The sequence below is a fragment of the Micromonospora sp. NPDC004704 genome, assembly GCF_053601675.1.
In genome coordinates this window covers 228,459-284,774 of record NZ_JBSGCD010000004.1, presented here as the reverse complement: position 1 = coordinate 284,774, position 56,316 = coordinate 228,459, and the positions used below count along the sequence as shown (strand labels likewise).

Sequence of the window (56,316 nt, the reverse complement as noted above, 5' to 3'; positions counted from 1 at the left end):
AGCCTAACCAGGCACGCAAGGGCGTTACCGTCCCGGAAGCCCGGGTGGCGTCACCCGGCGGTCGTGTCGACGCCGAGTACGCCGTCGGTGCGCCGGACGATGCCCAGCGGATTGCCGTCGCGCAGCGCCACCGGCAACAGCTCCTGCGGAAGTCCCTGGTACGCGACCGGGCGCAGGAACCGTCGGGCGGCGGTCTGACCCACGGACGTGTGGATCGAGGCGGTGGTCGCCGGCCACGGACCGCCGTGCTGCATCGCCCAGGTGACCGCCACCCCGGTCGGCCAGCCGTTCCAGATGATCCGGCCGGCACGGGCGGTGAACACCTCGACCAGGTGCCGGGCGAGTACGTCGTCGTCGGGCAGTTCCGCGTGCAGGCTCGCGGTCAGGCTGCCGGGCAGGACCGCCAGCGCCGCGAGCAGTTCGGCGTGGTCGGCGTACTCGACCAGCAGTGCGGCCGGGCCGAAGCACTCGGCCAGCAGGTCGTCGGGGCGGGCCAGCAGGTCGGTCACGGAAACCGCGAGCAGCCGGGCCGGGACCCGGTAGCCGTCCCGCTCCGCGTCGTCGGCCGGGGCGAGGTCCCGTACGCCGGGCACACCGGCCAGCGTGGCGGCGACGGCGGTGTAACCGTCCCGGATCCGGTCGTTGAGCAGTGGTCCGATCGTGGCGGCGCGCAGCGCGTCGAGCAGCGCCGGCTCCAGCCCGTGGCCCGCCGGCAGGAACAGCAGGCCGGGCTTGGTGCAGAACTGCCCGGCGCCCATGGTGAACGAGGCCACGAACCCGGCCGCCAGTTCCGCCGGGCGGGCGGCGATTGCGGCCGGGGTCAGCACGGTCGGGTTCAGCGAGCCCAGCTCGCCGTAGAAGGGGATCGGGTCGGGGCGGGCGTTCGCCAGGTCGAACAGGGCCCGGCCACCGGCCTCCGAGCCGGTGAAGCCGACCGCCCGGATCGCCGGGTGGGTGACCAGTGCCCGCCCGGCCTCGATGCCGTGCACAACGGCGAACGACCCCGGTGGTGCACCGGCGGCGGTCAGCGCGTCGGCCACGATCCGTCCACTGAGTACGGACAGACCGGGGTGGCCGGGGTGGGCCTTGACCACGACCGGACAACCGGCGGCGAGGGCGCTGGCCGTGTCACCACCGGCGACCGAGAACGCGAACGGGAAGTTGCTGGCGGCGAAGACCGCGACCGGTCCCAGTGGCACCAGGATCCGGCGCAGGTCCGGCCGGGGTGCCGGCAGAGCCGCCGGGTCGGCGGGGTCGACCACCGCCTCCAGCAGCGACCCCTCCTCCAGTGCGGCGGCGAAGAACTCCAACTGGACCGTGGTACGGGTCAGTTCGCCGCCGAGCCGGACCGGTCCGAGCCCGGTCTCCCGGTCGGCCAGGTCCACCAGTTCGTCGCGCGCCCCTTCGAGCGCCGCCCCGACCGCACGCAGCAACCCGGCCCGCTCGCCCGGCAGCAACCCCGCCAGTACAGGGGCCGCGGCGGCGGCCGCGCGGGCCACCCGGTCCACCCGCTGGGCGGAGGTGTGCGCCACCGGGGCGCCGACCGCCGTCCCTGTCTGCGGGTCCATGCCCTGGTCGAAACCGGTCGTCTCCACCGCGATCCCTCTCCACCTCATCGTCACACCGTCGGCCGGTCGATCACTGCGCCGTACGACACTCAGCCGGCGATGACCAGCTCGCGCAGTTGGGCGTCGAGCGCCGCCGCGTCGAGACCGCCGGGCCAGCCGCGCAGCAGCGCACCGCCCTTGGCCACGACCGCCACCGCGCCCGGCTCGCGGACCGCGTACGACTGCCAGGTCGTCTGGGCCGGGTCGAAGACCACCGGGAACTCGACCTTGTGTTCGCGCAGGTAGGGCTCCAGGTCGGCGGGTTCGTCCTCACTCACGACGCCAACGAAGACCACCCGGTCGCGGTAACTGCGGGCGAGGTCGCTCAGTGCGGTCTGGCGCTCGGCGCAGACAGTGCACCAGGAGCTGAAGAAGACCAGCACCACCGGGCGCTCGGCCCACAGGTTCGCGATGGTCAGCGGGCTGCCGTCGGTGAGGGTGCCGGTGAAGGCCGGGGCGGCGGGGGCACCGGACGGGGCCGGACGCAGCGCCAGCCCGGCGGGGACCGGGCCGGGCAGGGTGTCCGCGCCGCCGGCCGCCGCCGGGGCGGAGGATTCCCCGGCGGCGGACTCCGAGGCGGGGCCGGAGCAGGCGCCGAGCGCGAGCGCGGCCACGACCAGCAGGGCGGGCAGCAGCGCCGTACGGTTGCGCAATCGCCTCACGACGGCACCACGGCGACCAGCGCCGGTCCCTCGTCGTTGTTGGCGGTGAGGTCGATCGGGGCGCGATCGTCGACCACCAGCCGGTAGCGGTCCCGTTCGGGCACCGTCACGGGGATGGCGAACTCGCAGTAGGTGGGGATGCGCGCCACTTCGAGATCCTCCTGGAAGGTACGCACCGAGGTGCCGGACGGCAGCTTGCCCTCGGTCAGGGTCTTGCCGTCGCCGTCCACGACCCGGTACGGCGCCTTGTTGTGGATGAAGAGGTAGGGCCCGGTTCCGGCACAGTCCACCCCCTCCTCACGGATGTTGATATCCCGCACCAGCACCCGCACGGTAGTGGCGGAGGCCGCCTCGGGTTCGCCCGAGCAGGCGGTCAGCCCGGTTCCGGCCAGGAGCGCGCCGAGCAGTAGCGGCGCGAGGGCCGCCGGTCGGGCGTACCCGATGGTCCGTCGCCGCATCGTGTCTCCTCGCTCCGTTGGTGCCCGGTCCGCCCGTCGATCTAGGGCAAATGGTGGTTGATAGAGATCATCTAGCACGTATTTGCCCTAGATCGCGCAGGTCGTCGGGTCGGGATCGGCGTGACCCGACCCGACGACCTGTGCGGTGGTCAGTTCCGGTGATCAGTCTTGACGATCGGTCAGGACTTCTCGACCCGGCACTGCTTGGTGACGGTCTTGCTCGGGTCGCTGACCGAGGTGGCGGTCAGCTTGACGAACCCGGTCGCGGCGGCGTCGCTGTTGGCGGCAACCGAGACCTTGACCGTGGTGGACTTGCCGAACTGGGCGGTGGCGAGTGCGTTCGGCAGCTCGGACCGCCAGCCCTTACCGGCAACCTCGGTGGAGAGCCGGTAGACGTCGGACTTGAGGTACGCGCTCACGTCCTCCGGGTGCTGCTGACCGCCGGCCGAGTACGTCCCGGTGTTGGTCAGGTCGAACGAGCAGGTGACGCCCTTCTTGGTGGGCGCACCGGCGCTGGTCACCTCGCCCTTGCCGAGGTTGACACCGTGGGCGCTCGGCCCGCCGTTGCCGTCCAGCGACTGGACCGCGACGGTGTACGACAGGATGCCGTCAGCGTTGCGCTTGATGTCCAGGACGTAGAAGTGCAGACGGTTCGGACCATCGACGTACTCGTACTCGCTGCCGGAGTTGGTGCCCGCGTGGAACAGGGCGTCCGAAAGCTGCCGGTAGTCACCCATGGTGATCTTCTGCGGGGTGCCGTTCGGCTGGTAGAAGTCGATCATGTCGATGTCCTGCGGGTTGGCATCGATGACCCACTGGAACGGCGCGCTGTCCGCGTTCTTGGTCTTGCTGACCATGACACCGGCGTCCGGGGTGAACGAGTCCGCACCCATCCGGTCCACGACCTCGACCGTGTAGTTGTTGAAGTTTCCACCGTCGCAGAGCGGGTCGGTGGAGGTGTTGCAGGCGGGCTGGAGATCCTTGTTCAGCGCGATGTTGATGCCGGTCAGACCCTTCGGGCCGGCGTCGACAGCACGCGCCTTGATCTCGGCGACCACGAGGCCGGACGAGGCCAGGGCCTCACGGGACAGCCGCAGCGCGTGCTCCTCGCCGAGGAGACCGATCTTCAGCTTGTCCCGCAGGGTGTGCAGGGAACCCATCGAACCGCCGTTGAGCGGCGGGATCTGCCAACGGGTGTGCGGACCGCCCGGGCCGTTGAACGACCCGCGCGACATCATGCTCCACACACCGGTGTACGCCCGACGCAACGGAACGCCGTACGGGTTGTTGTAGTTGTCACCGATGCTGAGCAGGTGACTCAGCTCGTGGGCGTACGTGCCCATGCCGGAGCTCTCCGCCTGGGTGGAGGAGCCGCCACCGGCGTTCGGCCAGATCGTCGCCGCCGACTTCCACGAGGTCCAGTCGACGTACCGGGTCTTGGCGTAGTTCGGCATCGCCGGGTCCGGCGGGCCCCACGCGTCCGGGACGTCTTCCTTGGTCTGGAACATCATCTGGCCGAATTCCTGCCAGGTCGACGACTCGTCCTGACCGGCACCGAGGATGAAGACCAGCTCGAACGAGTCCGCGACCTCGTCGCCGACGGCCGCGCGCCAGGCGCCCAGACCATCGGTACGGATGTTGCGGTTGCAGGTCTCACCACCGGGGCACATGCCCGGGTTCATGTCGTTGGTGATGCCGTACTGGTACGACTTCGCCGGCATCGTGTACGGGCCGAACCCGTTCAGGTCGACGCCGTACCGGCCGTTGGAGTCCTGCATCCAGTACTCGTGCAGCGTGTGACCCTTGTTCAGGTCGTTCGGCTTGTTCAGGAAGTCCTGGTAGAACTGCGGGACCTGGTCGCGCGGGATGTTCTGCGCGGTTGCCTGGGGGTTGCCGAAGACCGTCGACCGGGCCCGCTGGGTGATCACGAACGGCTGGTCGACGTAGTCGAGGGTGACCAGCGCGATCTTGAAGTTACGGATCGAGCCGCGCACCGTCGGGTCGTTCCAGTTGGTGCCCGGGGCGGCCTTGAAGTCGTCCCAGGTCATCGTGTCCGGGAATTCCCAGTTCTGCGGGTCGAGGACCTGGAACGGGCCCGTACCGCCGGCGGGATTCGCCGGAGCCGCCGACGCGCCACTGGTTGCCACGGAGACGACCAGGGCGGACGTGACCGCGGCGACCAGAATGGAACGCCGTACGTTTCTCTTGTTGAACGGAAGGTGCATGTAGTCGCCCTTCGTCGCGGGGGTTCGACGCGGGAGGCGCCGAGGATGCCGGGCGCCCCCGAAGGGTCCGCGCCGCGCAACGAATGTAGAAGCATCGCTACTTCCCGGTCACCGTGCAGATGTCGGCAGGTCAACCAGCGTCTTTCGACACCTGAAGGAGCAACCGGGCCGTTACGTTCGACGCTGCGTCGGGGCGGGTCGGCGGAGGTCGATGCCTTGATCAACGGGCCATCGGCGTACCGCTATTTCGAGTAGTGTCGCTGCGTTGTCGGGCGCCGTCCCGGCCCCGACGGAGGGAAGACACCCGTGGTCGCCACGAGCAGACGAAACCTCCTCGCCATGGTCGCCCTGGCCGTACCGGCCGTGCAGGTTCTCACCACCGGATCGGCTGGCGCGGCGGACGCGTACCCGTCGAACACCGCCCTCTACGCGGAGACCGACCTGGTCGAGGGGGTCGACTACGCCCGCCGCTACCAGCGTCACCGCTACTTCGACGAGAGCCTGCCGCAGCGGTATCCGTACGCGAAGACCACGATCCTCGCCCCGCACGGCGGCGGGATCGAGGTCGGCACCTCGGAGCTGTGCCTGGCCGTGGCCGGATACCACCCGGCGAGCCTGGCGGTGACCCCGGCCGGCGGCACCACCCACGACTACTGGATGTTCGAGGGGCTGCGCGCCTCCAACAACGGCGAACTGCACGTCACCTCGTCGCACTGCGACGACGGGGTGGCGCGGTCGCTGTGCGCGGGCGCCCTCAATGCGCTGGGCCTGCACGGCTGCACAGCCGCCCAGGCCGGCGAGGGCGAAGACACTGCGGCGGTCCTCGTCGGGGGCCGCAACAACACGTTCAAGCAGTACCTGCTGGAGGAACTGACCTCGGCCGGGTTCCGGGCCATCGACGCGGTCAACCACGAATCGCTCAACGGCAACGATCCCGACAACATCGCCAATCGCACCCTGCTCGGTGCCGGCGGTCAACTGGAGATCACCACCCCGCTGCGGCTGGCGATGTTCGAGGTCAACACCCGCGCCCAGCGCAAGAACACCACCACGCCGCTGTTCTGGAGCTTCGTCGCCGCCGTCCGGACCGCGATAACCCGGACCGAGGCGGGCCAGGTCATCGCCTGACCCCACCGCCCGCCGACACAAGAACCTCGGAGGTACGGGCGAAGCCCGCCGAAAAGATCAATGACAGGGGAATTGCCTATCCACTCCTGATTTGCCGGCCGGCGTACGGGACCGTCGGTTGCGTTCCATCGCGATCCTCTACCTGCTCCCGACGGGCATCTTCGGTCTGGTCACGTACGCGGGTCTGACGGGCGGATCGGCGTTCGACGGACCGTGGGCGATCGGGGGGCTCGGTGGCGCGATCGGTGCGGCGGTCACCACCATGCCCCTGGCCCCGGCTGACTCCGAGCGCGGGTTGGTCATCGGGGTGAACGTCGGTCTTGCCGTTGCGCTGGCCCTGTTCGCGCTGTTCGCCACCGATGTCAGCCGGAAGTTCCGCCGGCAGTTCACTCCCGCGTGATCACGGTTCGACTGAGTCCGCCGATGGTGCGGCACAGTACCGACGCACCGTCTCGGTTGCACTGCCGGGCGGCACACGGCTGTCACTCTGTCGGGATGGCAGTACGAGTACGTTTCCGCGAGATCGATGACGGTGAGATATGACCGTTCGGCACAACACCGCCTCCGCCATCGTGCTCGACGGCAGGGATCGGGTGCTCCTCGTCCATCACCGGAAGTCCGGGTTGTGGCTGTACCCGGGTGGGCACGTCGACCCAAACGAGGACCCGGCAGAGGCCGCAGCGCGGGAGGCTCGGGAGGAAACCGGCATTGACGTCGACATCGTCGGCAAGCCCTCGTTCGAACATCCGGCGGTGCGGAGCATCGTTCCGCCGTTCACGATCATCGAGATGGACGTCACCGACTCGCGGGCGGGGAAGCACCGGCACATCGACTTTGTCTATGTGTGTCGCGCCCAGCCTGGAGTACTGACCGGCCAGATGGAGGAGGTGGCCGGCGCGAAGTGGGTGGCCGTCGAGGCGGTCGCCGAATTGAAAGTTCCGCTGGAGCTGCCCGCGCTGGTGGCGGCTGGCGCTCGGTGGGCGGCAGCATCCGGAGCCTTGGCCAACGCCGGCTAACAACGAGACACCTCAGGGGCACAGCCTGGTTGGCGGTGCCGCTGTTACTTCACCGTCTCCGCTCCGAAAACATTCGGGCTTCATGCCATCTATGGGGCGTGGAGCCTAACGATTCCGTTGCTCAGTAGGACATCGCAGTAACTCGACTACCTCGCGGTCAGATCGCCCGCAGCCGACGACGGATTGACGGGTCGTCGTGAACCCACTCGACGAACCAAGCTTCGGCCTGCTCGGGACGCACATCGGGAAGGATCGCCGTTGCCTTGTCACGGAATCCGCCACCACCTGCGATCAGAGCAGGTGCACCCGTTCAGCGCCGCCGTCCGGGTTTCGCAGGGTGAGGCTCCCGCCGTCGCGCTCCATCAGCTCAAGCACCAGGCTGTAAACGACCAGCGCGCGATTGATCGTGTCCGTCTTCGTGTCCCTGGTCCGTCCAAGGGCCGAGTCGAGCGCGTCCACGGCGCGGGGATTGAGGTTGACCGTGACCTTCACGAGGTCGGTCATGGACGTCTTTTCGCCGGTACCCACCCCATGAAGCGATCGAAGATCACTCGGGGGTCCGGCGGGTCGGCCAGGTCCGGAGCGAGCGCGGACAGGTCGTCCAGTGCCTCGATGAACATCGGCGCGAGGTACAGGTGCAGGGCAAGTCGCCGACCATCGAAACCTGCGAGCAGGTTCAGCCGGGCGTCCGCGCACGGCCACGGGTAGGCGTCCACGCGGCAGATCCAGAGCTTCGGCAGGGGCGTGTGGTTGGCGACCTTGTCCGCCACCGGTCGGCCATCCATCACCACACCGGACCCTTCGGGGCGGGCCGATCGATATCCAGCAGGACGCGACGACGGATCGCGTATGCGGCCTCGGGCAGCTCGGGCTTCCCCAGCGGCTTTTCGATGCCGCGCACCGTGACCCATTCGGTGTCGTACGCCCCCGCGTCCATCGGAACGTGCGTCACCCGCAGGTGGAGGTCACCCATGCTGTCCTGGTGGGCAGGCACGTTGCCTCGGCGGTAGTCGCCCTCTTCGGCGTGGATGACATCGCCCACCTGGACGAACTCACTACCGATCATGACGGCCGCCGTTGCGGGGCACACGGTAGTCCGTCTGCTGCCCGAACGTAAGCGGCCGACCCTGATTCGCCGTCGGCCTGACAGCCCGGGCCGATCCCGGTACCGAAGCCACGTCGTACAGCCGCGCACCCTGCGGGGGCGTACCTCGATCAAGGCATGGCCAACGCAGCCCGCACACGCAATACCGGCGGAAGCCGCGCCACACGCGGCGGTGCGTGACCGTAGTAGTTGTCGGCTCAGAGTCCGGCCGGGTGAGCCCTCGCCAGGGCCAGCCGGACCAGTGACGGAAGACAAACATCGCGCATCTCCTCCGGTGCGGCGTCGTCGTCGGGTCCGTCTCAACCTAGGAGGGTGTGCGCCCGGTGGTCCACGATGTTGCGAGTTGTTGCGTCAATCCAGCTCGGCGAGCACTTTGGAGATCAGCGCGCGAGCGGGCCGCCCGTACTTGGCGACCGTTTGCAGCCGCTCGAACATGCGGCCGTACAGCTCGATCTCTTGTGGGCGTGCTACCTCGATGCTGGCCGTCGGGGTTTCCAGAGCAGCTAGGACGTCATCGAAGATCCAGAACCCTGTCGACGGCACGGCCCCGCGCTCGTTCATGAGCGGGATGATTCCGACCGACACGTTAGGCAGCGACATCACCGCCAGCAGCCGGTCGAGCTGTCCGGCCTGCGTCTCGGCATCGCCGAACCACGTTCTAAGCGCCTGTTCTTCCAACACGACCGCGAACCGTTTACCACGCCGATAGATGACGCGCTGTCGCTCCATCCGCGCCGCGACAGCCTCGTCCAGGTCGTTGGGCGTTTCAAGAAAGTCGATCCAAAACGACAGCATCGCGGCCGAGTAGTCCGCCGTCTGGAACAGTCCAGGTATGACGTTGTGCTCGTAGATCCGGAACAGCGTGGTCTGCTCGTACAGCGCGACGGTGTGCGCCCCGAGGACACGCTTCATACCCGCTCGGCTCTGCCGACGGAATTCGAGATACGCGGACTCGACGCCACGCAGCGTGGCGATGAGGTCCAGAACCTGTTCATCCGCACCGCACGCCCCACACCAGGTGCGGATATCGTCGTCCGTCGGAGGCTGTACGCCGTGCTCGATCTTGCTGACGCGGGTGTAGTGCTGGCCAGTAACCTCGGCCAGCGCCCGCCCAGAGAAACCCGCATCCTTGCGGATCTCCCTGAGACGGACGCCGAGGGCCTCTTGCGCCTGCCGGGCAGCGCTAGACGGGTTGGTAGTCACGGTGCGGGATGGACATCTGCCAGACTGCCTCGAAGGCCGACCGGCATAGCTCAAGGGTGGCCGGGTCCGTGGACGACACCATGTCCGCGTTCAAGCCACCTCCCGAATAGATCAGGAAGACGGCCAAGCGATCATCGAAAAGATAGAAATCGTTGCCGGGTATGGCGACGGACGACACGAGGCGACGTGGTACCCAGCGAATGTCCTCACCCGCATCGACCATGGGGTCCGCAATGCTGTGTGACCATCGCTGATAGTCGCTGAGAGGTTCGGAGACGATGCGGGCACGACGAACCGACTTGCCGGCCTTTACGTGCTCCCGGAGGGTGTCGCACCAGTCGCCGAGCCACGCGAGATCGTCCGGCTCGCCCGCCGCCCACTTTGCCATGTATGGCAGTTCGACTGCCGTGCCGTAGGCGTCGCGAGTCTCCAGGTGTAAGGACTCACGCTCGAAGTTGCGTAGCAGGTGGTCGAACTCGGCCTCACTGATCGAGGTCACGGCCATCCTTGAAGAACTGAAGCATCCTGTCGGGAATCTCCACGCAACTCTCCCCTTCGGGGATGTTCATCTGGCCGAGGGCGCCCTCGTCGCTCACCACCCAGCCCTGAACCACCCAACTGCCCCGGTCCGTGCGGTACACGGTCGGCGAGCCGGTCGGGTTCGAGTCCGGGTCCTTGCCGACGAACGTCAACTCCACGGTTCGCTCCTGTCCTCGTGGTTGCGGAAAGTTGCGCTCCAGCCATCGTGGTAGCTGTATGTGCGTACGTCAAGCCTTGGAGTAGCGCCGAGGGGGACAGGGCAGCGATCCTTTCTGGGCCCGACGAGGCGGGACGGCGGGCCTTGGGCAAATCTTGAGTGGCGCTCCGTCGATCCCGATCCGGAAGGGCCCCTGCTCAACGTGCAGCGATGGCAAGGGCCCGTCCGTACTCAGATCAGGAAGCCCTCGGGGAACGGGTCTTCGGGGTCGAGCATGTACTGCGCGGTGGCGGTGATCCAGGCTCGCCCGGTGACCGTCGGGAGTACGGCGGGCAGGTCGCCGACGGTGGTGGTGCCGGTCAGGCGGCCGGTGAACCGGGTGCCGATCGGGGACTCGTTGACGAAGTCGGTGTCCAGTTCGAGCAGGCCACGGGCGTGCCGCTGGGCCATCCGGGCGGACGTACCGGTGCCGCACGGCGAACGGTCGACCCAGCCGGGGTGGATGACCACCGCGTTGCGCGCGTCCGCGCCGTCGTGTCCCGGCTGCACGATCTGGATGTGCCGGCAGTCGTTGATGCCCGGATTGGTCGGGTGCACCGGCGGTGCCTGCTCGTCGATCGCCGCCATGATCTTCAAGCCCCGGCGGATCAGCTCCGGCACCGTGGCCGGCTCGACCGGCAGGCCGAGTGACTCGGCCTCCACGATGGCGTAGAAGTTGCCGCCGAAGGCCATGTCGTAGCGGACCGACCCGATCCCGTCCCCCACCTTGACCTCCTGGTCGGCGGTGAGCAGGAACGACGGTACGTTGCGGATGGTGACCGCTGCGGCCCGGCCGTCGCGTACCTCGACGTCGACGGTGACCAGGCCGGCCGGGGTGTCCAGCCGGATCGTGGTCACCGGTTCCACCACCGGGACCATCCCGGTCTCCACCAGCACGGTCGCCACCCCGATGGTGCCGTGCCCGCACATCGGCAGCAGGCCGGAGACCTCGATGAAGAGCACCCCGAAGTCGGCGTCCGGCCGGGTCGGCGGTTGCAGGATCGCACCGGACATCGCGGAGTGGCCGCGCGGTTCGAGCATCAGCAGTCGGCGCAGCCCGTCGCGGTCCTGCTCGAAGAGCTGCTTGCGCTCGAACATGGTCGCACCGGGCAGCACTCCGACCCCGCCGGTGATGACCCGGGTCGGCATCCCCTCGGTGTGCGAGTCGACCGCGTGCAGCACCATCCGGCTACGCATCCGTACCCACCGGGGTCACGGCGAGGGCGCGGGCCATGTCCTTGCGGACCTGCGCCTCGGTCTCGGTGGAGAGCGGGCCGCGCGGCGGGCGGCAGGGGCCGCCGTACCGGCCGGCGAGTTCCATCCCGAGCTTGATCGCCTGTACGAACACCGGGCGGCTGTCCCAACCGAAGATCGGGTGCAGGGCGGCGTACAGCGGCAGCGCCTCGGCCAGGTTTCCGGCGCGGGCGAGTTCGTAGAGCTGCACCGAGAGCCTCGGCAGCGCGTTCGGGAAGCCGGCGATCCAGCCCTTCGCCCCGCACACCACCAGTTCCAGCAGTACGTCGTCGGCGCCGGCCAGCACGTCGAGATGCGGGCTCAGGTCGAGGATCCGGTGCAGCCGGCGTACGTCGCCGCTGAACTCCTTCACCGCCACGATCCCGTCGGTCTCGGCGATGGTGGCGAGCAACTCCGGGGTGAGGTCCACCTTGGTGTCGATCGGGTTGTTGTACGCCACCACCGGCAGCCCGACCGAGGCCACCTCACGGAAGTGCGCGACCACCTCGGGGTCCCGCGCCGCGTACGTGTTCGGCGGCAACGCCAGTACGGCGTGCGCCCCGACCGACGCGGCGTGCTCGGCCCAGCGGCGGGACTGGCGGCTGCCGTACCCGCCGACGCCGGGGACCACGGCGAACCCGGCGGGGGCCGCCTCGACGGTGGCGCGTACGACGTCGGCGCGCTCCTCGTCGCTGAGGTTCTGGTACTCCCCCAGCGACCCGCACGGGGTGACACCGTGACAGCCCTCGTCCGCCAACCAACGCACGTGTTCCTGCAGCCGGTCGAAGTCGACGGAGAGGTCCTCGCGGAACGGCGTCGGTATGGCGACCACGACGCCCTGCCACGGCTTTCGAGCTGTCACGGGGTTGTTCCTTCCTCGGCGACGGTGCCCAGTGGCACCGGCATGGCTATGTGACGGTTGGCGAAGGTGTCGAGCGGCTGCGACCGCCCGCTGACCTGGCCCAGCAGGCAGGCTGCGGCCCGCCCGCACATCCGACCCTGGCAGCGGCCCATCCCGATCCGGGTGACCAGCTTCAGTGCCCGCAGGTCGTCGATGCCGTACGCGGTGATGTCGGACCGGGTACGGCCGACGGTCACCTCCTCGCAGCGGCAGAGCACGGTGTCCGCCCGCAGCCAGTGGGTCCAGCCGTCCGGCACCGGGTAGACCTTGTGCAGTGCGGTGGCGAACCGGCGCTGACGGGTGATCCGGCGGCGCAACGGACCGGCGGCACGTCCGAACGCGGCGGTGTCGAGCCGGCCGATCCGGTGCAGGACGGCCAGACCGGCCAGCGTGCCCTCGTACCGGGCCAGGTCGGCGCCGCCCACTCCGGTCGCCTCACCGGCGACGAAGACCCCCGGTACGGTGCTCGCCTGGCTGTGGTCGACGCTGACGACGAGGCTGCCGTCGGCCGGGTCGTGGTGGGTGGCGCAGCCGAGCGCGACGGCCAGTTCCACCGACGGGGTGAAGCCGTGACCCACGCAGACCGCGTCGACCGCGACCGCACGGGTCACCGCTCCGGGGCGCCAACCGGCGTCCACCCGGCGCAGGGTGGCCCGGAGCCGGTCGCCGTACGGTTCGACCATGGTCACGGCCTCGCCGGACCAGATCGGGATCCGGCGACGACGCAGCGAACCCAGGTAGCGAACCGCTTCGCCAACCTTGCCGGGAGTGCCGGCGATGGCGCCGAGGTGCCGCCCCCACCGGCTGGTCCGGGACGCCTCGACCACGCCGGCCACCTCGGCTCCGGCGGCGGCGAGCCCGTCCGCGACGGTGAGCAGGAACGGCCCGGTCCCGGCGACCAGGACCCGCTGGCCGACCAGCACACCCTGCCCCTTCGCCAGGGACTGGGCGGCACCGGCGGTGACCACACCGGGCAGGTCCCAGCCGGGGAACGGCACCACCCGGTCGTGTCCGCCGGTGGCGAGGACCAGCACGGACGGGTGCAGCGTGACCGGGCCGGTCGGCCCGAGCAGTCGCAGGGTGAAGCCGGGGCCGCCCCGGTTGTCGAGGTGCGGGATCGCGTCGGCGGCGGCCTGCCAGACCTGGTGGCCGGTCAGGAAGGTGATCCGGGGATGGTCGCGGGTGCGGTCCAGCAGCCGGTCGGCGGCGGCGCCGTGCCGTACCGGCGGCAGACCGGCGACGGCGGGCTGCCGGAGGTACTGCCCGCCGGGCAGGGCCCCGAGGTCCACCACGGTCACCTCGGCGCCGCCGTCCGCGGCGGCGAGCGCGGCGGCCAGTCCGGCCGGTCCGGCGCCGACGACCGCGATCTGCGGGTCAGCCACGGTCGCTCCCCGTCACGATCGCGGCGCTGGTCTCGATGACGGTGCCGGTTTCGATCACGTCGCCGGGGGCGACGGGGCGCAGGCAGGAGCGGACGCCGGGTTCGCCGTTGCAGACGACCAGGCAGTCGAAGCACGTACCGATGCCGCAGAACAGACCGCGCGGGCGACCCTCGATCCGGGTCCGCCGGGTGACCAGCCGGCCCCCGCCGAGCAGCACCGCCGCGACGGTCTGCCCCGGACGGACCGGGACCCGTACGCCGTCCACGGTGATGTCGAATTCGGTGGCGGGCGAATGGTCAGGCTGCGGCATCCTCGACCACCTCGTCTCCGGACGCGAACCGGGTCGGGCTGAACGGGCTCAGGTCCAGCTCCGGTTGTTCACCGACGACAACCTGGGCGACCAGCTCACCGGTTGCCGGGGCCAGGCCGATCCCGGCGCCCTCGTGACCGTGCGCGTGCACCAGGCCGGGGGCCCGTGGATCGGCTCCGATCACCGGCAGGTGGTCCGGCGAGAACGGGCGGAAACCGTGGTACAGCCGCATGATCCGGATCCGGGCCAGCACCGGGAAGAGCGACACCGCGCCGTACGCGAGTCGGCGGATCGCCTCCGGGTTCGGGGTCGGGTCGAAGCCGACCAGTTCACGGGTGGCGCCGATCAGGATCGTGCCGCTCGGGGTGCCCTCGACCACGGCGGACGACTGGAGGTCGGAGTCGCCGCTGGCCACGTTGTCGAGGTAATCGGCGGCGTAGACCTTGTGCCGTACCAGGGGTGGGGCCGGTTCGGTGACCAGGATGAAGCCGCGTCGGGGGGTCACCGGAACGGCAGCACCGGCAAGACCGGCGACCTGGCCGGCCCAGGCTCCGGCCGCGTTGACCACCTGCCCGGCGCCGACCACACCACCGGCCGTCACCACCCCGGTCACCCGGCCGGTGCTGTCCCGCCGCAACGCGGTGACCTCGGTACGCAGCCGTACGCGGGCACCGGCGTCCCGGGCCGCGGCGAGCAGGACAACCGCCGCCCGTGCCGGCATGAGCTGCATGTCCTGCGGATAGAAGACCCCGCCGGCGAGCCCGTCGGTGATCTCGGGCTCCAACTCCCGCAGCCGGTCGGTGCCGACCGGTTCGACGGTGACGCCGTCGGCCGCCTGCCCGGCCGCGAAGTCGGTCAACGCGGCCAGCCCGGTGTCCGTACGGGTGACCATCAGGCCGCCCTTGCGTTCGAGTTCGAAGTCGCCGTACCGGTCGGACAGTTCGGCGTCGAGGGTCTGCCAGAGCCGGTTGCTGAGCAGGGCCAACGCCAGTTCGGGGCCGGGTGCCTTGTCGGAGATGAGCAGGTTGCCCTCGCCGGAGCCGGTGGCTCCGCTGACCAGGCCACCGCGTTCGAGCACCGCCACCGACAGGCCCCGCCGGGCGCAGGCGTACGCGCAGGCGGCACCGACTATGCCGGCGCCGATCACCACCACGTCGTACCCGTCGGGCATCTCGTCTCCTCCCCCGCGCTTCGGGGCAACCGTAAGGACGGCGGTTACGGCCAGTCTTCGGACAGTTGCCGAAACAGCGGGGGGCCCGGCAGTGACTTCTGTCGGTAGTTCGCCCCGACTTCTGCCGGTAGGTGGGTCCGCCCTTCGGTCTTGACTTGGTAACGACCACTTGCGCTCGGACCAATATCAACGCGAAGGTAGGGCCTGGCGGTCCAACGGCTCCGGTCGGATTCCCGGGGCACCTGCCCCATTGGCAACCAGGGACGACCAGGGGATGACATGCAGGCTGAGCTGCAACGCATCGTCGATGCCGTCGCCGCCCGCGTCGGTCGGCCGGCGCTCATCGAAGACCGACGACAACGCGTCGTCGTCTACAGCGAACACACCGGTGTGCTGGACAACGTCCGGCGGGCCTCGATCCTGCGCAGGCACACCACGCCCGAGGTGATCGCCTGGTTCCGCAACGTCGGGATCATGAAGGCCCGTGAACCGGTACGCACCGAGGCGTGCGAGGAACTCGACCTGCTGCCCCGGGTGTGCGTACCGATCCGGCACGACGACCTGCTGCTCGGTTTCGTCTGGTTCATCGACGACGACGGCGGCATGACCGACGCCGACATCGAGACCGCGAACAGTGTGATGGCCGACCTGGCGCTCGCCCTGTACCGGGAGAACCTGCTCGGCGAACTCGCCTCGCAACGGGAGACCGAAGCGGCCCGGACCCTGCTGGTGGAGAGTGTGGAGGCCCGCCGGCACGCGGTCCGTACGCTGCTCGAAGAGGGTGTGATCGCCGGTGACGGTGCGGCCACCGGGTTGGTCGCGCAACTCGTCGTGCCGCGCGGTCAGGTGCCGGACGAGGTGGCCCGGATCGCCCTGGAACAGGCACTGGTCACCACCCGCCGCTGGCTCGGCACCCGGGAGGCGTTGCACCTGGTCCGGCACGACCACGGGGTGCTGCTGCTCTGCGGCGGCCGGGTCGCCGGTCGACCCGCCCCGGAGGCGGTGGCCCGGCACCTGGACGAGGCCCTCCAGCACGCCACCCGGGGGCTCGGCTCGGTCGTCCGTACGGTGATCGGCATCGGTGGGTCCCGAGCCGGGCTGGTCGACGCCGTCGGCTCGTACGAGGAGGCGGCGCAGGCGGCCCGGGTCGGCGTCCAGCTGCCCGCGCTGGGCCGGGTGGTCTCCTGGGCGAGCCTGGGCATCTACCGGGTGCTGTCGCGGCTGGACGACCAGCACCTGGACGTGGCGGGGGTGCATCCCGGCCTGGAACGGCTGCTGCGCGACGACGCCAACCACGTCCTGCTGGAGACGCTGGAGGCGTACCTGGACCTGGCCGGCAACGCGCACGCCACCGCCGAACAGCTCCGGCTGCACCGGACCACGCTCTACTACCGGCTGCAACGGGTGGAACAGCTCGCCGAGACCGACCTCAAGGACGGCAACGAGCGGCTCTGTCTGCACCTGGCGCTGAAGCTGGGCCGGCTCACCGGCAACTACCGCCCGCAACAGTAGGGAGTTCCCCCATGTCCGAGCCGCTCGACACCGGCAGCCACGATCTCGCCATTCCCGCCGCCCTGGCCGAGTTCATGGGGACCGGGTGGAGCGAGCCGGACGCGCCGACCGAGGTCCACCCGGAGGTGGCGGCCTGGGCCGCGAAGCGCCGGGCCCGGCTCGCCGGCATGTTCCCGGGCGAACACCTGGTGGTCCCGGCCGGAGCCGCCCCGGTACGCAGCAACGACCAGTTCTACCGGTTCCGTCCCGGTGCCGACTACACCTGGTTGACCGGGGACGGGAACCGGGGCGGGACGCTGGTGCTGGCCCCGGACGGGGAGGCGACCCTCTACACCGACGAGCCGCCGAAGCTGGGCAGCACGGCGTACTGGGCGGACCGGACGACCGGGGTGGTGTGGAACGGCGCCCGAACCGATCTGGTCACCCTGGGCCGGGCTCTGGACCTGCGCTGCCGGCCGCTGGCGGAGCTGCCGGCCGCGCTGCGTACGAGCCGGCGGGCGCGGCTGCTGCGGGGCATCGACCCGCACCTGGACGCCCTTGTCCCGGTGACCGATCCGGCCGGGGACGCGGACCTGGCGGTGGCCCTGGCCGACCTGCGGCTGATCAAGGACGAGTGGGAGGTCACCCAGCTCCAGCACGCCGTGGACGTCACCGCCCGTGGGTTCGAGGACGTCGTACGGGCGTTGCCGCAGGCCACCGGCCCCGGTGGCGAACGGTGGTTGGAGGGGACGTTCTGGCGGCGGGCCCGTACCGAGGGCGAGGAGGTCGGGTACCACTCGATCGTCGCCGCCGGTGCGCACGCGGCGACCCTGCACTGGAAGGACAACACCGGCCCGGTGCAGCCCGGCCAGTTGCTCCTGCTCGACGCCGGGGTGGAGGTCGGCACCCGATACACCGCCGACATCACCCGGGTCCTGCCGGTCAGCGGCCGGTTCACCCCGGTCCAGCACGACGTCTACGAACTCGTACGCGCCGCGAACGACGCGGCCATCGACGCGCTGCGTCCCGGTGCGGCGTTCCGTGACTACCACTGGGCGGCGATGGCGGTGCTCGCCACCGGGTTGGTCGACCTGGGCCTGCTGCGCTGCTCGCTGGACGAGGCGCTGGACCCGCAGCGGCAGCTCTACCGCCGGTGGGCGCTCTGCGGTTCCGGGCACATGCTCGGCCTGGACGTCCACGACTGCGCCCGAGCCACCCCCGGCCGGTACGCCGACGGCGAGTTGCAGGCGGGCATGACCCTGACCGTCGAGCCGGGTTTGTACTTCCAGCCGAACGACGAGCTGGTTCCGGCGGAGCTGCGCGGCCTGGGCATGCGGATCGAGGAGGATCTGCTGATCACGGCGACCGGCAGCCGGAACCTGTCGGCGGCGCTGCCGCGCAGTGCCGCCGACGTGGAGTCCTGGATGGCCGCCCTGGCGGGGTAGCCGCTGATGCGGTCAGCCCTGACCGGGGTGGCCGTGCCCCCGGTCAGCCCTGCCGGCGCGCTTCCTCCAGTACGGCCAGGTAGCCGCCGGCCACGATCTTCTTAGCCCGGTCGGTGTAGAAGTCGGGGTCGTCCGGCAGCGCGGTGGCGAGTCCGTCGACGTACCGGTTGAACATGCAGAACGCGGCCGCGATCAGGACCGTGTCGTGGATCTCCTGGTCGGTGGCGTCCTCGGCACGGGCCGTCTTGACCAGGTCGTCGGTGACGGCCCGTCCGGTGTTCTGCACGGCGGCGGCGATCCGGAGCAGGGCCCGCAGCTTGGCCGAGACGGGTGCGCCGTCGATGTCGGCGCGTACCTGCTCGACCAGTTCCATGCCCTCGTCGAGCTGCGCGGCGGCGTACGCGGCGTGCGCGGAGTAGCAGTAGGTGCACTCGTTGAGCGCCGACACGTACGCCGCGATCAGCTCACGCTCGCCCCGACTCAGCGTGCCGGGTCCGCAGAGCAGCACCTCGACCAGCCCGTTGAGCGGAAGGGCCGTCTCGGGGCGGAACCGGAACAGTCCCCGGATCCCCGGCTCGTGCAAGGTCAGGTGCGGCATCTGCGCTCCTTTTCCGATCCCGGCACCGGGATCACGGCTCGGCTCGCCGACCAGGCTCGGCGATGGGCGTCCGGCCGTCAACAGGGCCGAAACCCGGCGGAATAGCCCGATAGGCGACGTCGATTTCGGGCAGTCGGCGCATCGGGGGCCGAATCGGCGGGTCGCCACCGCACGAATGAAGATGATCGAAGCCGCGCCGTCAGTGCGTCCGGTCGACCTCCGTAGCCTTGTACAGGTGACAACATCGGTGCGGGAGCGGATCAGGTCGGTAGTCGTCGGCTCGGTGGACTATGAAACCGGGCTGGACGCGCTGACCGTCACGCCCCCGGCCGAGGTTGATCCGGCGCTGGTCGCCGTACTGAACGAGGCGTGCGCGGGGCTGTGGCGGCGGGGGTGGCAGCCGGTCGAGCTGCACCGGGTGGTGGGCCGGCGGGGGCAGCCGACGCACACCCAACTGGTGACCGATGCGATCGCCGCGCACCTGCGCCACGTCTCCCGCAAGCGGGTGGACGAGCGGTGGCTGGCGCAGGCGAACGCGCTCGAGGCGCGGGTCTGGTGGCGCAGCGACGCCACGTACCTGGACGAGGTCGCCGTCCGGTGGCGGTCGGACCGGGTGGCCGTACTCGATGCGGTGTTGACCCTGCTCACCATCCTGGCCGAGCTGCCACCGATCGAGGTGCTCGTGCCGCCACCCGGAACCGCGCCGCAGCCCGGTCGCCGGTCCGGCAGCACCGGCGGCGGGCGGATCGACGAGCGCCTGCTGGATCGGGTACGGGCACTGCTGGCCAAGGCCGAGTCGAGCACGTATCCGGCGGAGGCGGAGGCGTACACCGCCAAGGCCCAGGAGTTGATCACCCGGCACAGTCTGGACGAGGCGCTGCTCCTGGCCCGGTCCGGCGACACCGCCGTGGTCCCGTACGCCCGCCGGATCGGCGTGGACCACCCGTACGAGGGTGAGAAGGCGTCCCTGCTCGACGCCGTCGCCCGGGCCAACCGCTGCCACACGGTCTGGTCCCCGGAACTCGGATTCAGCACCGTCTTCGGGTTCGACGCCGACATCGACGCCGTCGACCTGCTCTACACCTCCCTGCTCGTGCAGGCGCACCGGTCGATGGCGCGGGCCGAGCCGCCGGGCGGCAAGGCCGGCCGGGCCAGGCTGAAGGCGTTCCGCCAGTCGTTCCTGGTGGCGTTCGCGATCCGGATCGGTGAACGGCTGGCCGGCGCAGCCAAGGCCGCCCTGACCGAGGCGACCCGCGACACGGACGAGATCGGTACCGCCGAACCGGTCAACCTGCTGCCGGTGCTCGCCGCCCGCGACGAGCAGGTACGCGAAACCATGCGGAAGGTGTTCCCGCAGACGGTCCGGGCCCGCGGCAGCCGGGTCGACAGCCGGGAGGGTTGGGAGTCCGGCCGGGAGGCCGCCGACCGCGCGACCCTGCCCACCCCGTAACCCGGCGGCGCCCTTCGACCCGGTCAGCCTCCGGCGGGGGTACGGGCGGGACCGACGTCGACGAACCGGAACGTGCTCAGCAGCGGGGCGTCCCCCAGCTCCTCCATGATCAGACCCTTGGTGGGTGAGAACTGGAGGAACGCGCCCTGGTTGCTGATCGCGTACGCGCCCTTGCCCTGGGCGGTGATGGTGAACCGCTGGGCCGGGTTGTCGGGGTCGCAGAGAGCCCCCTCGACGGTCAGCGACCGGCCGGAGTTCGGGTTGTACACCTGCCAGCAGGACGGCTCGTCGGCCGCGGGGTGGTTGTTCGCCCGGGTGTACGACAGGACCTGGTAGAGGTCCCCGCCAAGCGGCTTGGTGACGAACCGCTGCCGGCCGCTGTCGTCGTCGACCTCCATGAGCCCGTCGTCGAGCGCCACCGCGCCCTCGGACGCCTGCACCCGCACCATCGTGACCTCCCTCGTCCCCGAGAGCAGGGGGTCGGCCGTACCGGCCGGGGTGGTCGGTGGCGCGGGGGAAGGTGTGGGCGTCGGCGTCGCGGAGGGGGGCGTGGAGGGGCCGGCGGATGCGGGCGGGGCGGCGGGCGGACCGGTCTGTGGACCTCGGTTCGGCTGGGTCACCGCGATCCCTGCGGTGAGCAGGCCCACCAGTGCGACCCCGAGTGCCGCGGAGCCTGCGTACCTGCGCTTGCGGCGTTTGTCGCCCCGTTGGCGGACGTCGGCGGGGACGTTGGGGAGCCGGCCCGTACGCCCGGCGTGTGCGGCAAGCGAACGCAGAGCATCGTCGAGGTGGTCGTCGGGCATCATGGCCGTTCCCCATCCATGACGTACTGCTCGCTGCCGAGGTGTTCGGCCAGGGCCCGGCGGCCCCGGGCGAGCCAGGTCTTGACCGTGTTGGCGGACGTGCCGGTCTCGACGGCGATCTCGGCGACGCTGAGACCGACAAGATGGTGCAGGACGACGACCCTACGCTGATCTTTGGAGATCTTGCGCAGGGCCTGCACCAGCGCCACATGGTCGGGGCTGATCGCGTCGATGTGATCATCGGTCGCGTCCCGGTGATGCGCCCGGAGCCGGTTCGTCGCCTTGCGCCAGGCGGAGACCGCGATCCGGTACGCGACCCGGCGCACCCATGCCTCCGGGCTGTCGCACTCGCGTACCCTGCTCCACCGGTCCCACGCCCTGAGGTACGCCTCGGCCACGGCGTCCTCGGTCTCGGCGTAGTTGCCGACCATCACGTACACCTGGCCCAGCACCCGCCGGGAGGACGCGGCGTAGAAGTCGTCGAACTCCTCGGCGTTACGCATGTGCCATGTACTCCCGCCCCGACCGGACAACCGCGTCCGGGACCCATCTACCCAGGGCGCGGCCTCGGTATTCGCCAGCCTGACATCGACTCCCGCCGAAGAGGGTAGGCGCCGGCCGGCACGCTGCCGGCACGGGGGTGGAGCGAGCGCGGCCGCCGGTCGGGGAGGTGGTTCGTCCGCCGCCTCCCACGACCGTCGGCGTGCGCGGACCTGCTCAGCCACCGGCCGGAGTACGGGCGGGGCCCACGTCGACGAACCGGAACGTGCTCAGCAGCGGCGCGTCACCCAACTCCTCCAGGATCAGGCCCCTGGACGGGGAGAGCTGCAGGAACGCCGACTCGTGGCTGATCGCGTACGCGCCCCTGCCCTGGGCGGTGATCGTGAATCCCTGGGCCTTGTTGTTCGGGTCACACGCCGCACCCTCGACGGTCAGCGGCTCCGAGGACCTCGGGTTGTAGACCTGCCAGCAGGCGGGCTCGTCGGCGGCGGGGTGGTTGTTGGCCCTGGTGTACGACTTGACCAGGTACTTGTCTCCGCCGAGCGGGGTGGCGACGAAACGCTGGCGACCGCTGTCGTCGTCCACCTCGGCCAGCCGACCGTCGAGCGACAGCCCGCCCTCGGTCGCCTGCACCCGCACGATCGTCATCTCCCGCTTGCCGGACAGCAGGGGGTCGCTCGTGTTCGCCGGGGGCGGCGCGGCGGACGACGGTGCCGAGGACGGCGTCACGGCGGCGGTCGGCGCAAGCGTCGGCGTCGCGGACGAGGAGACGGAGGGTCCGCCGGATGCGGTCGGACCCGCGGGCGAACCGGTCCCGCACGCCACCAGCGCACCGGCGCACGCCAGCATCGTCGCGCCGGTAACCCATTTCACCTTGGGCATGGCCTACTCCTCACACACCGCCCGCACCTGGCTGCCGGGCAATCGACATGGACGCCGTGCCGGCTCACTGCGCCAACACCCCCCAAACACGCCTGCCGCCGTCGGCCGGTTTCAAAACGTCGCGGAATTTTCCGGTACGCCGGCGCCGGCCGTTGCTTCGAGGCAACGGGTTCGGGATGACCTGGTTATTCGGTTGGCCCGGACCGACGGGCTGGTTACCGTGGCCACATCGTTCCGACCTCCGAAGTGGGTGCTTTTGATGCCGGCGAACAGCGTGCTGATCCGGACCGACCAGCCTCAGCGCCAGTTCACCCGTACCTCGGACGTCAGGAGTCTCAGAAATGGATCTTCCACGTAGCTTCACCATCCGCGAGGGCGACCTTCGCATCCTCAACCCGTTCACCTCGGAAAAGCTGGCCACCCTCGGGCAGGCCGTACGCCTGCGCGCCGGCATGTCGCTGCTCGACCTGGCCAGCGGCCGGGGAGAACTGCTCTGCACCTGGGCCAGGGACCACGGCATCTCCGGCATCGGCGTCGACATCAGCACAGCCTTCACCGAGGCCGCACGGTCCCGCGCACACAGCCTCGGCGTCGCCGACCGCGTCACCTTCGTGCACGGCGACGCCGCCGGGTACGTCGCCGAGAAGCCCGTCGACGTGGCCTGCTGCATCGGCGCCACCTGGATCGGCAACGGTGTCCCCGGCACCCTGGAACTCCTCGAACGCAGTCTCCGCCCCGGTGGGATGCTGCTCGTCGGGGAGCCGTACTGGCGGATCGACCCGCCCGACGAGGAGACCGTCCGCGCCTGTTACGCCAGGACGAAGGACGAGTTCCGGAGTCTGCCGGGTCTGGTCGGCCTGTTCCGGGACAGCGGTTGGGACCTGGTCGAGATGGTGCTCGCCAGCCAGGACAGTTGGGACCGGTACGCCGCCGCACACTGGCTCAACCTGCGTACCTGGCTGGACGCGAACCCCGACGACGAACTCGCCGGGGAACTGCGCCAGGAGTTGACCGACGATCCCCTGCGCTACGTCCGCTACGTACGCGAACACCTCGGCTGGGGAGTGTTCGCGCTGATGCGGAGCACCGCCACCCCGCCGTCGGCCATCTGACCGGACACGCACCGGCGTTGCCGGGGTGTCCCACAATGATCATGCGAGCCGTCGCACCACTCGGGCCCACACCGGCCTTCGGGTGTCCATCGGTCACCGAGGCAGGCAGACGTGTCGGAAAATGAATCCCGATCGGGGCGTCGGCCGGCCGGGTACCTGGTCGTCTCGGTGCTCGTCGGTGTGGCGGCTCTCCTGACGGTCGGCTTCGTCGCCGTACGCGACCGGCCCGAGGACGCCGCGCCGGCCGACGTCATCACCGCGGTCGACTGGGCACGAACGGTCATCGACCTGCCGAAGGATTCCGGGAGCGGTTGTCCGACCGGCCGGCAGCACCTCCAGCCGGTCGTCGAGCTTATGGTGCCGTCGGGCTTCGCCTGGGCGCCAGCGGACGAGGACCGGGAGAAGCTGCTGGTCAACCGAAGTGAGATCACCTATGGCGACCTCACCGGCGACGGCGTCCCGGAGGCGGTGCTGAACGTCCGGTGCGGCCCGCTGTCGGCAAACGATCTCCGCAACGACCTCCCGGGCGGTCGGCTGCTCGTGGTCACCATGCGTGCCGACCACTCGCTGGTGGGACTCGGCTTCGCGGGTCAGCCCGGCGCCCGACACCTGTCCTTCGAGGTGGCGGACGGGGAGCTCGTCGCCGAGGTCTGGTACGCGCAGACCGAACGCGGCATCGCCGGCCCCTCGCTGTACGCACCTCCCCACTCCCGTAGCTACCGGTGGGACGGCTTCCGGTTCGTACAGGCGGCCGGCCGTACGGCACCGCTTTCCCTGATCTCGTCGCCGGAATCGGAACAGGGAATGACGGGGTCGGCGGTGCAACTCGCCACGATCATGCGCGACGGCAGGGTGGTCTGCCCGGGGCGGACGGTACAACCCCTGACCCGGGCCGGGGACCAGTTCGGGGCAACCACCGACATCAGGCCGGTCGACCTCGATCACGACGGCAACGGCGAACTCCTCGCCGGGGTACGGTGCACGTTCGACGGTGCGACGCACGACTCCCTCTACCTGTTCGGCCAGGGCGAGCGGGGATTCGTCACCCGCGACGTGCCCGTGGCGAACGGCGGGCAGTACGTCATCCAGGACGGCTGGCAGGTGGAGTACGACGTCCTGACCGTCGCGGTACGGCACACCGCGACCGGGGAGACCACCACCCACACGATGCGCTGGAACGGCAGCACCTTCGTCAACACGCTCGGCACCTACCGGAACTGACCCGGCCGCCGACTCCTCACCGTTCGTCGGTACGGAACACGTGCCGGTACGTCTGCGGCGAGACGCTGGTGACCCGGCGGAAGTGCCGGCGCAGGCTGACCGGGTTGCCGAACCCGGCCACCCGGGCGATCCGCTCCACCGGTTCGTCGGTCGTCTCCAGCAACTCCTGGGCCACCCGTACCCGCTGCTCGACCAGCCACTGCAACGGGCTGGTGCCGACCGTGTCACGGAACCGCCGGGCGAACGTGCGCGGACTCAGGTGCGCCCGGTGCGCCAGTTCCGCCACGGTCAGCGGACGGTCCAGGTGCCCTCGCGCCCAGTCCAGCAACGGGGACAGGTCCGGGTGCGGTTCGCCCCGGGCCACCGGTCGGGCGTACTGGGCCTGGCCACCGTCGCGGTGCGGGGGCACCACCATCCGGCGGGCCACCTCGTTGGCGACGGCGGTGCCGTGGTCGAGGCGGACCAGGTGCAGGCACAGGTCGATGCCGGCGCCGGTGCCGGCGGAGGTGAACAGGTCGCCCTCGTCGGTGTAGAGCACGTCCGGTTCGACCCGTACCCGGGGGAAGCGGTGGGCGAAGTCGACCGCGTTCATCCAGTGGGTGGTGGCCCGGCGCCCGTCGAGCAGGCCGGCGGCGGCCAGGACGTACGCGCCGCTGCAGATGGAGACGATCCGCGCGCCCCGGTGGTGTGCCCGGCGCAGCGCGTCGAGCAGCGGCGCGGGCGGGCGCAACTGCACCGACCGGTTGCAGGCGGCCACGACCACGGTGTCCGCGTCGGTCAGTGCGTCCAGCCCGTACGGAGCCTCGACCCGCAGGCCGAGGGAGGTTCGCAGCGGGCCGGGAACGGCCGCGCAGAGGCGCAGGTCGTACCAGGGGTCGACCAGGTCGGACCGGTCGATCCCGAAGACCTCGCACGGTACGGCGAACTCGAACACCGGGATCGCGTCGGTGACCACGAGGGCGACCGTGTGGGGTGACTTCATGGCAGGAACGTACCGCAGATCGTCATTCCTGCCACTGGCCGGCGATCGCCGGGTGCAGCAGGTTGGACCCGTGACCGACTCGTTGATCGAAAACAGCAGCACCGTACGAACCGGCGGTCGGCTGACCGTCGCCCAGGGCACCGCGCTCTACGTCGGGGCGGTGCTCGGCACCGGCGTGATCGCACTGCCCGCGCTGGCGGCCGAGGCGGCCGGACCGGCGTCGCTGCTGGCCTGGCTGGCCCTGGTCGTACTGTCGATGCCGCTCGCGGCGACCTTCGCCGCGCTGGGCGCGCGCTACCCGGACGCGGGCGGTGTCTCGACGTACGTCCGGAACGCCTTCGGTCCGCGGGCGGCGGCCATCGTGGGTTGGTGTTTCTACTTCGCGGTCCCGGCCGGCGCGCCCGCCGCGGCGCTGTTCGCCGGCGGTTACGTGGCGGCGGCGCTGGGCGGCGGCGCGACCACCATGGCGGTCACCGGGGCGATCCTGATCGTCGTCGTGACCGTGACGAACGCGCTCGGCCTCCGGGTCTCCGGGCGGGTGCAGCTCGTGCTCGCCTCGCTGCTGGTGGCGCTCCTGCTGACCGCCGTGCTGGCCGCGTTGCCGCACCTGCGGTGGGACAACCTGCGCCCGTTCGCGCCGCACGGGTGGCTGGCGGTCGGTCCGGCGGCGGCCCTGCTGGTGTGGAGCTTCGCCGGCTGGGAGGCGATCACCCATCTGGCGGCGGACTTCCGGCGGCCCGGGCGCGACCTGCCCCGGGCGGCCACCGTCGCGGTGGTGGTGGTCGGGGTGCTCTACCTCGGCGTCGCCGGTGCCACCGTACTCGTCCTCGGTCCGGCCGCCGGTCAGAGCGAGGCACCGCTGGCGGAGTTGCTCGCCCTCGGGATCGGCGGCGAGGTGCACCTGCTCGCCGCCGTCGCCGCGCTCCTGCTCACCCTCGGCACGATGAACGCGTACTTCGCCGGGGCGGCGAAGCTCGGCGCCGCGCTCGGCCGGGACGGCGCACTGCCGGCGTGGCTTCACCGGGGCAGCAGCGCGGGCGAGGTGCCCCGGCGCAGCCTGCTGGTGGTGTCGGTGCTGGCCGGGGCGGCGATGGCGGTCGCGGTCGCCGCCGGGATCGGCCCGAAGCCGCTGGTCCTGCTCACCACCGGCTGTTTCGTCCTGGTGTACGCCCTCGGTACGGCCGCCGCGCTCCGGCTGCTGCCGCGCGGCACCCGGGCGCACCGTTCGGCGCTGTTCGCCCTGGTGGCGGTCACCGCGCTGCTGGTGATGACCGGTTGGTACCTGCTCTGGCCGCTGCTCCTGGCCGCCGGTGCCCTGCTCTACCTCCGGCTGCGACCGTCCACGTAGGAAGGGCGGTGAACCTCGGGGTGCTCGCAACCGACGGGGTAGCTTGAGCGCCGTACCGGGCCTAGGATCCCGGTCCGGGACGGTCGCACGATCACCACGGGGGGCACGGAGATGACCGACACGAACTGGATGAACGCGGATCCCGAGCGGCCCGACACGCCCTCGGTCGACCTGCGTACGGACCGACCGCACCCGGCCCGCGTCTACGACTACCTGCTCGGCGGCAAGGACAACTTCGCCGCCGACCGGGCCGCCGCGGAGCAGGGGCTGAAGGCGAACGGCAACAGTCGGATACCGCCCCGGGAGAACCGGGCCTTCCTGTCCCGGGTGGTGCGTCACCTGACCGAGGAGGCCGGGATCCGGCAGTTCCTCGACATCGGGACCGGCATCCCGACCGCGCCCAACGTGCACCAGGTCGCCCAGGCCATCGTCCCGGACTCGCGGATCGTCTACGTCGACAACGATCCGATCGTGCTCGCGCACGCCCGCGCCCTGCTCACCGGGACCCCGGAGGGAAGGACCGAGTACCTCGCCGCCGACCTGCGCGACGTGGACCAGATCCTGGATTCGCCACAGTTGCGCCGGACGCTGGACCTGGACCAGCCGGTCGGGCTGCTGCTGATCGCCATCATGCACTTCGTGCCCGACTCCGACGACCCGTACGCGCTGGCGAACCGGCTGCTGGACGCGCTGCCCTCCGGAAGTTACCTGGCGCTGTCCCACCTCACCGGCGACTTCGCCCCGGAGGCGTGGGAGGCGGTCGCCGCGATCTACCGCAGGACCGGGGTGACCATGCAGGTACGCCCCAAGCCGCAGATCGAACGCTTCTTCGACGGTCTGGACCTGGTCGAGCCGGGGGTGCGGGTGCTGCCGGACTGGCGGCCAGACCTCGGCCCGACCAGGACCGGGGAGCGCCCCAGCGACGTGGCGGTCTCGGTCTACGGCGGCGTGGCCCGCAAGCGCTGAGACCTGCCCCGGACCGCGCTAGCTCCCGGCCGGTACGTGGGCGCCGATCTCGGCCTCGCTGACCCGGGTCGGTTCCAGCACCCGGTGCAGGAACTCCCGGGTACGGGGCTCGCGCGGGGACCCGAAGACCTCCTCGGGCGGACCCGACTCGACAACGGTGCCGCCGTCCATGAAGACCACCCGCGACGCGACCTCACGGGCGAAGCTCATCTCGTGCGTCACGACCAGCATCGTCATGCCCTCGGCGGCCAGTCCCCGCATCACCGCGAGCACCTCACCGACGAGTTCCGGGTCGAGTGCGCTGGTCGGCTCGTCGAAGAGCATGAGCTGCGGGTCCATCGCCAGCGCTCGGGCGATGGCGACCCGCTGCTGCTGCCCACCGGAGAGCTGTGCCGGATAGGCGTTGGCCTTGTCGGCCAGGCCGACCCGGTCGAGGTTCACCGCCGCGATCCGGTCCGCCTCGGCGCGCGTACGGCCGAGCACCCGGCGCTGGGCGATGGTCAGGTTCTCGCGTACGCGCAGGTGGCCGAAGAGGTTGAACTGCTGGAAGACCATGCCGATCCGGCGGCGTACGTCGTCGATGTCGCAGTCCGGGTCGGTGACCTCGACGCCGGCCACGTGCACCGACCCGCTGGTCGGCTGTTCCAGCAGGTTGACGCAGCGCAGCAGGGTCGACTTGCCCGAACCGGAGGGTCCGATCACGCAGACGACCTCGCCGGTCTCCACCGACAGGTCGATGCCGCGCAGCACCTCGAGCTTGCCGAACGCCTTGTGCAGGTTGCGAATCTCGATCGCCGGCACCGCCGGGTCACCTCTCCTTCGCGGCCCGGCGTTCCAGCCACCGGACCAGTTGCGACAGCGGCAGCGTGATCGCCAGGTACAGCAGACCGGCCACCACCAGCGGGGTCGGGTTGACCCTGGTGTTGAGGGCGTCGCCGGCGAACTTGGTCAGCTCGATCGTGGTCGCGGTGACGCCCAGGACGTACGCCAGCGAGGTGTCCTTGGTGAGCAGGATGATCTCGTTGGTCAACGGCGGGATCACGATCCGGAACGCCTGCGGCAGCACGATCGAGACCATCGCCCGCCCGTGCGACATGCCCAGGGTCCGGGCCGCCTCCAACTGTCCCTTCGGGACGGCCTGGATCCCGGCCCGGATCGTCTCCGCCATGTACGCCGCGGCGGTCACCCCGAGTCCGATGGTGACCGCCCCGTACACCCCGCCGGGGATCTCCCGGTTGGGGAAGGCGAGCGGCACGCCGTAGCCGACCATGAACAGGACCAGCAGCGACGGCAGGCCGCGGAACAGCTCGATGTAACCGGTGGCGAACCAGCGGTACGGTCCGACCGACGACAGGCGCATCAGCGCCAGCACCAGGCCGAGCACCAACCCGAAGGCGAACGCCAGCAGGGTGTAGACGATGGTGTTGCGCAGCGCGACGGTTATCGCCTCGGGGAACATCTCCCCGGCGACGTCGAGCCGGAAGAAGGCGTCGGCCAGGGTCCCCCAGTCGGCGGCCGCCACCACGGCGAGCAGCAGCGCGACGAAGACCAGGTATCCGGCCGTACGTCCGAGCCGTTGCCGTTGGCGGCGGCCGAGCCGGCGGCGTCGGACCGGCGGCGGGGCCGGGGCGGGTGGTGCCCCGCTCCCGGCCGCGAGCGTCTCTGGTTCTGCCATGCCTCCCCCAGATCGCCCGGCGGCGGGTGCCACCGGGCGATGTTGTTCCCGGACCCGGTCAGCTCGCCGGCTTCGCGCCGATCCACTTCTCGTAGATCGTGTCATAGCTGCCGTCCGCCCGTGCCGCGGCGAGCGCGTCGTTGATCGCCGCCAGCAGCCTCGGGTCGCCGCCCTTCTTGACCGCGAAACCGTACTGCTCGCCGGTGTCGAAGCCGCCCGCGACGAGAACCTTGCCGGGGTTGGCCTTGACGTACTCGTTCCACACCGGCAGGTCACCGACGGCGGCCTCGATCTGGCCGGTCGCCAGGGCCTGCTGCTCGGCGCCGAGGTCCTTGTACGAGACCACCTCGATCTTCAGGTTCTGCTGCGCGACCTGGGCCTTGACGTAGTCCTCGCCGGTGGTGGCGCCCTGCACCCCGAGCCGCTTGCCGACCAGGTCCGCCAGCGTCTTGTACGGCTTGCCGACCGGCACCACGAGGGCCTGGGTGGCGTCGAAGTACGGGGCGCTGAAGTCCAGCACCTCCTTGCGGGCGTCGGTGATGGTCATGCCCGCCGCCGCCACGTCGCACTTGCCGGAGTTGAGGTCGGCCCCGGACTTGATCCCCTCGAACGGGGTGTCGATGATCTCCTGCGTGACGCCGAGCTTCTTGGCGGCGAGGTCGACCAGGTCGACGTCGAAGCCGACCACCTTGCCGCTGCCGTCCTTGGACTGGAACGGCGAGTACGGCAGGTGGGTGCAGGTGGTGAGCTTGCCTGCCGAGACCAGCTTGACGCCGTCGGCCGTGGTGGCGCCGGTGTCGTCCTTGGCGCACCCGGCCAGGCCGCTGATCGCCAGTGCCGCGCCCATGACCAGTGCCGCACCCCGCCGGGCGCCTCGAAGCTTTCCCATCCGCACAACCTCCCCAGGTGAACAAAACGTACGTTCCCTATAGGTTATGCCAAGATCCGCTGGTACGGTTCGCCGGCCCGCGCGAGGTGGCGTGGCTAACCCGGCAGGGTTGCCTCGATCCCGGTGAGGATCCGGTCGAGCCCGCGCTCGAACCGGGTGTCGAAGTCCCGGTCCGCACCGGCCCGCACCACCCGGGTGAAGTACGGGTAGTTCCCGCTGGCGGTCAACGTCTCCAGATAGCGGGACATGCTCTGCTGCCACTCCCGCTCGTCCATCCCCCGGTCCCGGCGAGCCGCCTGCTCGGCGACCTCCTCCTGGACGAACCCGCCAACCCAGCTGCTGACCAGGGCGAAGATCTCCAGCATGTCGGCGGTGTCCAGGTCAAGCCGGTCCAGGATGGACATCCCGTACTCGAAGATGTCCAGCATGTTCGGCCCCATCGCCGGTCGACCGGCGGCGATCCGGGCCAGCCACGGGTGGCTGAGCTGCGCCCGGCGCAGGCTCCGGGCCACTTCGGCCAGGTCGACCCGCCAGTCGCCGGTCGGTTGGGGCAGCTCGGTCTCGCCGAACATGTGGTCGAGCATCAGCTCGCAGAGGGCTTCCTTGTTGTCGACGTAGCGGTAGAGGCTCATCGGGCCGGTGCCGAGGGCGGCGGCGACCCGGCGCATGGAGACCGCCTCGATGCCGTGCTCGTCGGCGATTCTGATCGCGGCGGCGGCCACCTGTGCCCGGCTGTACGTCGGGGCGGGTCCGCGCGAGGAGGGCGGGGCGGGGAGGCTGACCCGTACCGCCGTGGGCAGGTCGGGAGCCGGCCCGTGCCGGGAATCGCCACTTCGCCTGTCGCCTGTTGCCACCAACGTGCCTTCCGGTGTCGCTGTCGTACGTGGACGCCGTCAATCCGGTCCCGCTCTTGCGTACAGCGTACCCGGTTAGCTAGCGTGCAGGACATCCAACCGCGTACGGCGTACCCAGTGGGAGGTTCCGTGGCACAGGCACCAGGCGACCCGGTTGTCGTGGCGGAGGGGCTGCACAAACGGTTCGGCTCCACCCGGGCCCTCGCCGGGCTCGACCTGGCGGTGCCCGCCGGCACGGTCTACGGGCTGCTCGGCCCGAACGGCGCCGGCAAGAGCACCGCCGTCCGGATCTTCGCCACGCTCACCCGGCCGGACGCCGGGCGCGCCTTCGTCGCCGGCCACGACGTGGTCCGGGAGGCCGTCCGGGTACGCCACCGGATCGGCCTCGCCGGCCAGTACGCCGCTCTGGACGAGGGACTCACCGGCCGGGAGAACCTGCACATCTTCGGTCGCCTGTTCCACCTCACCCGAGCCACCGCGAAGCGCCGCGCCGACGACCTGCTGACCCGCTTCGACCTCGCGCACGCCGCCGACCGGCTGGTCCGGACCTACTCCGGAGGCATGCGCCGCCGGCTCGACCTGATCTCCAGCCTGATCGTCTCCCCCGCCGTGCTCTTCCTGGACGAGCCGACCACCGGGCTCGACCCGCGCAGCCGCAACGAGATCTGGCAGACCGTCCGGGAACTCGTCGCCGACGGCATGACCGTCCTGCTGACCACCCAGTACCTGGACGAGGCAGACCAGTTGGCGCAGCACATCGCGGTGATCGACCACGGCAGGGTGGTGACCTCGGGCACCCCGGACGCGCTCAAGGCACAACTCGGCGGCCGGATCGACGTGGTGGTCCGTACGCCGGGCGAACTCGAATCCACCGGGGCGGTGCTGGCCCGACTGGCCGGCGCGGCACCGGACGTCGACCCCGACCGGCGGCTGCTCAGCGTGCCGATCGGCGCCGACACCCTCACCCTGCCCGCGGTCGTACGACTGCTCGACCAGGCCGGGGTGGACCCGCAGGACGTGGCGGTACGCCGCCCGACCCTGGACGAGGTGTTCCTCAGACTGACCGGCAACCCGGCCGAGGAAAGCCGGGACAGCGACGGCGCGACGCTCAAGGAGACTGTCGGATGACCACGATCGGCACCGGCGTCGAACCCGTCGGCGTGACCGACAGCGTCGGGCTGGCCCGACTGCGCTGGCGGGTCATCGACATCCTGACCATCTGCCACCGCAACCTGCTGCAACTCAAACACGCACCGGGCCAGATCGTCGGTACGGTCGCCTTCCCGCTGACCGCGGTGGTCCTCTTCGGGTACGTCTTCGGCAGCGCCATCCCGATCGCCGAGGGAGCCAACTACCGGGCGTACCTGATGCCGGGCCTGTTCGTGATGTCGACGGTGACCACCCTGGTCACCGCGATGATCACGCTCGTCGGTGACAGCGACCTCGGGGTGATGGACCGGTTCCGGTCGATGCCGGCCGAACGCTCGTCCATCCTGTTCGGACAGACCCTGTCCGACCTGCTGACCAACGCGGTGAGCCTGCTGGTGATGGCCTGCGCCGGGCTGGTCGTCGGCTGGCGGGTGCAGACCGGTCCGGGATCCGCGCTGGCCGGGTTCGGGCTGCTGATGCTGTTGCAGTTCGCGATCTCGTGGGTCGGGCTCTTCCTCGGGACGGTGATCCGCAACGTGCAGACGGCGGCGAAACTCGGCCCGCTGATCATGCCGGTCACGATGATCTCGAACGTCTTCGTGCCGACCGAGGGAATGCCGACCGTGCTGCGCACGGTCGCCGAGTGGAACCCGGTCAGCGCGTCCGTCGCCGCCTGCCGTCAGCTCTTCGGCAACCCGGCCAGCACCGCCGTCGACCCGGCCTGGCCGATCGCCCACCCGATCATCGCGACGGTCGGCTGGTCGGTGCTGCTGATCGTGATCTTCATGCCGCTGGCCATCCGTCGGTTCGACACCGGCCCGAACTGAGCCGCCGGCCGCTGATCGGGCGGGGTACGGATCAGATCGGGTAACCCCACTCGGCCAGCGGCTTCTCCAGCACCCGCTCGACCGCGCCGAGCTGGGCCGGGCTGAGTTCGTCCCGGTACGCCGCAGCCCGCCCCGGCGGGAAGTCGTACCGGGCGAAGCCCTTCTGGAACGCCGGTGACCAGTCCAGCCCGAGGAAGTCGAGCATCCGACCGACCTCCTCGCGCGGCTGCGCGACCAGGTCCTCGTACCGGACGTCGAGCCACTGGTCGGCCGGATGCCGCAGCCGGGCCTGCGCGAACGCCTCCATCAGCATCTTCCAGCCGAGAGCGGCGAGCACCTGGAACGACTGGCCGGACTCCGCCCACTCCTGGCGCAGGTCGTCCGGGAGCGAGCCGTAGATCCAGTTGTCCGGCCCGCGCCACCCGTCCCACCAGCCCATCTGGAGCCAGGAGTTGGCCACCGCCCGGCCGTCCCGGACCACGTTGACCACCCGCAGATCCGGGTACGCCGCGTGCAGAAAGCCGGTACGCGGCCACCCGGTCACGTGCTGCACCAACTGCTCACAGCCCTGCCGGGCGATCCGGTCGTCGAAGAAGGCGCGCAGCCGACGGGCCACGAACGGGGTCAGGTCCTCGGCGAGCAGGTCCCGGCACGGCCGGGAGAATCCGCCCAGCACCTGCCGGTCGAGCAGGTGGTACGCCTCCGACGGCGCCACCCGCAGCCGACCCCGCTCCAACAGCCGGCGGCTGTGCCGCAACGAGGTCATGCCGGCCGGGCGCGGCGCGGAACGCCGGTAGAGAACTCCGTTGAACCGACCCTTCGGGTTGAGCCGGGCGAGCTTGTCGTCCAGCCCGGAGACGAACCCGACCGCCGGGTGCCGGGAGAGCAGCTCCTGGACCAGCGTCGAACCGCACCGGCCGGTGCCCACCACCAGTGAGAGCATCGTTCAGCCTTCCTGCCGGGTGGCGGGTGAGGAGGAAACAGCGGTCGGTTCGGGTTCGACGGCGGCCACGGGAACGGTGGCCGGGGCGGCGGGGCGGCGCACCGGGTAGCCGAACCGGCGCAGGGTCGGCCCGGTCAACCCGGTCACGGTGACGTACGCCCTGGTCGGGAGCGCGGCGAGCCACTCGCTGTCGGCGACCACACCGACCACGCCGGTGCGGTGCCGGGAGGGGTTCCCGGCGACCGAGTGGGTGGCGGCGAGCCGGACCGTGTCCGGGGTCGGGAACGGCAACTCACCCGGTGTGGCGCCGACGAACCGGGCGATCCGGGCGGTGGTGTCGGCCGGGGCGGCGACGAAGTCCTCGTACCGGACCCGGAGATACCGGTCCGACGAACCCCACAGCCGTACGGTGATGGTGTTCCAGACCAGCCAGAGCAGGGCGGCCTTCCACGCCGGGGGGCGGCTCATCAGCCGGTCGTCGGTGCCGCCGTCCAGCCCCCGCCGACGGCGCCAGGAGAACGCGGTGGCGCGCGGATCCCGGACCACGTGCAGGACGTACAACTCCACACCGGGGAGGCTGCCGAGCAGCGCCCCGTACGGGGGCAGTTTCGACGAGTCGACGATCACGCCGCCCGTACCGTCGGGGAAGGCGTGTGCGGCGATCGAGGCGTACAACAGGGTCAGTTGGTCGTCGTCGGGGTGACCGGGCACCGGCGGGCGACCACGACGGTGCCGGCGCAGCAACGCCGGCAGCCGGCGCAGCCGGAGCCGGTCGGCGAGCCGGCCGGCGATGCCCGCCGGATCCGCGTCCGGCAGGTCCCGCAGGACGGCGGTCCAGATCGGACAGTCGCCGAGCGGAAGCCCGCACCCGCAGGGGCGGTTGTCCAGGATGCCGCGACGCCACAGGTAGCGCAGCTCGCCGGCGGCGAAGAAGCCGGGCAACTGGCCCAGGACCGTGGTGACCAGGGTGCTGCCGCTGCGCCCGCTGCCGGCGAGGTAGAGGACCCGGACCGCGCTCACCGGACCGCTCCCCCGTCCCCCTGCGCGCCCGCGCCGCTCGGGAGGGCACCGACCGGCGACGGTACCCGCCGGTCACGGGCCGGCACGGCCTCGGCGGCCTGCTGGTACAGGTCGCGGATCCGGTCCAGGTGCCGCTGCGGGGCGAAGTCGCGGGCCACCCGCGCCCGACCGGCCCGCCCCATCTCGAACGCCCGCACCGGGTCGGCGACCAGCTCGCCCAGGGCGGCGGCGAGCCCGGCGACGTCGTCCGCCGCGACAATCATCCCGTCCACCCCCGGTTCGACCAGCTCCGGCAGGCCACCCAGGTCGGTGGTGACCACCGGAACCCCACAGGCGTACGCCTCCAGCACCGCCATCGGCTGGTTCTCGTGCCACCGCGACGGCACGGCCACCACCGCCGCCGACCGGACCAGGTCGTGCAGCCGGGACTTGTCCAGCCGGCCGTGGAAGCGGATCCGGCCCGGAACCATCCGCGCCGCGAGCGCCTCCAGCTCCGTACGGGCCGGACCGTCCCCGGCGATGTCGACCGGAACCCCGTCCGGCAGCGCGGCGACCGCCTCGACCAGCACGTCGACGCCCTTCTCCGGGGCCAGCCGGCCGGCGAACACGACACCGCCGCCGGGTTGCCCCTTGGCCGCGATCCCGGTCAGGTCGACGAAGTGGTTCACCACCCGCAACCGGTCCGGGTACACCCCGGCGCGACGCATCACGTCGGCCAGGAAACCGCTCGGGCTGACGAAGACCTGCACCGGGTCGTACGCGCGCAGTTCGCGGTGCAGCCAGGACTCGACCGCGAGCAGGGCGCTGCGCGACAGCGACCCGTCCTTGCACCGTCGCCGGGCCGCCTGCAAGGGTCCGCCGGTGACGCAGGCCTGGCAGGGCCGACCCTGGTCGAGGAGCTGGTAGCTGGGGCAGGCCAGTTTGTAGTCATGCATGGTGAGCAGGCATGGCACCCCGGCGGACCGGGCCGCGGCGAGCACCGACGGGGAGAGCTGGTGGTAGATGTTGTGCAGGTGCAGCACGTCCGGCCGGAAGTCCTCGATCACCCGGGCCAGTCCCCGGCGGCTCGACGGTGACCAGAGCATCCGGGCGGCGGCCGTCGCGCGGGGGCGCAGTCCGCTCGGCGCCGGCTCCAACTCCACCTCGGTCGGGAAGTGCCCGGCGTACGGCAGCGGGGCCTCGTTCTCCGGGTGGGTCATGCCGAAGTAGGCGACCGTGTCGCCGGCTGCCCGCTGCAACGCGGCCAGGTCGAGCAGGTAGCCCTCCGCACCGCCACGGCGGTAGAGGTACTTGTTCACATGCAGCACACGCATCGACTCGGCCCGCTCACGTCGATCGGGCGAACCCGGCCCGGGGGTGGTGATCGGGGCCTGCCTGCCCCGACCAGGGCTCACGGTATGCAGGGCGGGTCGGGGAGTCCAGTCATGTGCCTGAACGGATGATCTTTGTGTGCCCGTACGGCCCGCAGCCTGGCCTCCCGCCATGATCTCCCGATAACCTGGCTCCGCCGCCGGCCGTACCCCGCTTTCCCGCAGGGTAGTGCCGGTGCCCGAGCGAGGAGGACCGTGGCAGCCGACAACGAGGTCTCCGCGTTCGCGTACACCGCCAGGCGGGTGGCGCGGCATCTGCGCTGGGCCCGTACGGAGGGGATCGGCCGGCTGATCGAGGAGGACCGGCTGAATCCGGTCGACCGAATCGGCACCGCGTTGGCGAAACGACGCTGGCGGCGGCGGGCCGGGCGCGCACCCGGCTCGGCGATGCCGGTCTACCTGGTCGGTCTGCAACGCTCGGGCACGAACATGCTGGTCCGAGGGCTGGATTCGGCCCCCGAGGTCGAGGTACGCAACGAGAACGACCAGACCGTCTTCCACCGCTTCCAGCTCCGCCCCGACGACGTGCTGACCGCGACGATCGGGCGCAGCCGGCACGCGTACGTCCTGGTCAAGCCGCTCTGCGAGAGCCACCGGGTGGACGAGCTGCTGGCCCTGCCGGGGCTGGCGCCCGGACGCGCGCTCTGGGTCTACCGGGACGTCGACGACCGGGCCCGGTCCGAGGTGGCGAAGTTCGGTGACGCCAACCTGCGGGCGGTGCGCGCGATCGCCGACGGCAGCATCGGCGAACGGTGGCAGGGGCAGCGGCTCGACCCGGCGACGGTGGAGCTGATCCGGGACTGCGACCCGAAGCGGCTGGACCCGCACAGCGCCGCCGCACTCTTCTGGTACGTACGCAATTCGCTCTACTTTGGCCTCGGCCTGTCCGAGCGCCCCGACGTCCTGCTCTGCCGGTACGACAACCTGGTCGCCGATCCGGGGGCGCAGCTCCGCCGGCTCTGTACCTTCCTCGACTTCCCCTACCACCCACGGCTGCACGCGCACATCGCCCCGCGCCGGTCCCACGGCGTACCGGACGGATCGGCCGGGCGGCAGCTACCGATCGACCCACGCGTCCGGGTGCTCTGCGACGAGCTGACCGCCCGGCTCGCCCCCGCCGCCGCCCTGAGCACGCCCACCACCGCGGACGTGCCCGTCGCCGCTGATGCTGGATCCGACCGGAAGGCGGCCGACCGTGGCTGAGCCCGAACCCCACACCGCGCCGATCTTCCTGGTCGGGTGCCAGCGGTCCGGCACCACGATGCTGCGGCTGGTGCTCGACTCGCACTCCTCCATCAGTTGCGGCCCGGAGACCCGGTTCCTGCCGGACCTGCAACGGATCGTCGGGCGGGACTGGGAACGGCTGTCCCGCTTCGGCTTCCCGCGCGAGGACTGGCTGCGCCGGATCCGGGAGTTCTTCGGCGGTGTGCACGCCGACTACGCCGCCGCCCGGGGCAAGACCCGGTGGGCCGACAAGACCCCGCTGTACGCGATGTCGCTCGACTTCGTCACCGAGGTCTTCCCGGACGCCCAGATCGTGCACCTGATCCGGGACGGGCGGGACGTGGTGGTCTCGCACCGCAAACGGTTCGGCTACTGGTCGGCGGTGAAGTGCGTGGTCAAGTGGCCGCGCTACATCCGTACCGCCCGTGCGGTCGGCGCGACCCTGCCGGCGGACCGCTACTACGAGCTGAGGTACGAGCAGACCGTGACCGAGCCGGAGAAGGCGATGCGGCGGCTGTTCGAGTTCCTCGGCGAACCGTGGGAGGACGGCATCCTCGACTACGGCAGCAAGCAGCACGACGTGGCCCAGAAGTACACCACCGAGGCGGACAGGCGGCGGGCGGCGGCGGACGTGGCCGCGCCGATCTACCCGTCCCGGGTCGGCACCTACCGGCGTGAACTGGACCCGTTCCTGCGCCTGCTGGTCTGGATCTTCTCCGGGCGTACGCTGCGCGCCCTGGGTTACCGGTGACGCGCGTGGGGCGGGGCCGGGTGCGGGCGCTGGCCGCCGCCGTACTCGCCGCCGTGGTGCTGGTCGGCGCCGGGTGCACCTCCGACGGCGAGCAGGCGCCGCCGCCGGCACCGCCGGGCAACGGCACCCCCTCCGGTACGCCGGCACCCGGCGACACCGGACCGGGGCGCCCCGTCGACGGGGTGAGCAACCCGTTCGGGGCCCACTGGGACTGGTCCCGCTACGACCAGTTCGCGCCGTACCTGGCGAAGATCGGCGGCTCGGCCACCTACGAGGAACTCACCTGGTGCGAGATCGAGCGGACCTCGGGGCAGCTCGACTGGGCCGAACTGGACCGGATCGCCACCCGCAGCCGTGACCTCGGCATCAGGCTGCACCTGAAGATCCGTACCGGGGTGTGCTGGGCGACCGGGGGCACCGCGGCGTACACCCGGGGGGCGGCGAACAAGACCGAGTCGGCGATGCCGACCGACCTGGCCGCGTACCGGAAGTTCGTCGGCGCGGTGGTGGCCCGCTACGCCCCGTACGGGGTACGGGAGTACGCGATCGAGAACGAGGTCAACGCGCCGAGTTACTGGGCCGGCAGCCCCGAGGACTACGTACGCCTGGTCAAGGCCGCCGCCGAGTCGATCCGCGCGACCGACCCGCAGGCACTGGTGGTCGACTCCGGCATCAGCAGCGTCGCGTACGGCATGGGGGTCGCCGACCGGTTGCTCCGGGCCGGGCGGGTGCCCGACGCGGTCGCCGCCTACCAGGCGTACTTCCAGCGGCGGGTCGGCACCCGGGGCCAGCAGATCCCGGTGGTGACCGGGGAGGCGGCGCTACGCAAGGCGCTCGGCACCGACACCAACACCCGCAGCCTGCGGTTCCTGGCCGCCACCGAGACCCTGTTCGCGGACCGTACGGTCGACGTCCGGCAGCTGCACTTCTACGAGCACTTCGACGGGGTGCCGCCGCTGCTGGAGTATCTGCGGGAGCGGACACCGGCCGGGGTGCCGATCCAGGCGTGGGAGGTCGGCCAGTTCTGGCGCGACGGCGACGGCGACCCGGCCAGCCGGGCCGCCGAGATGGTCAAGACCGTCACCCTGCTGGTCGCCGGTGGCATCGGCGAGATCGCCTGGCTGCCGTTGGCGTACAACCCGAACAACGCCGCCGGCAGCGAGGTCCGGTACGGACTGCTCGACCCGAACGGCACCGAACGCGAGGCGGGCGCGATGATGGCGAGCCTGGCCGAGGCGGCCCGGGACGCGACCGTCACCCCGTTGCCCGCCTCCGCCGCCGGCAAGCTCAACGGGGTCGCCTTCGTCCGGGGCGGCGCCAGCACGCTGGTGCTCTGGTCCGCGTCCGGTACGCCGGTCACGGTGCCAACGGCACCCGGTGGGCAGAGCGGGGCGGTCGGCGCACCGCTGCGCGCGGCCGGCGGTGCCGGCACCACGGTCGGCGCCACTCCCCTGCTGCTCCGCGCCGACCAGCCGGTGGACCGGATCCTCGCCGGCCTCCGCTGACTCATCCGGCTACGGAACCGACCGTGCCCCCGGGACCATGAAACGGTCCCGGGGGCACGACCCCCGCTCTACGGAGCCTGGTGCTGGTGTTACTTGATGATGTCGATCTTGCGCTCGTCGTACACGGTCTTGCAGCCGACGTGGTCGCAGACCTCGAGTCGGGCCGATCCGAACGCGACACCCTTGCGGTAGGGCTTCAGGTCCGGGGTCACCGCGACGTTGAGCTTCTGCTGGTCGCCGGTGCACTCCTGGATGGTGACCGTCTTGTCGCCCTTGGCGATGTTGTTGCCCACCGCCTGGGTGACCTCCACCGTCAGGGCGGCGTACGAACCGGGCGTGCAGGCGACCTTGACCGGCGCGAACACCACCGCGCCGTTCGCGTCGAGCCGGGCCTTGCCGCCCAGGGTCACGGCCGCCACCGAGGGCGACTCCGACTGCACGCTGACCGCCGCGCCGGCCGGCAGGGCGAACGCGATCACGCCGCCCACCGCGATGGCCACCAGGGCGAGTGCTGACGCCCGGAAGCGGGACATCTTCATTGCTTCTCCTCTACTACCGTCGAACTGGGTTGGATCTCCCCGGTGGCGGGCGCGGCGAGCCCGACGAGCAGTGCGCCGACGAGCGGCAGAACCGCGATGTGCCACAGGAAGTCGAAGCCGCTGTGCACGGCGAACGCCGTGAGTGCGGCAAACGCACCGGCCCTGATCCCGGCCCGGTGCTGGTCCGCACCGCCCCGGCGGACGGCCAGGGCCATCGCCGCGAGCAGTGCCAGTAATCCGATCCCGCCGACCACGCCGAGGTCGACGAGAAGTTGCAGGTACTCGTTGTGGGCGTAGAGCGCCAGGGCGCCGTTCCCGTTGGGCGTCACCCAGAGGAAACGGGCCTGGCCCACGCCGGTCCCGATCCACGGGTTCGCCGCGACCAGGTCGAACGCGGCCGTCGCGGCACCGCTGCGGCCGGGCGAGTTGAAGTTGCCCCGGCTCGCCAGGACCGCCCGCAGGTGCTCCGAGTCCCACTGGCTCAACAGGGTCAGCCCGCCGGCCAGCACGGTCACCAGCATCGCGACCACCCGTACCCGGACGGGCAGCAGGACCGAGCCGAGGACGATGAGGGCTCCGGCCGCGAGGCCGAACATGGCGAGCGCGGGTTGTGGTTGCCCGGTGGCCGGGGTCGACGGTACGAGCGTGACCACGGCGATTCCCGCGCCCAGGATCAGCGGGCCCGCCCGGGAGATGGTCAGCCACGGACCGGCGGCGATCGTGAGCACCACCAGTCCGGCCACCAGCGCGATCAACCCGGCCCGGCTCAGTGCCGCCCCCGTGCCGACCAGCAGCAGGTACGCCGCCCCGGCGCGGACCAGCGACCCGACGCGCTCCGCCCGTTGCGCCGCGAGACCACCGTCGGGCCGGGCGAGCAGCAGCGCGATCGCGAGCAGTGCGAGCGGGGCGAGCAGTGCCGCGGCGGCGTTGGGATAGGTGAGTGTGGACGCACCCCGCCACAGCCGACCCTCGACCAGCACCGCGAACCGGGGCACCCGGTACGCGACCCCGATCCAGGCGGTCACGGCGACCAGCACCCCGAGGCCGACCAGCGCCCCGGCCAACCGCTCCCGCTCGAACAGGGTGGTACGCGTCAGGATCAGCACCACCGCGGCGACGCCGCCGAGCGTGGCGACCGCCCCGAGCGCCACCGGGTACGCGTCCGCGATGACCGCCCGTACCAGGATCCAGCCGGCCAGGGCACCGCAGGCCACCACCACCGGCCAGGCGTCACGCCGTACCCGGGGCGAAAGTCGGAGGGCGACGAGCAGGGCGACCGCCACCAGCACGGTGACCAGCCACCGCCCGGGCGGGTAGTAGCCGCCCTGGGCGACCACACCGGCGGAGAGCGCCGCGATCAGTACAACAACATGTGCGGGCAGCGTGGAGCCGCCGGTTTCGGTGGCCGGATCGGCGCCGCGAGCAGCGTCCAGCCCGGATCGCGCAGAAGTACGCATCTGTCCCCCGTGGACTTCCGTCGCGTTTCTGTGATCCATGTTGATCAAAACGAGACCGGTGCCCGCCGCCACCCTTCAGCGCCGGGCACTCCCCCCGTCAGTGACCGCGTCCAGCCCGGAGCTTCACCCCCGCACCGCGCTCACGGAGATAGCACGCCCCACCCCCACCCAAGGTTGCACCCACCCCAGCAACATTCCCGACACCCCACCCCCGTTGACTCACCCCGTTGATCATGAAGTTAGCGCGCCGCCGAGGGCTGTTCGAGGTCGCTAACTTCATGATCAACAGGGGTCAGGGGTGGGCAGGTGGGCAGGGGTGGGGCAGGGGTGGGTCAGGGGTGGGCAGGGGTGGGTCAGGGGGTGGGCCAGGGGGGTGGGGTGGGGAGGAGGGTTGATAGGTGGGTGTTGTGGGGGGCGAAGTGGTGGGTTAGGCGGGTGGTTAGGGCTGGGGTTAGTTGGGAGGGGCCGGAGTCGACGCGGCGGGTGTGGTGGGTGAAGGTCTCGGGGGTGAAGGGGGGCAGGTCGAGGTGGCGCAGGATCCCGGCGTACGTTCCGGCCGGGTCGGTGTGCAGGTCCTCGGTGTAGGCGACGTGGATCCGCTCCCGGGGAATGTGCGCGTACCAGCGTTCGAGCTGCTCGGCATAGCGTCCACGGGCGACGTACGAGTGGTTGCGCAGCGCCCGGTGGGCGGTACGGGTGTCCGGCCCGTCGCGCAGTGCCAGCGCCAGCCGCTCCTCCTCCGCGTCGAGCGCGTCCGCGAACGAGAGCGGCTCCGTGCCGTACGAGCGGGTGTGCAGGTAGTGCGAGTACGCCCGCTGCACCGGATCGCGCAACAGGGCGACAAAACGCGCCTCGGGCAGGTCCGCCGCGATCCGGGCCGGCACGCTCGGATGGAACAGGTAGTACGGGCTCGCCTCGAAGCTCCGCTCGCCCGGCGCGAGGTCGGGGAAGTGGCCCCGGTACCAGCGCAGCCCCCGGGCGTGGTGCAGGCTGAAGAACTGCAACTCCTTGCCGGTGGCGCCGCGTACGAGCGGGTGGGCGGCGAGGTAGTGGTAGAGCGACGTGGTCCCGCACCGCTGACCACCGATCACCAGGAAGTCCGGCAGCGGTCCCGGCGCTCCCGGACGGGCGGCCCGTCCCCACGCCCGCGCCGCCCGCACACCGCGCCGCAACCGATCCGTCGCCAGCCGACGGCCGATCCCGATCACGACCGCACCCCTGCCAGTCCGGCCACGCCGATCCCGATCACGACCGCACCCCGGCCGGTTCAGCCGCCCCGGCCCGACCGGCGCCCGTGCCACCAGCACCCGGACCACCGGCACCCGGGCCATCGGCATTCGGTCCACCGGGACGACCGGCACGGCGGCCGCCTCTTCGGGTCACCGCGCGCAACACCATCACGTCCTCCCGACTGAGCCCGAGGGCGAGCACCGCCCCCAGGTAGACCAACGCGATCACGGCCAGGCCGACCGCGAGTTCGGCGACCCAGCCGGGCACCAGCCACCGGGCGGCGAAACCGGCGCCCAGGGCGAGCACCGCCGCGGCCAGGCCCTTGAGCATGCCGACGGTGACCGGGACCGCGTGCACCAGCACCCGTACCTGCCAGACCCGGGCGATGTTCACCGCGGCCAGCGACACCGCCCAGGCGACCGCCGCGCCGAGGATGCCGTACGCCGGGATGAGCCAGAGGTTGAGCAGGATGTTGAGCACCAGCGCGGCGAGGTTGTCGACCATGTTGACCGACACCCGGCCGGACATGTTCAGCAGCGTTCCGCAGGGGCCGGTCGCCGCGTTGACGAGCTGACCGAGCGCCAGGGCGATCGTCACCGCCGCACCACCGGCCAGTGCGGACCCGTTGACCAGGTGCAGCAACTGTTCCGGCAGGACCAGCAGGGCCACGAACGCGGGCAACGAGAGGCGTACGACCCAGCCGGTGGCGACCGCGTAGATCCGGCGTACCTCGTCCATCCGGCCCTGGTGGTAGAGGTGGGCCAGGTACGGGCCGAACGACGCGTTGATCGGGGCGAGGACGAACACCGCCACCGTGACCAGCCGCGTCGCCACGTGGTACGCGCCGATGTCCTCGTTGCCGTAGAAACCGAGCAGCAGGGTGTCCACCCAGATCAGCCCGGTGGAGGAGAGCGAGGACACCCAGCTCACGGTGGAGAACCGGAACAGCTCGGTGGGCCGGTACGCGGGTCGGGCGGCCCCCACCCGGCGCAGCATCCGGGCCAGGGCGACGAGGGCGAACCCGGCCGCGCTCCAGCTCGCCACCACCACCGCCCAGAACGCCCCGGTCAGCCCGGCGCCGACCACCAGCGCCACCACCGTGAGCAGGAGCCGGGCGCCCGGCTCGTAGACCTGCCCGATCAGGGCGTACGCCCGCTGGGTGCGCCAGCCACGGGTGGCGGCGAGCGCCGCCTCGCAGACGGTGGCGGCCGGCAGGGTCAGCGCGGCCAGCCGTAACCCGGTGGTGAGCTGCGGATCGTTGAGCGCCTCCGCCAGCCACGGTGCGCCGAGCGCGAGCCCGACCGCGATCACGGTGGACGCGGCGGCCGAGATGCCGACACCGAGCCGGATGGTGCCCCGGATCGCGGCCGGGTCGTCGTCGGCGAGGTGCACCGCGACGAACCTCGTCAGCCCGGCCCGGAACCCGGAGAGGGAGAGCAGCCCGAGCAGCGACAGCACCGCGTAGACCTGGGCGTACCGGCCGACCTCCCGCAGGCCGAGAACCCGGGCCAGCAGCAGCATGATGAGGAACAGCGCCGCCTGGCTGAGGATCGCCCCGGCCAGGTTCAGCACCCCGCCACGGGCCATTCCGCGTACCTGTTGGTCGCCGGACTCCGGCTCGGCCGGCGGCCGGCCGGTCAGCTCGCCGCTCACCCGGCGGTCCGGTCCCGACCGGTCACGACCGGACCGGGGTGGCGGTGTCGACCGGAGCGGGCACCGGGGCGTCCGTCGGCGCGTCGGCGGTCGCGCCGATGGCCGCCGGGGCGGGGGTCGGCCGGGCCGTCGGGCGCAGCGCGGCCCGACCCCGTGACAGCAGTTCGAGTACGCCCACCAGCAGCACCCCGAGCAGCACCCCGGCACCGGCCACCGGCAGTGCGGTACGGATCAGCTCACTGATCCGGCTCACCGCGTGCACCTGCCCGATGCTGGTCACCTGGGCCGGGTCGGCGGCCTGGGTCTGCGCCCGAGCCGCCTGCAACCCCTGCCTGGCCTGGGACAGCGCACCGGTCGCCGCGTCCCGCTGGGCGAGCAGCGCCTGATAGTCGGGGAGCTTCGGACCCAGCTCGTCGAGTTTCTTCTGCGCGGCGCTGATCGCACTGGCCGCCGCGTCGGCCCCCCGGCTGTTGCCGACCGCCTGCATGGACAACTGCTGCTGCCGCAGGCTGGTCAGCTCGCTCAGGGTGGCCTGGTAGATCCGGTCGGGCTGGGAGACCTTGTTCAGCTTCTCCCAGTCGCCGATCGCCTTGGTCGCCGCGGTCACGTCCGCGTTGGCCGCCTCGACCTCCCCGGTGGCGATGCCGACCTGGGAGGAGAAGAGGAACGCCAGGGCGCGGGTGGTGGTCGCGGTGAGCACCGGGGCCACGTTCGCCCGCTTGGTCGCGGCGTACCGGACCTCGAGTTGGCTGCTCGCGCCGACCTGGGTGACGGTCAGCCCGTCGCGCAGGCGTTCCGGTGCCACCCCGGTGTCGGCGGCCACGTCGGCGAGTACGCGGGGCGAGGTGACCGCCGCGCCGAACGCCGCCACGAACTGGTTGGCCGCCTGGGTGCCGCTGTACTGCGTACCGGCGGCACCACCCACCAGGGCCGGCGCGGCCACGTACGCGGTCCCGCTGTACTGCTGGGGTGCGAGCAGCACGATGCCGGCCGCCGCACCGGTGGCGAGCACCGGCACCCCCACGAGTACCCAGAGCCGCCGCCGGGCGACCCGCAGGTAGTCGACGATCTCCACGCTTGTTACCCCAATGCTTTCGTTGCGTGCGACGGGACGGGTGTGTTCCGTGACCGCGCGCCGGCCGGTGCTGGAGCCGGCCGGCGGGCGATGGCGCTGGCCGCCGCGGCGAAGGCGACGAAGTACCAGAGCGTGACCACGTTGGAAATGACGTTGGAGGCGGCGCTGACCGCCACGAACGCGGTGGCGCAGCCGGCGAAGCCGACCGCCACCCCACGCTCGAAACTGCCGGGTGGTGCCCGGCGCAGGGCCGTACGGGCGGTGTAGAGGAAACCGACCAGCATCGCCAGGTACGCCCCGAGGCCGAGCAGCCCGGTCTCGACGTACGCCCGGAGGAAGTCGTTGTGCGGCTTCTTCGCCTCGTCGGTCTCGCGCTGGGTCATGTTCGGCCCGATACCGGTCAACGGGTTCCGGTTGGCCAGGGTGACGATCTCGGTCCAGTAGCCGATCCGCCAGGCCAGGGTGTTGCCGGTCGGGTCGCCGCCGACCGCCCGGGAGTCGGCGAGCTGGGCGAACCGGGCGCCGACCGCCGGCACCAGGGTCACCCCGGCGACCGCCACCACGCAGAGCGTCACCAGCATCCGCTTGCTGCGGTGCAACACGGCCACCACGACCAGCCCGATCGCCGCGCCGAGAATGGCGCTGCGGGTGTTGGTCAGCAACAGGAAGACCAGGGACAACCCGAGCATCACCCCGAGTACGACCCGCAGCCGGCGGCTCAGGAACCGGTACACCGCGAACCCGAAGATCACCATGAACATCAGGTAGCGCCCGAACGTGGTCGACTGGCTGAACGTACCGCTGATCCGGGTGAAGCTGCCCTTGACCTCGGCGGGCGGGTGCCCGAGCAGCGACAGCAGGACGGTGTAGCCGAGCGCCAGGACCAGCGAGACATAGCAGGCCAGCAGGACCCGACGGATCGCCGCGGTGTCCGGCATGAGCTGCTCGAGCACCACGAACATCACCACCACGGTGAGGATCCGCAGCGCCTCCAGCAGGCTGTTCGACGGTACGGCCGCACCGAGCGCGCTGACCAGGCTGGTCGCCCCGACCAGCAGCATGGTCCAGCCCATCGGCGAGCCCCGCAGCCGACCCTGCCGGCTGAACTGGGCGGCCAGCCAGAGTCCGGCGGCGAGCAGGAAGAGCACGGCGAGCAGGGTGGACGGGTCGGTCGCCCGGCCGCTCTCCACGGGTGCGGCCTGCCCGGCGCTCGGTCCGGTGAGCTTGAACAGGTCGACGCAGGAGCGGACCGCGAGCATCAGCAGGACGTACCCGGCGAACCGGGTCAGGGCGAGGACCGCAACCGCGATCCCGGCGACGGCGGCGATCGGCAGCACCACGCCCCGGCGGTCACCGTCGGCCAGCGACAACCCGGCGACCACCGCGACCACCGCGGCGACGACTGCTGCCGCGCCGACGAGGAACCGGGCGGTCGTACCGCCCCGGATCGGCTCGACTCCGACGGTCGACGCACCGACGTCGCGTACGTCGACCAACTGCTGCGTGTGTTGTTCCACCGGTCCCACTGAAGCCGAATCGACGCTGCCCCGACCGCTGCCGGGCGCGGCCATCCCATGTCCTCCCGGACGAAGCGCATGTCCTCCCGGCACGAAGATCGGTTCAATCTAGCCCCGGTCGCTCATCCGGCAGAAGGGGCCGTTACGACGACCGGGCCATCCTCCCCCGGGTTGACCGGTGCCGACCGGCTGAGCAGGGCGGATGCCCCCGACCGGAAAGCGGAGCCGGCGCGGGACGGAGCTGAGCGGGAACCCGCGCGGAACGGAGCTGAGCGGGAGCCGACACCGGCGGACCGGGAAGCCGGCACCGGACGGACCGGGAAGTCAGGCGGCGGGTGCTCGGGCGGCGAGCCGGGCGCGGGCCCGGCGGCCGGGGACCCGGGCCAGTTCGAGGTAGAGCTGTTCCAGTTCACGGGTGGCGGTGTCCCAGCTGTACATGTCGGTCACCCGGTCGCGCAGCACCTCGGCGCCGACCCGCTCGGCCGCCGGGTCGGCGAGCACCGGGGCGAGCGCCCGGAGCAGGTCGTCCTCGTCGCCGTCGCGGAACAGCCGCTGCCCCGGCGCGTCGGACTCCAGCACCTCCACGTGCGGCGCGATGTCGCTGGCCACCACCGGCAGCCCGTACGCGGCCGCCTCCAGCAGGGTCAACGGCAGTCCCTCCAGGCGGGACGGCTGGACGAACCCGGCGGCGTTGGCGTACAGCTCGGCGAGCAGGTCACCGTAGGCGAAGCCGGTGAAGACGATCCGCTCGTCCCCCTCGGCCTCCCGGCGCAGCTTCGCCACGAAGTCGTCGGTGAACGAGGAGCCGCCGACGATCGCCAACCGCATCCGGGTGTCGCTGCGGCGGAACGCCCGGATCAGCAGGTCGGCGGCCTTCTCCGGAACCAGCCGGCCGACCAGGATCAGGTAGCCGCCCGGGGTCAGCCCGAACCGGGCCCCGATCTGCCGGGCCGGCAACGGTCGGGCGGCGTTCACCCCGTTCGGGATGTAGCTGGTGGGGCGGCCGAACCGGGTCTCGTAGTGGGCGGCGAGGCCACGGGAGACGGCGACCCGGCGGTGCGGGACGTACCCGCTCATCCAGTGGGCGCTGCCCAGCACCGCCCGCGCGCCGGCACCCCACTTGTCGCGCTGGTTGTCCAGCCCGTGCACGGTCAGGACCACCCGGGCCCGGGACAGCCAGCGCGGCAGCGGTGCGACCAGGCCCGGCCCGAGCCCGTGGTAGTGCACGATGTCGGGCCGATCGACCATCGCCGCCATCGTCGAGGTGGCGGCGTGCACGATCGCGTCGAGGTGCTTGCTCGCGACCGTACGGACCTGGCGCAGTCGTACGCCCCGGTACCGGTCCAGCGGCATGCTGCCGTAGCTCTCCCGGCAGTAGACCGTCACCTCGTGGCCGTAGTCGGCCAGACGGCTGGCGACCTCCTCGACGTGCCGCTCGATCCCGCCGTACGTGGCCGGCATGCCCTTCTGACCGATCATCGCGATGCGCAGCGGTCGCCAGCCGGCGCCCGGTCCGGCGGGATGCGCGGGAATCTCCCGCCGGACCGGAGCGCCCCGGCCGTGTTGGCCGGGAATGGCAGCTTTGTGAGGCTCGTGGTCTACTTTCTCGGCCTGCAGGTCGGGATGGACCACGGTAGCTCCCTGCGTGACTAGATGCGCGCCCGCTGCCCGGGCAGATCAACACCCTGCCACGAACGGGCCGACCAGCCCGCTGAACATCTGTTGGAAAAGATCACTCGTGGTGTTCGTCACTCGTCGAAATGGCGTCCGGATGATGCGGAGACGCTCCGTGGTGTCGCGGGGTCGAACGGTGAACGAACAAATTCCTACAGGTGAAGATGGCGATCCGTGCATGCCGCCGCCTAACCTACCGAAGCTTCTGACCTAAAAGGAGAACTGCATGGGTCGCATCAGCAGGCTGTGGCGCACGGGTATCGCCGTGCTTCCCGTGGCCGCGCTCGCCGTCGTCGCGGCGGCGCCACAGGCACTAGCCGTCGACACCCCCGCGATCGTCGTACAGGACGGCGTGACGCAGCCGGTCTTCGGCTACGCGGACGCCATCCGGGAACGACTTTTCATCGACTCCACTTTCGACAGCGACAACGACGGGCTGCGCGACATCATCGCGTTCGACGTCATGCGGCCGAAGGCCACCGCGAATGGCCTCAAGGTGCCGGTCGTCATGGACGCCAGCCCGTATTACTCGACCGTCTGCCGCGGCAACGAGTCCGAGTGCAAGGCCGACCTGGATGGCGACGGTCTGAACGACAAGTGGCCGTTGTTCTACGACAACTACTTCGTGCCGCGCGGTTACGCGGTGATCCTGCTGGACATGGTCGGCACCAACAACTCGACCGGTTGCCCGACCACCAACGCCAACGAGGACAACCTCAGCGCCAAGCAGGCGATCAACTGGCTGAACGGCCGGGCCACCGCCCGCAACGCCGCCGGTCAGGTCGTCAAGGCGGACTGGCACAACGGCAAGACCGGCATGATCGGAAAGTCGTACGACGGCTCGCTGGCCATGTCGACGGCGGTGACCGGGGTCAAGGGCCTCACCACCATCGTGCCGATCAGCGGCCCGACCGAGTACTACGACTACGTGCGCAGCAACGGGGTCATCACCCGGGGCAACAGCTACGTGGCGTCGCTCGCCAACACGGTGACCAACCCGGAGCGGCGGGACTACTGCAAGCCGACCCGGGACGCGATGGCCGCCGTCGACGGCGACGAGACCGGTGACTACACCTCCTTCTGGAACGAGCGCAGCTACGTCAAGAAGGTCCCGAACGTCACCGCGAGCGTGCTGCTCTACCACGGCCTGAACGACGACAACGTACGGCCGGACCACTTCAGCAAGTTCTGGTACGCGCTGGCCGAGAACAACGTGCCGCGCAAGCTGTGGCTGTCGCAGGAGGGTCACGTCGACCCGTTCGACTCCCGCCGCGAGGTGTGGGTGAACACCCTGCACCGCTGGTTCGACTTCTGGCTCCAGGGTGTGCAGAACGGCATCATGGAGGAGCCCCGGGTCGACCTGGAGCGTTCCGCCGACGTGTGGGAGACGTACGCCGACTGGCCGGTGCCGGGCAAGGCGGACACCGAGGTCTTCCTCCAGCCGGGTACCACCGGTGCCGGTGGCCTCGGCCTGGTCCCGACGACGAAGCCGGTCAACGGCGCGTTCACGGACAGCCCGACGCAGAGCCAGAACACGATGATCCTGAACCCGGACACCGTGCAGCCGAACCGGCTGGCCTTCCTCTCCGCCCCGCTCACCGCGCCGCTGCACGTCTCCGGTACGCCGGTCGTGCAGTTGCGTGCCTCGGCCGACCAGACCGACACCAACTTCGGTGCCATCCTGGTCGACTACGGCACCGCCGAGCGGGTCAACCACCGCGCCTCGGGCGAGGGCATCATCACCCTCGAGACGTCCGACTGCTGGGGTGAGAGCAGCCCGACCGACGACGGTTGTTACAAGCAGACCCAGAAGCGGGTGGCGACGGCCGACTACGAGCTGGTCACCAAGGGCGTCATGGACGCCCAGAACCGGCAGTCGATCCGTACCGCGGTGCCGCTGGTGCCGGGCCAGGCGTACAACTTCAGCTTCCCGCTGCTGCCGGAGGACTACGTCTTCCAGCCGGGTCACCGGATCGGCGTGATCATCGTCGGCAGCTACCCGCAGTACTCGAGCCAGGCCGACCAGACTCGGGCCAACATCGCGGTCGCGCTGAAGAGCAGCAACATCGTCCTGCCCGTGGTCGGTGGCACCGCCGCCGCGCACGCCGCCGGACTGTAAGACCCTCGGAACGTCTCCCGCGCAGTTGGCGTTCCACGGGAAAACCCGCAGGCCGGTGGCTCCATCAGCCCCGCCACCGGCCTGCGGCCCCGAACGTGTGGAAGATCTGGCGAGTTGACAGTTACCTGTCAACTCGCCAGACCCGTTCGGGGCCAGCTCCGGATCGGCGGACCGGTAGCCGAATCACGGCGTTCACCCGCGAAGCGGTTACCACCGGACAGATGGGGGAAGTACCCGCCGGACACCATGGTCACGCCGAGGGGGTACAACCCATGAGCGACAACTTCATGACCGACGAGCCCTGCGGTGACCTGGAGGTGGTCGCCACCTTCACCGGGCCGATGCCGACCGGGGTGAGTGTTTCCCACACTGGCCGAATCTTCGTCAACTTCCCGAAGTGGGGCGACGAGGTCACCGCCAGCGTCGCCGAGGTCGTCGACGGCGAAACCAGGCCCTATCCGGACACGGCGTGGAACAGCCCGGCGGGTGACGACGACCCGGACGCGTTCGTCTCGGTCCAGTGCGTGGTGGTCGACCCCGCCGACCGGCTCTGGGTGGTCGACACCGGCAGCCCGTTGCTCGCGCCGACCCGACCCGGCGGCCCGAAACTGGTCTGCGTCGACCTCACCACCAACGCCGTCACCCGGAAGATCGTCTTCCCGGCCGACGTGGCGCTGCCGACCTCCTACATCAACGATGTCCGGTTCGACCTGCGGCGGGGTGCGGCCGGCACCGCGTTCGTCACCGACTCGTCCGGCAACGGGCCGAACGGGATCATCGTGGTCGACCTGGCCAGCGGCGACTCGTGGCGACGCCTGCACGACCACCCCTCCACCAAGACCGAACCACTGACCGATTTCCACCCGCTGGTGGAGGGACGGGAGTTCCTGAAACGGCCGGCCGACGGCCCACCCTCCCCGCTGACCATGGGATCGGACGGGATCGCCATCTCGGCCGACGGCGGCCGGCTCTACTACTGCCCGCTCACGTCCCGCCGGCTGCACAGCGTCTCGGTGGACGCCCTGGTCGACCGGGGACTCGACGACGCCGAGGTGGCGGCGACCGTCACCGACGAGGGGGACAAGGGCTCCGCCTCCGACGGGCTGGAGAGCGATGACGCCGGCCGGATCTACCTGACCGCGTACGAGCAGAACGCGATCCTGCGCCGGCACCCGGACGGGCGGCTGGAGACGGTGGCCCGCGATCCCCGACTGCTCTGGCCGGACACCATGTCGATCGCCACCGACGGGTACCTGTACGTCACCGCCAACCAGCTTCATCGGCAGCCGGACTACCAGGGCGGGGTGGATCGCCGGCAGCGGCCGTACGTGCTGTTCCGGACCCGGATCGACGCCGGCCCGGTGCTGCTGCGCTAGCGCCCGGTCCTGCGTGGGTCGGTCGGTCGCTCCGGGACAGGTCCGAAGTGGATGTTCCCACCGTTACTCTGCGCTTTGATCGGGCACGGAGTCCCAGTTGGCCGATCCGGCCAGATCCCCGCCGTCCACCACGAGGTCGGCACCGGTGACGAAGCGGGAATTGTCACCGGCCAGGAACAGGACGGCGCCAGCGATGTCGGCCGGGTGCCCGACGCGCTTGAGGGCGACATGGGCGGTGTCGAAGTCCGCACCATCGGTCATGGGCGTGTCGGTCTGGCCGGGATGAACGGCGTTGACCCGGATGCCGTCCACGCCAAGCTCGAGGGCGGTCGCCTTGGTGAGCCCGCGGACTGCCCACTTGCTCGTGATGTAGCCGCTCATCAGCGGATAGGCACGGAACCCGCCGATTGATCCGACGTTGATGATCGAACCGCCGCCAGCCCGCCGCATGGCTGGAACAACGGCGGTGATGCCGTGGAACAGTCCCACCACGTTCCAGAGCACGCTGGAACGCTTGCTCGCCGTACTCGGCCAACGGCGCCACTGGGGCGATGCCCGCGCTGTTCACCAGCACATTCACCCGTCCGAACGCGCTCTCCGCCTGGGTCACCACCCGGGACCAGGCGCCGGGGTCCCGCACATCCAGTTCCACGAACCGCACACGCTCACCCAGCACGGCGGCGAGTTTTTCCCCTTCGGCCACCCGGACGTCGGCGATCACCACCGCGGCACCGTCGGCATGCAACGCTCGCACCGCCCCCTCGCCGATCCCCTGCGCTCCGCCGGTGACGATCGCCGTACGGCCGGCCAGATCTCCTGCCATGTCGAGCCTCCTTGGTCCTGTGTTCGCTCTCAAGCCACAGCCTAGGATTTCGCTGAACGCCGTTCAACGAGATGAGGGTCACTGAACGCCGTTCAACGAACGGTGCGATACTGGTGCGCGGATGGCGACGAAGGAGCAGTACGCGCGTGACCGGACCGACCACGAAGCGACAGGCCGCCGCTGAGCAGACCCGCCAGAGACTGCTGGCTGCCGCGACAGAGCAGTTCTCCCGGCGCCCCTACGCCGAGGTGACGGTAGGAGACATCGCCCGCACCGCCGGGGTGTCCCAGGGACTGGTCGCACATCACTTCGAGAACAAGTGCGGCGCCTACCTGGCGACGCTGCGCGAGGTTCGCCGGAGCCTCGGAACCTTGCCAACCACCCGCCCGGATCTTCCGCCCGGCGCCCGTCTGCGCCTGTACTGGGAAGGGCACTTCACGTATCTGGCGGCCCATCCGGACCTGGCACTGAACCTGATCCTGTCCGACCCCGGCACAACCGAGGCCACGACCGAATTCGAGGCCGCCCGCCGCGAGGGCCTCCACGACATGTGCCTGATCTTCGACCTGGACCCCGACAACCCCGCCGTCACGATGGCGCTACGGGCATTCGGTACGGGCATCGACCGGCTCACCGCGGAATGGCTCCGCGCGGGACAACCATTCACCGTCCCGGTGCTCGTCGAGGCGGGCATCCAACTCCTGGCCGGAGCACTGCGCGGACTACCCCTGATCGAGCCCGGTACCCGGGTCGACACCGCCCTCCAACAACTCCTCGCGAAGCACTGAATCCTGTGCCACGGACACCGTCGGGCAGGTGGCCGGTTCCATAGCGAGGCCGTGTCGACGAGCCCGCACCGGCCGGTGACGTTGCGCCAGCGGCTGTGTGATCATTTTCGGATGCTGGTGGAGAGTGTCCACGACCGGGCCGAACTGGCCGACCTGTTGCTCCGTACGCCGGACCTGCGGGCGTACGAGCTGGGTGACCTCGACGACCACTTCTGGCCGTACACGACCTGGTACCGGCGGGGCGAGGCGTTGGCGCTGCTCTTCCACGGCGCCGGCGTGCCCATCCTGCTGGCCCTGGACACCCCGGACCGGTCCGGTGCGCTGGCCGAACTGGTCGCGGATCTGCGCCCGCTGCTCCCCCGCCGGTTCTACGCCCACCTCTCCGCCGGTGTGACGGCGGCACTGGAGCCGGAGTTCGCGGCCGACTCGAACGGTCCGCACCTGAAGATGGCGCTGACCGAACCGACCCGGCTGGACCGCTGGTCGGCGGCGGAGATCGCCTCGACCGGCCCCGCGGAGGTGGTCGAGCTGACCACGACGGACCTGACCGAGGTGGCCGGGTTCTACGAACTGGCCTACCCGGCGCACTCGTTCGTCCCCCGGATGATCGAGCAGGGTCCGTACGTCGGGGTCCGGCGCGGCGGTGAGCTGGTCGCGGTGGCCGGGGTGCACGTCTTCTCGCCCCGCTACCGGGTGGCTGCGATCGGCAACGTGGCCACCCACCCGCAAGCCCGTGGCCAGGGGCTCGCCTCGGTGGCGGTGGCCGAGCTGTGCCGCCGGATGCTGACGACGGTCGACCGGATCGCCCTGAACGTCAAGGCGGACAACAACGCCGCGATCGCGCTCTACAACCGGCTCGGGTTCAGCCCGGTCGCGGACTACACCGAGCTGACCTTCACCGCACGCGGTACGCCGAACTGACCCGCACCGCGGGCCGGCGATCAGGGGCAGCCCGCCGATACGAGCGCTGCCGAGGTGCAACGAGCCTCGAGCCGGGTTGATCCGGAGTGGAACACTGGCCGCAAGAGCCGAGAGTGTCGGCAACACAGCGGACAGTAGGATTCCCTCTCTCCCCGCAAGGAGTCCCGATGCACCGGGTCCGGTCGTACCGCCGCCGTGACGGCGTCCGGGTCAGATCGCACTACCGCCGAGGACGGGGACGCCGCTCGACGGTCCGCTTCCTCCGGGACCGGGACACCTCGGGCCTCCTCGACGGTCGGGCGGGCTGGGCGCTGCTGGCGGCGCTGCCCGTACTCCTGCTGGTGGTGGCGATCGTACGGTTCGTCGAACGGCACCCGGTCTGGTCGGGGCTGACCGGCGTGAGCCTCGCCGCCGTCGGCGTCGCCGTACTCCGGGCGTGGTTGCGGGTTCGGGCCCGGCAGCAGGCGGCGGAGGAGGAGATGGGGCGGTCCGTGGCGACCACCGACACGATGGCCGGCGAGCAGTTCGAGCTGTGGGTGGCCTCGTTGCTCACCAGATCCGGGTGCACCGGAGTACGGGTGTGCGGGCGGACCGCCGACCGGGGCGCGGACATCGTCGGCCACACACCGGACGGGCGGCGTCTGGTGGTGCAGTGCAAGCGTCAGGGCTGGAACAACCCGGTGGGCAGTGCCGCGATCCAACGGTTCGCCGGCACCTGCCGCACCATCCACCGGGGCGAGGTCTGCATGATCGTCACGAACGGGCGCTTCACCGCCGGAGACGGCGCACAACTGGCCCGGGAACTGGACATCGTGCTCGTCGACCGGTCCGCACTGGGGAGTTGGGCCGCGCACGGCATCGTGCCCGTACGGCTCGGCACCCGGCTCGCCCCGACACCGGACGCGGCCGAGCCGGGGCGATAGCCGGGCAGGACCAACACCGGCCGTGCTCGTCCTACCCGGAGCGGCAGATCAGACCACGTACGCGGCGATCGCGCGTGC

Annotated in this window: 55 protein-coding genes and 1 pseudogene (1 of these 56 cut by a window edge); 20 read left to right on the top strand and 36 right to left on the bottom strand. The window is 71.0% G+C overall.

Annotated features, from left to right (window positions below):
- Positions 1-50: 50 nt before the first annotated feature.
- The 4 genes from ACWEFB_RS07630 to ACWEFB_RS07615 all read right to left on the bottom strand — a co-directional run bounded on the left by ACWEFB_RS07630 (position 51) and on the right by ACWEFB_RS07615 (position 4,952).
- Complete coding sequence (locus tag ACWEFB_RS07630; protein WP_452283253.1) at positions 51-1,616, bottom strand: aldehyde dehydrogenase (NADP(+)); 1,566 nt, start codon at positions 1,614-1,616, stop codon at positions 51-53.
- Between the two features lie 41 nt (positions 1,617-1,657).
- A complete protein-coding gene (locus ACWEFB_RS07625) occupies positions 1,658-2,269 on the bottom strand; it encodes a TlpA family protein disulfide reductase (RefSeq protein ID WP_452283251.1) in 612 nt (203 codons plus the stop codon).
- Positions 2,266-2,727: a hypothetical protein gene (locus ACWEFB_RS07620; RefSeq protein WP_452283249.1), complete on the bottom strand. Its 462-nt coding sequence runs from the start codon at positions 2,725-2,727 to the stop codon at positions 2,266-2,268. The genes ACWEFB_RS07625 and ACWEFB_RS07620 overlap by 4 nt, the downstream gene beginning before the upstream one ends.
- A gap of 179 nt (positions 2,728-2,906) precedes the next feature.
- Positions 2,907-4,952 carry a M6 family metalloprotease domain-containing protein gene (locus tag ACWEFB_RS07615; protein ID WP_452283247.1) on the bottom strand — a complete coding sequence of 682 codons (2,046 nt, stop codon included), beginning with the start codon at positions 4,950-4,952 and terminating at the stop codon, positions 2,907-2,909.
- 306 nt (positions 4,953-5,258) lie between these two features.
- On the opposite strand from ACWEFB_RS07615, the gene ACWEFB_RS07610 reads away from it, so the two are divergent.
- The 3 genes from ACWEFB_RS07610 (at position 5,259) to ACWEFB_RS07600 (ending at position 7,096) form a co-directional block, all read left to right on the top strand.
- Positions 5,259-6,080: a poly-gamma-glutamate hydrolase family protein gene (locus ACWEFB_RS07610; protein ID WP_452283245.1), complete on the top strand. Its 822-nt coding sequence runs from the start codon at positions 5,259-5,261 to the stop codon at positions 6,078-6,080.
- Between the two features lie 118 nt (positions 6,081-6,198).
- Positions 6,199-6,480, top strand: a complete 282-nt coding sequence (locus ACWEFB_RS07605) for a hypothetical protein (RefSeq protein ID WP_452283243.1) — start codon at positions 6,199-6,201, stop codon at positions 6,478-6,480.
- A gap of 139 nt (positions 6,481-6,619) precedes the next feature.
- Positions 6,620-7,096, top strand: a complete 477-nt coding sequence (locus ACWEFB_RS07600) for an NUDIX hydrolase (protein WP_452283241.1) — start codon at positions 6,620-6,622, stop codon at positions 7,094-7,096.
- A 291-nt stretch (positions 7,097-7,387) separates the two neighbouring features.
- Here the strand turns inward: ACWEFB_RS07600 and ACWEFB_RS07595 are convergent, their stop codons facing one another.
- From ACWEFB_RS07595 to ACWEFB_RS07545, 11 genes are all read right to left on the bottom strand, one after another.
- Positions 7,388-7,600: a hypothetical protein gene (locus ACWEFB_RS07595; protein ID WP_452283239.1), complete on the bottom strand. Its 213-nt coding sequence runs from the start codon at positions 7,598-7,600 to the stop codon at positions 7,388-7,390.
- Positions 7,597-7,881 (bottom strand): hypothetical protein, encoded by a 285-nt coding sequence (locus ACWEFB_RS07590; RefSeq protein ID WP_452283237.1) that lies wholly within the window; start codon positions 7,879-7,881, stop codon positions 7,597-7,599. The genes ACWEFB_RS07595 and ACWEFB_RS07590 overlap by 4 nt, the downstream gene beginning before the upstream one ends.
- Positions 7,881-8,162 carry a hypothetical protein gene (locus tag ACWEFB_RS07585; RefSeq protein ID WP_452283235.1) on the bottom strand — a complete coding sequence of 94 codons (282 nt, stop codon included), beginning with the start codon at positions 8,160-8,162 and terminating at the stop codon, positions 7,881-7,883. The genes ACWEFB_RS07590 and ACWEFB_RS07585 overlap by 1 nt, the downstream gene beginning before the upstream one ends.
- Before the next feature lie 390 nt (positions 8,163-8,552).
- Positions 8,553-9,404 (bottom strand): helix-turn-helix domain-containing protein, encoded by an 852-nt coding sequence (locus tag ACWEFB_RS07580; protein ID WP_452283233.1) that lies wholly within the window; start codon positions 9,402-9,404, stop codon positions 8,553-8,555.
- A complete protein-coding gene (locus ACWEFB_RS07575) occupies positions 9,385-9,903 on the bottom strand; it encodes a DUF6879 family protein (RefSeq protein ID WP_452283231.1) in 519 nt (172 codons plus the stop codon). The genes ACWEFB_RS07580 and ACWEFB_RS07575 overlap by 20 nt, the downstream gene beginning before the upstream one ends.
- Complete coding sequence (locus ACWEFB_RS07570) at positions 9,887-10,102, bottom strand: hypothetical protein (RefSeq protein ID WP_452283229.1); 216 nt, start codon at positions 10,100-10,102, stop codon at positions 9,887-9,889. Before ACWEFB_RS07570 ends, ACWEFB_RS07575 begins: the two co-directional genes overlap by 17 nt.
- 230 nt (positions 10,103-10,332) lie before the next feature.
- On the bottom strand, positions 10,333-11,337 hold the full coding sequence (locus ACWEFB_RS07565; RefSeq protein ID WP_452283227.1) for a proline racemase family protein: 1,005 nt from the start codon (positions 11,335-11,337) through the stop codon (positions 10,333-10,335).
- Entirely contained in the window at positions 11,330-12,235 is a 906-nt protein-coding gene (locus tag ACWEFB_RS07560) for a dihydrodipicolinate synthase family protein (protein ID WP_452283225.1), read from the bottom strand. The genes ACWEFB_RS07565 and ACWEFB_RS07560 overlap by 8 nt, the downstream gene beginning before the upstream one ends.
- A complete protein-coding gene (locus tag ACWEFB_RS07555) occupies positions 12,232-13,656 on the bottom strand; it encodes an FAD/NAD(P)-dependent oxidoreductase (protein WP_452283223.1) in 1,425 nt (474 codons plus the stop codon). Before ACWEFB_RS07555 ends, ACWEFB_RS07560 begins: the two co-directional genes overlap by 4 nt.
- Positions 13,649-13,966: a (2Fe-2S)-binding protein gene (locus ACWEFB_RS07550; protein WP_452283221.1), complete on the bottom strand. Its 318-nt coding sequence runs from the start codon at positions 13,964-13,966 to the stop codon at positions 13,649-13,651. Before ACWEFB_RS07550 ends, ACWEFB_RS07555 begins: the two co-directional genes overlap by 8 nt.
- Positions 13,953-15,137: an NAD(P)/FAD-dependent oxidoreductase gene (locus tag ACWEFB_RS07545; protein WP_452283219.1), complete on the bottom strand. Its 1,185-nt coding sequence runs from the start codon at positions 15,135-15,137 to the stop codon at positions 13,953-13,955. The genes ACWEFB_RS07550 and ACWEFB_RS07545 overlap by 14 nt, the downstream gene beginning before the upstream one ends.
- A gap of 279 nt (positions 15,138-15,416) precedes the next feature.
- Here ACWEFB_RS07545 and ACWEFB_RS07540 point away from each other — a divergent pair, with 279 nt between their 5' ends.
- Both ACWEFB_RS07540 and ACWEFB_RS07535 read left to right on the top strand, forming a co-directional pair.
- Positions 15,417-16,649: a PucR family transcriptional regulator gene (locus tag ACWEFB_RS07540; protein WP_326559792.1), complete on the top strand. Its 1,233-nt coding sequence runs from the start codon at positions 15,417-15,419 to the stop codon at positions 16,647-16,649.
- An 11-nt stretch (positions 16,650-16,660) separates the two neighbouring features.
- On the top strand, positions 16,661-18,073 hold the full coding sequence (locus tag ACWEFB_RS07535; RefSeq protein ID WP_452283217.1) for an aminopeptidase P N-terminal domain-containing protein: 1,413 nt from the start codon (positions 16,661-16,663) through the stop codon (positions 18,071-18,073).
- Positions 18,074-18,116: 43 nt separating this feature from the next.
- On the opposite strand, the gene ACWEFB_RS07530 is transcribed toward ACWEFB_RS07535, so the two are convergent.
- Complete coding sequence (locus ACWEFB_RS07530; protein ID WP_452283215.1) at positions 18,117-18,671, bottom strand: carboxymuconolactone decarboxylase family protein; 555 nt, start codon at positions 18,669-18,671, stop codon at positions 18,117-18,119.
- Positions 18,672-18,906: 235 nt separating this feature from the next.
- Here ACWEFB_RS07530 and ACWEFB_RS07525 point away from each other — a divergent pair, with 235 nt between their 5' ends.
- Positions 18,907-20,121 (top strand): DUF2786 domain-containing protein, encoded by a 1,215-nt coding sequence (locus ACWEFB_RS07525; protein ID WP_452283213.1) that lies wholly within the window; start codon positions 18,907-18,909, stop codon positions 20,119-20,121.
- Positions 20,122-20,144: 23 nt separating this feature from the next.
- Here ACWEFB_RS07525 and ACWEFB_RS07520 read toward each other — a convergent pair whose 3' ends face one another.
- The 3 genes from ACWEFB_RS07520 to ACWEFB_RS07510 form a co-directional block, all read right to left on the bottom strand.
- Complete coding sequence (locus ACWEFB_RS07520) at positions 20,145-20,927, bottom strand: RICIN domain-containing protein (RefSeq protein ID WP_452283211.1); 783 nt, start codon at positions 20,925-20,927, stop codon at positions 20,145-20,147.
- On the bottom strand, positions 20,924-21,427 hold the full coding sequence (locus tag ACWEFB_RS07515) for a SigE family RNA polymerase sigma factor (RefSeq protein WP_452283209.1): 504 nt from the start codon (positions 21,425-21,427) through the stop codon (positions 20,924-20,926). The genes ACWEFB_RS07520 and ACWEFB_RS07515 overlap by 4 nt, the downstream gene beginning before the upstream one ends.
- A 214-nt stretch (positions 21,428-21,641) precedes the next feature.
- Positions 21,642-22,307 (bottom strand): hypothetical protein, encoded by a 666-nt coding sequence (locus ACWEFB_RS07510; RefSeq protein WP_452283206.1) that lies wholly within the window; start codon positions 22,305-22,307, stop codon positions 21,642-21,644.
- Between the two features lie 341 nt (positions 22,308-22,648).
- Between ACWEFB_RS07510 and ACWEFB_RS07505 the strand changes: the two genes are divergently transcribed.
- Entirely contained in the window at positions 22,649-23,419 is a 771-nt protein-coding gene (locus tag ACWEFB_RS07505) for an SAM-dependent methyltransferase (RefSeq protein ID WP_452283204.1), read from the top strand.
- Between the two features lie 111 nt (positions 23,420-23,530).
- Entirely contained in the window at positions 23,531-24,640 is a 1,110-nt protein-coding gene (locus ACWEFB_RS07500; protein WP_452283201.1) for a hypothetical protein, read from the top strand.
- 16 nt (positions 24,641-24,656) lie between these two features.
- Here ACWEFB_RS07500 and ACWEFB_RS07495 read toward each other — a convergent pair whose 3' ends face one another.
- The gene (locus ACWEFB_RS07495) at positions 24,657-25,622 is read right to left on the bottom strand and encodes a helix-turn-helix domain-containing protein (RefSeq protein ID WP_452283199.1); all 966 of its coding nucleotides are present in this window, start codon (positions 25,620-25,622) and stop codon (positions 24,657-24,659) included.
- A gap of 70 nt (positions 25,623-25,692) precedes the next feature.
- Between ACWEFB_RS07495 and ACWEFB_RS07490 the strand changes: the two genes are divergently transcribed.
- Positions 25,693-26,970 (top strand): APC family permease, encoded by a 1,278-nt coding sequence (locus tag ACWEFB_RS07490; RefSeq protein ID WP_452283197.1) that lies wholly within the window; start codon positions 25,693-25,695, stop codon positions 26,968-26,970.
- Between the two features lie 111 nt (positions 26,971-27,081).
- Positions 27,082-27,936 carry an SAM-dependent methyltransferase gene (locus ACWEFB_RS07485; protein WP_452283195.1) on the top strand — a complete coding sequence of 285 codons (855 nt, stop codon included), beginning with the start codon at positions 27,082-27,084 and terminating at the stop codon, positions 27,934-27,936.
- A gap of 18 nt (positions 27,937-27,954) precedes the next feature.
- On the opposite strand, the gene ACWEFB_RS07480 is transcribed toward ACWEFB_RS07485, so the two are convergent.
- From ACWEFB_RS07480 to ACWEFB_RS07465, 4 genes are all read right to left on the bottom strand, one after another.
- Complete coding sequence (locus tag ACWEFB_RS07480; protein ID WP_452283193.1) at positions 27,955-28,737, bottom strand: amino acid ABC transporter ATP-binding protein; 783 nt, start codon at positions 28,735-28,737, stop codon at positions 27,955-27,957.
- 7 nt (positions 28,738-28,744) lie between these two features.
- Positions 28,745-29,611: an amino acid ABC transporter permease gene (locus ACWEFB_RS07475; protein ID WP_452283191.1), complete on the bottom strand. Its 867-nt coding sequence runs from the start codon at positions 29,609-29,611 to the stop codon at positions 28,745-28,747.
- Positions 29,612-29,669: 58 nt separating this feature from the next.
- Positions 29,670-30,500 (bottom strand): ABC transporter substrate-binding protein, encoded by an 831-nt coding sequence (locus tag ACWEFB_RS07470; RefSeq protein WP_452283189.1) that lies wholly within the window; start codon positions 30,498-30,500, stop codon positions 29,670-29,672.
- Between the two features lie 95 nt (positions 30,501-30,595).
- The gene (locus ACWEFB_RS07465; protein WP_452283187.1) at positions 30,596-31,354 is read right to left on the bottom strand and encodes a TetR/AcrR family transcriptional regulator; all 759 of its coding nucleotides are present in this window, start codon (positions 31,352-31,354) and stop codon (positions 30,596-30,598) included.
- Positions 31,355-31,483: 129 nt separating this feature from the next.
- Here ACWEFB_RS07465 and ACWEFB_RS07460 point away from each other — a divergent pair, with 129 nt between their 5' ends.
- Together ACWEFB_RS07460 and ACWEFB_RS07455 are read left to right on the top strand one after the other, a co-directional pair.
- Entirely contained in the window at positions 31,484-32,482 is a 999-nt protein-coding gene (locus ACWEFB_RS07460; RefSeq protein ID WP_452283185.1) for an ATP-binding cassette domain-containing protein, read from the top strand.
- Entirely contained in the window at positions 32,479-33,330 is an 852-nt protein-coding gene (locus tag ACWEFB_RS07455; protein ID WP_452283183.1) for an ABC transporter permease, read from the top strand. The genes ACWEFB_RS07460 and ACWEFB_RS07455 overlap by 4 nt, the downstream gene beginning before the upstream one ends.
- Positions 33,331-33,361: 31 nt before the next feature.
- Here ACWEFB_RS07455 and ACWEFB_RS07450 read toward each other — a convergent pair whose 3' ends face one another.
- From ACWEFB_RS07450 to ACWEFB_RS07440, 3 genes are read right to left on the bottom strand one after another with little or no spacing between them, the layout of a single operon-like run.
- The gene (locus ACWEFB_RS07450; RefSeq protein ID WP_452283181.1) at positions 33,362-34,273 is read right to left on the bottom strand and encodes a sulfotransferase family protein; all 912 of its coding nucleotides are present in this window, start codon (positions 34,271-34,273) and stop codon (positions 33,362-33,364) included.
- 3 nt (positions 34,274-34,276) lie between these two features.
- Entirely contained in the window at positions 34,277-35,293 is a 1,017-nt protein-coding gene (locus tag ACWEFB_RS07445) for a hypothetical protein (RefSeq protein WP_452283179.1), read from the bottom strand.
- On the bottom strand, positions 35,290-36,606 hold the full coding sequence (locus tag ACWEFB_RS07440) for a glycosyltransferase (RefSeq protein WP_452283177.1): 1,317 nt from the start codon (positions 36,604-36,606) through the stop codon (positions 35,290-35,292). Before ACWEFB_RS07440 ends, ACWEFB_RS07445 begins: the two co-directional genes overlap by 4 nt.
- A 252-nt stretch (positions 36,607-36,858) precedes the next feature.
- Between ACWEFB_RS07440 and ACWEFB_RS07435 the strand changes: the two genes are divergently transcribed.
- From ACWEFB_RS07435 to ACWEFB_RS07425, 3 genes are read left to right on the top strand one after another with little or no spacing between them, the layout of a single operon-like run.
- Positions 36,859-37,866: a hypothetical protein gene (locus tag ACWEFB_RS07435; protein ID WP_452283175.1), complete on the top strand. Its 1,008-nt coding sequence runs from the start codon at positions 36,859-36,861 to the stop codon at positions 37,864-37,866.
- Positions 37,859-38,638, top strand: coding sequence for a sulfotransferase family protein (locus tag ACWEFB_RS07430; RefSeq protein ID WP_452283173.1), 780 nt, complete (start codon positions 37,859-37,861; stop codon positions 38,636-38,638). The genes ACWEFB_RS07435 and ACWEFB_RS07430 overlap by 8 nt, the downstream gene beginning before the upstream one ends.
- Positions 38,635-40,143, top strand: a complete 1,509-nt coding sequence (locus tag ACWEFB_RS07425; protein WP_452283171.1) for a hypothetical protein — start codon at positions 38,635-38,637, stop codon at positions 40,141-40,143. The genes ACWEFB_RS07430 and ACWEFB_RS07425 overlap by 4 nt, the downstream gene beginning before the upstream one ends.
- Positions 40,144-40,232: 89 nt before the next feature.
- Here ACWEFB_RS07425 and ACWEFB_RS07420 read toward each other — a convergent pair whose 3' ends face one another.
- The 7 genes from ACWEFB_RS07420 to ACWEFB_RS07390 form a co-directional block, all read right to left on the bottom strand.
- Positions 40,233-40,682: a hypothetical protein gene (locus ACWEFB_RS07420; protein ID WP_326559817.1), complete on the bottom strand. Its 450-nt coding sequence runs from the start codon at positions 40,680-40,682 to the stop codon at positions 40,233-40,235.
- On the bottom strand, positions 40,679-42,139 hold the full coding sequence (locus ACWEFB_RS07415) for an O-antigen ligase family protein (protein ID WP_452283169.1): 1,461 nt from the start codon (positions 42,137-42,139) through the stop codon (positions 40,679-40,681). The genes ACWEFB_RS07420 and ACWEFB_RS07415 overlap by 4 nt, the downstream gene beginning before the upstream one ends.
- Before the next feature lie 353 nt (positions 42,140-42,492).
- A complete protein-coding gene (locus tag ACWEFB_RS07410) occupies positions 42,493-43,347 on the bottom strand; it encodes a sulfotransferase family protein (RefSeq protein WP_452283167.1) in 855 nt (284 codons plus the stop codon).
- Between the two features lie 37 nt (positions 43,348-43,384).
- The gene (locus ACWEFB_RS07405) at positions 43,385-45,022 is read right to left on the bottom strand and encodes a flippase (protein WP_452283165.1); all 1,638 of its coding nucleotides are present in this window, start codon (positions 45,020-45,022) and stop codon (positions 43,385-43,387) included.
- Between the two features lie 22 nt (positions 45,023-45,044).
- Entirely contained in the window at positions 45,045-46,097 is a 1,053-nt protein-coding gene (locus ACWEFB_RS07400) for a Wzz/FepE/Etk N-terminal domain-containing protein (protein ID WP_452283163.1), read from the bottom strand.
- Between the two features lie 5 nt (positions 46,098-46,102).
- A complete protein-coding gene (locus ACWEFB_RS07395; RefSeq protein ID WP_452283161.1) occupies positions 46,103-47,614 on the bottom strand; it encodes an O-antigen ligase family protein in 1,512 nt (503 codons plus the stop codon).
- Between the two features lie 324 nt (positions 47,615-47,938).
- Positions 47,939-49,246, bottom strand: a complete 1,308-nt coding sequence (locus tag ACWEFB_RS07390) for a glycosyltransferase family 4 protein (protein ID WP_452283159.1) — start codon at positions 49,244-49,246, stop codon at positions 47,939-47,941.
- 268 nt (positions 49,247-49,514) lie between these two features.
- On the opposite strand from ACWEFB_RS07390, the gene ACWEFB_RS07385 reads away from it, so the two are divergent.
- Together ACWEFB_RS07385 and ACWEFB_RS07380 are read left to right on the top strand one after the other, a co-directional pair.
- A complete protein-coding gene (locus ACWEFB_RS07385; RefSeq protein ID WP_452283157.1) occupies positions 49,515-51,407 on the top strand; it encodes a CocE/NonD family hydrolase in 1,893 nt (630 codons plus the stop codon).
- 272 nt (positions 51,408-51,679) lie between these two features.
- Positions 51,680-52,783 (top strand): L-dopachrome tautomerase-related protein, encoded by a 1,104-nt coding sequence (locus ACWEFB_RS07380; RefSeq protein WP_452283155.1) that lies wholly within the window; start codon positions 51,680-51,682, stop codon positions 52,781-52,783.
- A 63-nt stretch (positions 52,784-52,846) separates the two neighbouring features.
- Here the strand turns inward: ACWEFB_RS07380 and ACWEFB_RS07375 are convergent.
- A pseudogene (locus ACWEFB_RS07375) lies at positions 52,847-53,606 on the bottom strand (SDR family NAD(P)-dependent oxidoreductase).
- Positions 53,607-53,752: 146 nt separating this feature from the next.
- On the opposite strand from ACWEFB_RS07375, the gene ACWEFB_RS07370 reads away from it, so the two are divergent.
- From ACWEFB_RS07370 to ACWEFB_RS07360, 3 genes are all read left to right on the top strand, one after another.
- Complete coding sequence (locus ACWEFB_RS07370; RefSeq protein ID WP_452283153.1) at positions 53,753-54,394, top strand: TetR/AcrR family transcriptional regulator; 642 nt, start codon at positions 53,753-53,755, stop codon at positions 54,392-54,394.
- 111 nt (positions 54,395-54,505) lie between these two features.
- Complete coding sequence (locus ACWEFB_RS07365; RefSeq protein ID WP_452283151.1) at positions 54,506-55,315, top strand: GNAT family N-acetyltransferase; 810 nt, start codon at positions 54,506-54,508, stop codon at positions 55,313-55,315.
- A gap of 167 nt (positions 55,316-55,482) precedes the next feature.
- On the top strand, positions 55,483-56,238 hold the full coding sequence (locus tag ACWEFB_RS07360) for a restriction endonuclease (RefSeq protein WP_452283149.1): 756 nt from the start codon (positions 55,483-55,485) through the stop codon (positions 56,236-56,238).
- 48 nt (positions 56,239-56,286) lie between these two features.
- Here ACWEFB_RS07360 and cpt read toward each other — a convergent pair whose 3' ends face one another.
- Positions 56,287-56,316 carry the 3' end of a chloramphenicol phosphotransferase CPT gene (cpt, locus tag ACWEFB_RS07355; RefSeq protein ID WP_452283147.1) on the bottom strand. 486 nt of this gene lie beyond the right edge of the window, so 30 of the gene's 516 nt are visible here — the last part of the coding sequence; the start codon falls outside the window, past its right edge — the gene reads right to left on this strand; the stop codon is at positions 56,287-56,289.

Bases quoted from the DNA above. Each gene is read 5' to 3' on its own strand.
- ACWEFB_RS07365 (WP_452283151.1), top strand. From the start codon at position 54,506: ATGCTGGTGGAGAGTGTCCACGACCGGGCCGAACTGGCCGACCTGTTG.
- ACWEFB_RS07520 (WP_452283211.1), bottom strand. From the start codon at position 20,927: ATGATGCCCGACGACCACCTCGACGATGCTCTGCGTTCGCTTGCCGCA.
- ACWEFB_RS07470 (WP_452283189.1), bottom strand. From the start codon at position 30,500: ATGGGAAAGCTTCGAGGCGCCCGGCGGGGTGCGGCACTGGTCATGGGC.
- ACWEFB_RS07510 (WP_452283206.1), bottom strand. From the start codon at position 22,307: ATGCCCAAGGTGAAATGGGTTACCGGCGCGACGATGCTGGCGTGCGCC.
- ACWEFB_RS07600 (WP_452283241.1), top strand. From the start codon at position 6,620: ATGACCGTTCGGCACAACACCGCCTCCGCCATCGTGCTCGACGGCAGG.
- ACWEFB_RS07530 (WP_452283215.1), bottom strand. From the start codon at position 18,671: ATGCCGCACCTGACCTTGCACGAGCCGGGGATCCGGGGACTGTTCCGG.
- ACWEFB_RS07505 (WP_452283204.1), top strand. From the start codon at position 22,649: ATGGATCTTCCACGTAGCTTCACCATCCGCGAGGGCGACCTTCGCATC.
- ACWEFB_RS07360 (WP_452283149.1), top strand. From the start codon at position 55,483: ATGCACCGGGTCCGGTCGTACCGCCGCCGTGACGGCGTCCGGGTCAGA.
- ACWEFB_RS07515 (WP_452283209.1), bottom strand. From the start codon at position 21,427: ATGCGTAACGCCGAGGAGTTCGACGACTTCTACGCCGCGTCCTCCCGG.
- ACWEFB_RS07380 (WP_452283155.1), top strand. From the start codon at position 51,680: ATGAGCGACAACTTCATGACCGACGAGCCCTGCGGTGACCTGGAGGTG.
- ACWEFB_RS07415 (WP_452283169.1), bottom strand. From the start codon at position 42,139: ATGCGTACTTCTGCGCGATCCGGGCTGGACGCTGCTCGCGGCGCCGAT.
- ACWEFB_RS07535 (WP_452283217.1), top strand. From the start codon at position 16,661: ATGTCCGAGCCGCTCGACACCGGCAGCCACGATCTCGCCATTCCCGCC.
- ACWEFB_RS07595 (WP_452283239.1), bottom strand. From the start codon at position 7,600: ATGACCGACCTCGTGAAGGTCACGGTCAACCTCAATCCCCGCGCCGTG.
- ACWEFB_RS07630 (WP_452283253.1), bottom strand. From the start codon at position 1,616: ATGAGGTGGAGAGGGATCGCGGTGGAGACGACCGGTTTCGACCAGGGC.
- ACWEFB_RS07420 (WP_326559817.1), bottom strand. From the start codon at position 40,682: ATGAAGATGTCCCGCTTCCGGGCGTCAGCACTCGCCCTGGTGGCCATC.
- ACWEFB_RS07450 (WP_452283181.1), bottom strand. From the start codon at position 34,273: ATGCTCTCACTGGTGGTGGGCACCGGCCGGTGCGGTTCGACGCTGGTC.
- ACWEFB_RS07540 (WP_326559792.1), top strand. From the start codon at position 15,417: ATGCAGGCTGAGCTGCAACGCATCGTCGATGCCGTCGCCGCCCGCGTC.
- ACWEFB_RS07565 (WP_452283227.1), bottom strand. From the start codon at position 11,337: ATGCGTAGCCGGATGGTGCTGCACGCGGTCGACTCGCACACCGAGGGG.
- ACWEFB_RS07590 (WP_452283237.1), bottom strand. From the start codon at position 7,881: ATGGATGGCCGACCGGTGGCGGACAAGGTCGCCAACCACACGCCCCTG.
- ACWEFB_RS07585 (WP_452283235.1), bottom strand. From the start codon at position 8,162: ATGATCGGTAGTGAGTTCGTCCAGGTGGGCGATGTCATCCACGCCGAA.
- ACWEFB_RS07615 (WP_452283247.1), bottom strand. From the start codon at position 4,952: ATGCACCTTCCGTTCAACAAGAGAAACGTACGGCGTTCCATTCTGGTC.
- ACWEFB_RS07550 (WP_452283221.1), bottom strand. From the start codon at position 13,966: ATGCCGCAGCCTGACCATTCGCCCGCCACCGAATTCGACATCACCGTG.
- ACWEFB_RS07385 (WP_452283157.1), top strand. From the start codon at position 49,515: ATGGGTCGCATCAGCAGGCTGTGGCGCACGGGTATCGCCGTGCTTCCC.
- ACWEFB_RS07455 (WP_452283183.1), top strand. From the start codon at position 32,479: ATGACCACGATCGGCACCGGCGTCGAACCCGTCGGCGTGACCGACAGC.
- ACWEFB_RS07620 (WP_452283249.1), bottom strand. From the start codon at position 2,727: ATGCGGCGACGGACCATCGGGTACGCCCGACCGGCGGCCCTCGCGCCG.
- ACWEFB_RS07485 (WP_452283195.1), top strand. From the start codon at position 27,082: ATGACCGACACGAACTGGATGAACGCGGATCCCGAGCGGCCCGACACG.
- ACWEFB_RS07495 (WP_452283199.1), bottom strand. From the start codon at position 25,622: ATGAAGTCACCCCACACGGTCGCCCTCGTGGTCACCGACGCGATCCCG.
- ACWEFB_RS07475 (WP_452283191.1), bottom strand. From the start codon at position 29,611: ATGGCAGAACCAGAGACGCTCGCGGCCGGGAGCGGGGCACCACCCGCC.
- ACWEFB_RS07545 (WP_452283219.1), bottom strand. From the start codon at position 15,137: ATGCCCGACGGGTACGACGTGGTGGTGATCGGCGCCGGCATAGTCGGT.
- ACWEFB_RS07440 (WP_452283177.1), bottom strand. From the start codon at position 36,606: ATGCGTGTGCTGCATGTGAACAAGTACCTCTACCGCCGTGGCGGTGCG.